Source organism: Erwinia sp. V71 (assembly GCF_965644245.1).
Classification (GTDB): domain Bacteria; phylum Pseudomonadota; class Gammaproteobacteria; order Enterobacterales; family Enterobacteriaceae; genus Erwinia.
This window is the reverse complement of the sequence record NZ_CBFFRK010000023.1, coordinates 1-48,386: the sequence shown is the minus strand read 5'-3', so window position 1 is coordinate 48,386 and position 48,386 is coordinate 1. Positions and strand designations below refer to the sequence as shown.

General features: G+C 53.3%; 70 protein-coding genes and 1 pseudogene. 57 read left to right on the top strand and 14 right to left on the bottom strand.

The window, feature by feature from the left end:
- Positions 1-39: 39 nt before the first annotated feature.
- The 4 genes and pseudogenes from ACSZO1_RS07980 to ACSZO1_RS07965 form a co-directional block, all read right to left on the bottom strand.
- Positions 40-753 (bottom strand): DUF3289 family protein, encoded by a 714-nt coding sequence (locus tag ACSZO1_RS07980; protein WP_437611273.1) that lies wholly within the window; start codon positions 751-753, stop codon positions 40-42.
- A gap of 208 nt (positions 754-961) precedes the next feature.
- Complete coding sequence (locus ACSZO1_RS07975; protein WP_437611272.1) at positions 962-1,831, bottom strand: phosphoribulokinase; 870 nt, start codon at positions 1,829-1,831, stop codon at positions 962-964.
- A 74-nt stretch (positions 1,832-1,905) separates the two neighbouring features.
- Positions 1,906-2,124 carry a YheU family protein gene (locus ACSZO1_RS07970; protein WP_437611270.1) on the bottom strand — a complete coding sequence of 73 codons (219 nt, stop codon included), beginning with the start codon at positions 2,122-2,124 and terminating at the stop codon, positions 1,906-1,908.
- Between the two features lie 3 nt (positions 2,125-2,127).
- Positions 2,128-3,128: pseudogene (locus ACSZO1_RS07965) on the bottom strand (hydrolase).
- Between the two features lie 58 nt (positions 3,129-3,186).
- Here ACSZO1_RS07965 and ACSZO1_RS07960 point away from each other — a divergent pair.
- Positions 3,187-3,789 carry a LysE family translocator gene (locus tag ACSZO1_RS07960; RefSeq protein WP_437611268.1) on the top strand — a complete coding sequence of 201 codons (603 nt, stop codon included), beginning with the start codon at positions 3,187-3,189 and terminating at the stop codon, positions 3,787-3,789.
- A 1-nt stretch (position 3,790) separates the two neighbouring features.
- On the opposite strand, the gene ACSZO1_RS07955 is transcribed toward ACSZO1_RS07960, so the two are convergent.
- Positions 3,791-4,771: a LacI family DNA-binding transcriptional regulator gene (locus ACSZO1_RS07955; RefSeq protein ID WP_437611266.1), complete on the bottom strand. Its 981-nt coding sequence runs from the start codon at positions 4,769-4,771 to the stop codon at positions 3,791-3,793.
- Positions 4,772-5,018: 247 nt separating this feature from the next.
- Here ACSZO1_RS07955 and tauA point away from each other — a divergent pair, with 247 nt between their 5' ends.
- Genes tauA through tauD form a run of 4 tightly spaced genes read left to right on the top strand, consistent with a single transcriptional unit; the run spans position 5,019 to position 8,436 of the window.
- Positions 5,019-5,996: a taurine ABC transporter substrate-binding protein gene (tauA, locus tag ACSZO1_RS07950; protein ID WP_437611264.1), complete on the top strand. Its 978-nt coding sequence runs from the start codon at positions 5,019-5,021 to the stop codon at positions 5,994-5,996.
- A gap of 12 nt (positions 5,997-6,008) precedes the next feature.
- On the top strand, positions 6,009-6,776 hold the full coding sequence (gene tauB / locus ACSZO1_RS07945; protein ID WP_437611262.1) for a taurine ABC transporter ATP-binding subunit: 768 nt from the start codon (positions 6,009-6,011) through the stop codon (positions 6,774-6,776).
- On the top strand, positions 6,773-7,600 hold the full coding sequence (gene tauC / locus ACSZO1_RS07940; RefSeq protein ID WP_437611260.1) for a taurine ABC transporter permease TauC: 828 nt from the start codon (positions 6,773-6,775) through the stop codon (positions 7,598-7,600). The genes tauB and tauC overlap by 4 nt, the downstream gene beginning before the upstream one ends.
- Positions 7,597-8,436 (top strand): taurine dioxygenase, encoded by an 840-nt coding sequence (gene tauD / locus ACSZO1_RS07935; RefSeq protein WP_437611259.1) that lies wholly within the window; start codon positions 7,597-7,599, stop codon positions 8,434-8,436. Before tauC ends, tauD begins: the two co-directional genes overlap by 4 nt.
- A 139-nt stretch (positions 8,437-8,575) precedes the next feature.
- Here the strand turns inward: tauD and ACSZO1_RS07930 are convergent, their stop codons facing one another.
- Complete coding sequence (locus ACSZO1_RS07930; RefSeq protein WP_437611257.1) at positions 8,576-10,480, bottom strand: ABC transporter ATP-binding protein; 1,905 nt, start codon at positions 10,478-10,480, stop codon at positions 8,576-8,578.
- 124 nt (positions 10,481-10,604) lie between these two features.
- Here ACSZO1_RS07930 and kefG point away from each other — a divergent pair, with 124 nt between their 5' ends.
- The 4 genes from kefG to slyD all read left to right on the top strand — a co-directional run bounded on the left by kefG (position 10,605) and on the right by slyD (position 14,017).
- Positions 10,605-11,156, top strand: a complete 552-nt coding sequence (gene kefG, locus ACSZO1_RS07925) for a glutathione-regulated potassium-efflux system ancillary protein KefG (protein WP_437611255.1) — start codon at positions 10,605-10,607, stop codon at positions 11,154-11,156.
- Entirely contained in the window at positions 11,157-12,962 is a 1,806-nt protein-coding gene (gene kefB, locus ACSZO1_RS07920) for a glutathione-regulated potassium-efflux system protein KefB (RefSeq protein ID WP_437611253.1), read from the top strand.
- 150 nt (positions 12,963-13,112) lie between these two features.
- A complete protein-coding gene (locus ACSZO1_RS07915) occupies positions 13,113-13,307 on the top strand; it encodes a YheV family putative zinc ribbon protein (RefSeq protein ID WP_437611277.1) in 195 nt (64 codons plus the stop codon).
- A 152-nt stretch (positions 13,308-13,459) separates the two neighbouring features.
- On the top strand, positions 13,460-14,017 hold the full coding sequence (slyD, locus tag ACSZO1_RS07910; RefSeq protein ID WP_437611251.1) for a peptidylprolyl isomerase: 558 nt from the start codon (positions 13,460-13,462) through the stop codon (positions 14,015-14,017).
- A gap of 109 nt (positions 14,018-14,126) precedes the next feature.
- On the opposite strand, the gene ACSZO1_RS07905 is transcribed toward slyD, so the two are convergent.
- On the bottom strand, positions 14,127-14,345 hold the full coding sequence (locus ACSZO1_RS07905) for a SlyX family protein (protein WP_437611249.1): 219 nt from the start codon (positions 14,343-14,345) through the stop codon (positions 14,127-14,129).
- A gap of 285 nt (positions 14,346-14,630) precedes the next feature.
- On the opposite strand from ACSZO1_RS07905, the gene fkpA reads away from it, so the two are divergent.
- The 11 genes from fkpA to bfr all read left to right on the top strand — a co-directional run bounded on the left by fkpA (position 14,631) and on the right by bfr (position 22,878).
- Positions 14,631-15,446 carry an FKBP-type peptidyl-prolyl cis-trans isomerase gene (fkpA, locus tag ACSZO1_RS07900; RefSeq protein WP_437611247.1) on the top strand — a complete coding sequence of 272 codons (816 nt, stop codon included), beginning with the start codon at positions 14,631-14,633 and terminating at the stop codon, positions 15,444-15,446.
- 195 nt (positions 15,447-15,641) lie between these two features.
- Complete coding sequence (locus ACSZO1_RS07895) at positions 15,642-16,364, top strand: helix-turn-helix transcriptional regulator (protein WP_437611245.1); 723 nt, start codon at positions 15,642-15,644, stop codon at positions 16,362-16,364.
- Entirely contained in the window at positions 16,364-16,750 is a 387-nt protein-coding gene (gene tusD / locus ACSZO1_RS07890) for a sulfurtransferase complex subunit TusD (RefSeq protein ID WP_437611243.1), read from the top strand. Before ACSZO1_RS07895 ends, tusD begins: the two co-directional genes overlap by 1 nt.
- Positions 16,750-17,109 (top strand): sulfurtransferase complex subunit TusC, encoded by a 360-nt coding sequence (tusC, locus tag ACSZO1_RS07885; RefSeq protein WP_437611242.1) that lies wholly within the window; start codon positions 16,750-16,752, stop codon positions 17,107-17,109. The genes tusD and tusC overlap by 1 nt, the downstream gene beginning before the upstream one ends.
- 9 nt (positions 17,110-17,118) lie before the next feature.
- Positions 17,119-17,406, top strand: a complete 288-nt coding sequence (gene tusB / locus ACSZO1_RS07880; protein ID WP_437611240.1) for a sulfurtransferase complex subunit TusB — start codon at positions 17,119-17,121, stop codon at positions 17,404-17,406.
- Between the two features lie 125 nt (positions 17,407-17,531).
- Positions 17,532-17,906, top strand: coding sequence for a 30S ribosomal protein S12 (gene rpsL, locus ACSZO1_RS07875; RefSeq protein WP_003852912.1), 375 nt, complete (start codon positions 17,532-17,534; stop codon positions 17,904-17,906).
- 96 nt (positions 17,907-18,002) lie between these two features.
- Positions 18,003-18,473 (top strand): 30S ribosomal protein S7, encoded by a 471-nt coding sequence (rpsG, locus tag ACSZO1_RS07870; protein WP_437611236.1) that lies wholly within the window; start codon positions 18,003-18,005, stop codon positions 18,471-18,473.
- 93 nt (positions 18,474-18,566) lie between these two features.
- Positions 18,567-20,681: an elongation factor G gene (gene fusA / locus ACSZO1_RS07865; protein ID WP_437611234.1), complete on the top strand. Its 2,115-nt coding sequence runs from the start codon at positions 18,567-18,569 to the stop codon at positions 20,679-20,681.
- A gap of 72 nt (positions 20,682-20,753) precedes the next feature.
- Positions 20,754-21,938, top strand: a complete 1,185-nt coding sequence (gene tuf / locus ACSZO1_RS07860; protein ID WP_437611232.1) for an elongation factor Tu — start codon at positions 20,754-20,756, stop codon at positions 21,936-21,938.
- Between the two features lie 187 nt (positions 21,939-22,125).
- Positions 22,126-22,320: a bacterioferritin-associated ferredoxin gene (bfd, locus tag ACSZO1_RS07855; protein ID WP_437611230.1), complete on the top strand. Its 195-nt coding sequence runs from the start codon at positions 22,126-22,128 to the stop codon at positions 22,318-22,320.
- Positions 22,321-22,401: 81 nt separating this feature from the next.
- The gene (gene bfr / locus ACSZO1_RS07850) at positions 22,402-22,878 is read left to right on the top strand and encodes a bacterioferritin (RefSeq protein ID WP_437611228.1); all 477 of its coding nucleotides are present in this window, start codon (positions 22,402-22,404) and stop codon (positions 22,876-22,878) included.
- Here bfr and ACSZO1_RS07845 read toward each other — a convergent pair.
- The gene (locus ACSZO1_RS07845) at positions 22,855-23,643 is read right to left on the bottom strand and encodes a prepilin peptidase (protein ID WP_437611226.1); all 789 of its coding nucleotides are present in this window, start codon (positions 23,641-23,643) and stop codon (positions 22,855-22,857) included. The genes bfr and ACSZO1_RS07845 overlap by 24 nt on opposite strands.
- 389 nt (positions 23,644-24,032) lie before the next feature.
- Here ACSZO1_RS07845 and rpsJ point away from each other — a divergent pair, with 389 nt between their 5' ends.
- From rpsJ to ACSZO1_RS07690, 31 genes are all read left to right on the top strand, one after another.
- Positions 24,033-24,344, top strand: coding sequence for a 30S ribosomal protein S10 (gene rpsJ / locus ACSZO1_RS07840; protein ID WP_001181005.1), 312 nt, complete (start codon positions 24,033-24,035; stop codon positions 24,342-24,344).
- A 32-nt stretch (positions 24,345-24,376) separates the two neighbouring features.
- The gene (gene rplC, locus ACSZO1_RS07835; protein WP_437611189.1) at positions 24,377-25,006 is read left to right on the top strand and encodes a 50S ribosomal protein L3; all 630 of its coding nucleotides are present in this window, start codon (positions 24,377-24,379) and stop codon (positions 25,004-25,006) included.
- Positions 25,007-25,016: 10 nt separating this feature from the next.
- Positions 25,017-25,622, top strand: coding sequence for a 50S ribosomal protein L4 (rplD, locus tag ACSZO1_RS07830; RefSeq protein WP_437611187.1), 606 nt, complete (start codon positions 25,017-25,019; stop codon positions 25,620-25,622).
- On the top strand, positions 25,619-25,921 hold the full coding sequence (gene rplW / locus ACSZO1_RS07825) for a 50S ribosomal protein L23 (RefSeq protein WP_004868363.1): 303 nt from the start codon (positions 25,619-25,621) through the stop codon (positions 25,919-25,921). Before rplD ends, rplW begins: the two co-directional genes overlap by 4 nt.
- A 17-nt stretch (positions 25,922-25,938) precedes the next feature.
- Positions 25,939-26,760, top strand: coding sequence for a 50S ribosomal protein L2 (rplB, locus tag ACSZO1_RS07820; protein WP_437611185.1), 822 nt, complete (start codon positions 25,939-25,941; stop codon positions 26,758-26,760).
- A gap of 16 nt (positions 26,761-26,776) precedes the next feature.
- The gene (gene rpsS, locus ACSZO1_RS07815) at positions 26,777-27,055 is read left to right on the top strand and encodes a 30S ribosomal protein S19 (protein WP_004929772.1); all 279 of its coding nucleotides are present in this window, start codon (positions 26,777-26,779) and stop codon (positions 27,053-27,055) included.
- A gap of 14 nt (positions 27,056-27,069) precedes the next feature.
- On the top strand, positions 27,070-27,402 hold the full coding sequence (gene rplV / locus ACSZO1_RS07810; protein ID WP_124233595.1) for a 50S ribosomal protein L22: 333 nt from the start codon (positions 27,070-27,072) through the stop codon (positions 27,400-27,402).
- A gap of 17 nt (positions 27,403-27,419) precedes the next feature.
- Positions 27,420-28,118: a 30S ribosomal protein S3 gene (rpsC, locus tag ACSZO1_RS07805; protein ID WP_437611176.1), complete on the top strand. Its 699-nt coding sequence runs from the start codon at positions 27,420-27,422 to the stop codon at positions 28,116-28,118.
- 11 nt (positions 28,119-28,129) lie between these two features.
- On the top strand, positions 28,130-28,540 hold the full coding sequence (gene rplP, locus ACSZO1_RS07800; RefSeq protein ID WP_005970273.1) for a 50S ribosomal protein L16: 411 nt from the start codon (positions 28,130-28,132) through the stop codon (positions 28,538-28,540).
- Complete coding sequence (rpmC, locus tag ACSZO1_RS07795; RefSeq protein WP_025902044.1) at positions 28,540-28,731, top strand: 50S ribosomal protein L29; 192 nt, start codon at positions 28,540-28,542, stop codon at positions 28,729-28,731. The genes rplP and rpmC overlap by 1 nt, the downstream gene beginning before the upstream one ends.
- Positions 28,731-28,985 carry a 30S ribosomal protein S17 gene (gene rpsQ / locus ACSZO1_RS07790; RefSeq protein ID WP_006120589.1) on the top strand — a complete coding sequence of 85 codons (255 nt, stop codon included), beginning with the start codon at positions 28,731-28,733 and terminating at the stop codon, positions 28,983-28,985. The genes rpmC and rpsQ overlap by 1 nt, the downstream gene beginning before the upstream one ends.
- 192 nt (positions 28,986-29,177) lie before the next feature.
- The gene (gene rplN / locus ACSZO1_RS07785; protein ID WP_002919748.1) at positions 29,178-29,549 is read left to right on the top strand and encodes a 50S ribosomal protein L14; all 372 of its coding nucleotides are present in this window, start codon (positions 29,178-29,180) and stop codon (positions 29,547-29,549) included.
- 10 nt (positions 29,550-29,559) lie between these two features.
- Entirely contained in the window at positions 29,560-29,874 is a 315-nt protein-coding gene (rplX, locus tag ACSZO1_RS07780) for a 50S ribosomal protein L24 (protein ID WP_437611164.1), read from the top strand.
- A 14-nt stretch (positions 29,875-29,888) separates the two neighbouring features.
- A complete protein-coding gene (gene rplE, locus ACSZO1_RS07775; protein ID WP_437611162.1) occupies positions 29,889-30,428 on the top strand; it encodes a 50S ribosomal protein L5 in 540 nt (179 codons plus the stop codon).
- Positions 30,429-30,443: 15 nt separating this feature from the next.
- On the top strand, positions 30,444-30,749 hold the full coding sequence (rpsN, locus tag ACSZO1_RS07770) for a 30S ribosomal protein S14 (RefSeq protein WP_437611160.1): 306 nt from the start codon (positions 30,444-30,446) through the stop codon (positions 30,747-30,749).
- A gap of 33 nt (positions 30,750-30,782) precedes the next feature.
- Positions 30,783-31,175, top strand: a complete 393-nt coding sequence (gene rpsH, locus ACSZO1_RS07765; RefSeq protein WP_105595765.1) for a 30S ribosomal protein S8 — start codon at positions 30,783-30,785, stop codon at positions 31,173-31,175.
- Between the two features lie 12 nt (positions 31,176-31,187).
- Positions 31,188-31,721, top strand: coding sequence for a 50S ribosomal protein L6 (rplF, locus tag ACSZO1_RS07760; RefSeq protein WP_437611157.1), 534 nt, complete (start codon positions 31,188-31,190; stop codon positions 31,719-31,721).
- Between the two features lie 9 nt (positions 31,722-31,730).
- Positions 31,731-32,084, top strand: a complete 354-nt coding sequence (rplR, locus tag ACSZO1_RS07755; RefSeq protein WP_067427363.1) for a 50S ribosomal protein L18 — start codon at positions 31,731-31,733, stop codon at positions 32,082-32,084.
- Between the two features lie 14 nt (positions 32,085-32,098).
- Complete coding sequence (gene rpsE / locus ACSZO1_RS07750) at positions 32,099-32,599, top strand: 30S ribosomal protein S5 (protein ID WP_437611154.1); 501 nt, start codon at positions 32,099-32,101, stop codon at positions 32,597-32,599.
- Between the two features lie 5 nt (positions 32,600-32,604).
- The gene (rpmD, locus tag ACSZO1_RS07745) at positions 32,605-32,784 is read left to right on the top strand and encodes a 50S ribosomal protein L30 (protein WP_038016616.1); all 180 of its coding nucleotides are present in this window, start codon (positions 32,605-32,607) and stop codon (positions 32,782-32,784) included.
- Positions 32,785-32,787: 3 nt separating this feature from the next.
- The gene (gene rplO, locus ACSZO1_RS07740) at positions 32,788-33,222 is read left to right on the top strand and encodes a 50S ribosomal protein L15 (RefSeq protein WP_437611151.1); all 435 of its coding nucleotides are present in this window, start codon (positions 32,788-32,790) and stop codon (positions 33,220-33,222) included.
- Positions 33,223-33,229: 7 nt separating this feature from the next.
- Entirely contained in the window at positions 33,230-34,561 is a 1,332-nt protein-coding gene (gene secY / locus ACSZO1_RS07735) for a preprotein translocase subunit SecY (protein ID WP_437611149.1), read from the top strand.
- A 32-nt stretch (positions 34,562-34,593) separates the two neighbouring features.
- Positions 34,594-34,710: a 50S ribosomal protein L36 gene (rpmJ, locus tag ACSZO1_RS07730; RefSeq protein ID WP_004160566.1), complete on the top strand. Its 117-nt coding sequence runs from the start codon at positions 34,594-34,596 to the stop codon at positions 34,708-34,710.
- Between the two features lie 145 nt (positions 34,711-34,855).
- Positions 34,856-35,212 (top strand): 30S ribosomal protein S13, encoded by a 357-nt coding sequence (gene rpsM, locus ACSZO1_RS07725; protein WP_437611146.1) that lies wholly within the window; start codon positions 34,856-34,858, stop codon positions 35,210-35,212.
- 16 nt (positions 35,213-35,228) lie between these two features.
- Positions 35,229-35,618, top strand: coding sequence for a 30S ribosomal protein S11 (gene rpsK / locus ACSZO1_RS07720; RefSeq protein WP_004160563.1), 390 nt, complete (start codon positions 35,229-35,231; stop codon positions 35,616-35,618).
- A 31-nt stretch (positions 35,619-35,649) separates the two neighbouring features.
- Complete coding sequence (rpsD, locus tag ACSZO1_RS07715; RefSeq protein ID WP_437611142.1) at positions 35,650-36,270, top strand: 30S ribosomal protein S4; 621 nt, start codon at positions 35,650-35,652, stop codon at positions 36,268-36,270.
- 25 nt (positions 36,271-36,295) lie between these two features.
- A complete protein-coding gene (locus tag ACSZO1_RS07710; RefSeq protein WP_232761535.1) occupies positions 36,296-37,285 on the top strand; it encodes a DNA-directed RNA polymerase subunit alpha in 990 nt (329 codons plus the stop codon).
- Between the two features lie 40 nt (positions 37,286-37,325).
- Complete coding sequence (rplQ, locus tag ACSZO1_RS07705) at positions 37,326-37,712, top strand: 50S ribosomal protein L17 (RefSeq protein WP_322836967.1); 387 nt, start codon at positions 37,326-37,328, stop codon at positions 37,710-37,712.
- 117 nt (positions 37,713-37,829) lie between these two features.
- Positions 37,830-38,201, top strand: a complete 372-nt coding sequence (locus tag ACSZO1_RS07700) for a DUF1992 domain-containing protein (protein ID WP_437611139.1) — start codon at positions 37,830-37,832, stop codon at positions 38,199-38,201.
- A complete protein-coding gene (zntR, locus tag ACSZO1_RS07695; RefSeq protein WP_437611137.1) occupies positions 38,201-38,641 on the top strand; it encodes a Zn(2+)-responsive transcriptional regulator in 441 nt (146 codons plus the stop codon). The genes ACSZO1_RS07700 and zntR overlap by 1 nt, the downstream gene beginning before the upstream one ends.
- 80 nt (positions 38,642-38,721) lie before the next feature.
- Positions 38,722-38,970, top strand: coding sequence for an alternative ribosome-rescue factor A (locus ACSZO1_RS07690; RefSeq protein WP_437611136.1), 249 nt, complete (start codon positions 38,722-38,724; stop codon positions 38,968-38,970).
- A 5-nt stretch (positions 38,971-38,975) separates the two neighbouring features.
- Here ACSZO1_RS07690 and mscL read toward each other — a convergent pair whose 3' ends face one another.
- From mscL to def, 5 genes are all read right to left on the bottom strand, one after another.
- Positions 38,976-39,377 carry a large-conductance mechanosensitive channel protein MscL gene (mscL, locus tag ACSZO1_RS07685; protein ID WP_437611134.1) on the bottom strand — a complete coding sequence of 134 codons (402 nt, stop codon included), beginning with the start codon at positions 39,375-39,377 and terminating at the stop codon, positions 38,976-38,978.
- 71 nt (positions 39,378-39,448) lie between these two features.
- Positions 39,449-40,825 carry a Trk system potassium transporter TrkA gene (trkA, locus tag ACSZO1_RS07680; protein WP_437611132.1) on the bottom strand — a complete coding sequence of 459 codons (1,377 nt, stop codon included), beginning with the start codon at positions 40,823-40,825 and terminating at the stop codon, positions 39,449-39,451.
- Between the two features lie 39 nt (positions 40,826-40,864).
- Complete coding sequence (rsmB, locus tag ACSZO1_RS07675) at positions 40,865-42,154, bottom strand: 16S rRNA (cytosine(967)-C(5))-methyltransferase RsmB (protein WP_437611275.1); 1,290 nt, start codon at positions 42,152-42,154, stop codon at positions 40,865-40,867.
- 50 nt (positions 42,155-42,204) lie between these two features.
- Entirely contained in the window at positions 42,205-43,152 is a 948-nt protein-coding gene (gene fmt, locus ACSZO1_RS07670; protein ID WP_437611130.1) for a methionyl-tRNA formyltransferase, read from the bottom strand.
- A gap of 24 nt (positions 43,153-43,176) precedes the next feature.
- Entirely contained in the window at positions 43,177-43,686 is a 510-nt protein-coding gene (def, locus tag ACSZO1_RS07665; RefSeq protein WP_437611128.1) for a peptide deformylase, read from the bottom strand.
- Between the two features lie 129 nt (positions 43,687-43,815).
- Here def and dprA point away from each other — a divergent pair, with 129 nt between their 5' ends.
- From dprA to ACSZO1_RS07635, 6 genes are read left to right on the top strand one after another with little or no spacing between them, the layout of a single operon-like run.
- Complete coding sequence (gene dprA, locus ACSZO1_RS07660) at positions 43,816-44,940, top strand: DNA-protecting protein DprA (RefSeq protein ID WP_437611127.1); 1,125 nt, start codon at positions 43,816-43,818, stop codon at positions 44,938-44,940.
- Positions 44,912-45,385, top strand: coding sequence for a DUF494 family protein Smg (gene smg, locus ACSZO1_RS07655; protein WP_437611125.1), 474 nt, complete (start codon positions 44,912-44,914; stop codon positions 45,383-45,385). The genes dprA and smg overlap by 29 nt, the downstream gene beginning before the upstream one ends.
- A 25-nt stretch (positions 45,386-45,410) precedes the next feature.
- Positions 45,411-45,968, top strand: coding sequence for a topoisomerase DNA-binding C4 zinc finger domain-containing protein (locus ACSZO1_RS07650; protein WP_437611123.1), 558 nt, complete (start codon positions 45,411-45,413; stop codon positions 45,966-45,968).
- Positions 45,958-46,530, top strand: a complete 573-nt coding sequence (gene tsaC, locus ACSZO1_RS07645; protein WP_437611121.1) for an L-threonylcarbamoyladenylate synthase type 1 TsaC — start codon at positions 45,958-45,960, stop codon at positions 46,528-46,530. The genes ACSZO1_RS07650 and tsaC overlap by 11 nt, the downstream gene beginning before the upstream one ends.
- A 5-nt stretch (positions 46,531-46,535) precedes the next feature.
- Positions 46,536-47,354, top strand: a complete 819-nt coding sequence (gene aroE, locus ACSZO1_RS07640; RefSeq protein WP_437611120.1) for a shikimate dehydrogenase — start codon at positions 46,536-46,538, stop codon at positions 47,352-47,354.
- Positions 47,351-47,602 (top strand): DUF1488 domain-containing protein, encoded by a 252-nt coding sequence (locus tag ACSZO1_RS07635; protein ID WP_437611118.1) that lies wholly within the window; start codon positions 47,351-47,353, stop codon positions 47,600-47,602. Before aroE ends, ACSZO1_RS07635 begins: the two co-directional genes overlap by 4 nt.
- On the opposite strand, the gene ACSZO1_RS07630 is transcribed toward ACSZO1_RS07635, so the two are convergent.
- A complete protein-coding gene (locus tag ACSZO1_RS07630; protein WP_437611116.1) occupies positions 47,578-48,132 on the bottom strand; it encodes a gamma carbonic anhydrase family protein in 555 nt (184 codons plus the stop codon). The genes ACSZO1_RS07635 and ACSZO1_RS07630 overlap by 25 nt on opposite strands.
- Between the last annotated feature and the right edge of the window lie 254 nt (positions 48,133-48,386).

Below are 48,386 nucleotides of genomic sequence, written 5' to 3'. Positions count from 1 at the left end.
CTTATCGGTAGTTAACCCTTCCTCCTACACTCTCCACAATCATGTCCGAGCGTTGCACTTATTATCTGAATTCGCGCGAAACTGACGATATAATCTGTGGGTGATATCGTTATCATCAAGGCCAAAATGATCCTGGATATGATAATGGACATCGGCCTTGTAACGGTTATCTTTTATCTCAAGTGATTTTAGCGTGATATTAGCCGCCCATAAGTCATGTACACTAATCGTCAGGCCATTAATGCGGTCCATCCAGTTGTTGAACTTTGGCAGGGTCGACTCCATTATCTCTTCTTGCATCTTTTCCCATTTTGTTCTGGGGAACGTATTTCTTTCCCAGTCTGTGTGAATGGTTAGCGCTTTTTTTATGCGTTCTAACGAACTCTCCAGCGAACTATGTTCCGCCAGCGCCTTATCCAGCAACGTATCAGTAAATTTCGCTCCATCCGCTACCTGCATATGCGTGATCATCTTGCCGATGAGCGGCTGATAATCACCGACAAAAGAAAATGTCCCGGAGAGGTAACGAAACTCATCAAACAGCACGCGGGCACTATGAGCACGATCAGGATACGTAAACGGATTGATATAAGCTGATATATCACTCAGCTTATAATGTTGTTGCAAACGATCAACACTAATGTCGCCATAACGCATATCTGCTGCATTATAGTCGTCCATCTGTCGCTGTGTGGTAAAAAGAAGTGTAGGCAGACGGATCGCCTGCGCTGATTTATCACCATAAGTCGCCATCAATAACATCCTGTTATTATCCACGGAATCCATTGTCGCGGATGATAGCGATTTATTTTTATGTCCGAAAGAAAAGTATGATGGAATTACCTGCTGCTTCACAAATTACAGCCCGTAGCGCGGTAATTAACGGTGTTAAATATTAATCGTAATATTAATAAGCAGAATAAGTCAGGAGTCAAAAAATAAAACTCCTGACTAAAAAACGTTACCCGATTTTCTTCCCTTCCATGAGCCGTTTAACCAGCGGCGCCATTATCAGCTCCATCGCCAGCCCCATTTTACCGCCCGGCACCACCAGGGTATTAATATGGGAAATAAACGAGCCCTGCAGCATCGCCAGCAGATAAGGGAAATCGATATCCTCCAGACCACGGAAGTGGATCACCACCAGGCTCTCATCCAGTGAAGGGATATCGCGTGCAGCAAATGGATTCGAGGTATCGACGGTCGGCACGCGCTGGAAGTTAATATGGGTACGAGAAAACTGTGGTGTAATGTAATTGATATAGTCGTCCATCGAACGCACCACCGAATCCATCACCGCTTCGCGCGAATGGCCACGTTCGCTGGTATCTCGCACCAGTTTCTGAATCCATTCCAGGTTAACAATGGGCACCACGCCGACCAGCAGATCCACTTTTTCTGCCACATTATGCTGTTGCGTGACCACGCCGCCATGCAGCCCTTCATAAAACAGCACGTCAGTCGGTTCCGGCAGCGGTTGCCACGGGGTAAAAGTACCCGGCACCTGATTCCATGGCACGGCTTCGTCATAGGTATGCAGATATTTACGTGATTTACCGCTACCGTGCAGACCATATTCGACAAACGTCTGTTCCAGCAGGCCAAAATCATTGGCTTCCGGACCAAAATAACTGACATGACGCCCCAGATCGCGCGCTTTACGGATGGCCATATCCATTTCCGGACGAGTAAAGCGATGAAAGCTGTCGCCCTCGATCTCGGCAGCATGCAGATTCAGCTGCTGAAAGATTTTGCGGAACGCGAGACTGGTGGTGGTGGTTCCGGCGCCACTTGAACCCGTAACGGCAATAACTGGATGCCTGGCTGACATAATGAGCTCCCTGGGAGATGCGGGCGATGTGCATTGTTAACACGATTCGCCCCCGAAAGTCATCTGGCGATGGTTTACTCGCGGAACTGGCCGCGCGGCATAATATTGACGCTCTCATGCAGTTCGGACCAGACCAGCACCGCCTCGCCACTTTGCAGCTGACGACGCACATCCGCCACTTTTTGGGTCAGCGAACGTTCCTGTTCGCCATAATCGGTGCCTTCGCGCAGGACAAAAGATTCAATCAGATTTTCCAGCGCCTCGGGCGTCAGTTGTTGCCAGGGAATAATCACAGCTTAATGATCCAGATAGTGGGAAAGCCAGTCCGGAATACGCTGTTCCAGCCACATCTGCGGATGGCGCAGGGTTCCGGTGACAAAGCCGACATGGCCGCCTTTGTCTGTCAGTTGATACTCAATAGTAGCAGGTAACCTGCTGAGATCGGGGATGACTTCTGGCGTCATAAAAGGATCGTCTTTGGCGTGGATGATCAGCAGCGGCTTACGCACCCCCGGCAGCTGTGGCAGGGCGCTGCAACGGCGGTAATAGTCGGTGGCGTCAGTGAAGCCATGGGCACGGGCAGTGATGGCATCATCGAAATCGCGCAACTTTTTCAGCGCTTTTAGCTGCAACAGGTCGACTGGCAGGGTGCCGGGCCAGCGCTGCAGTTTGCGTGTGGCATTCTGTTTCAGTAATGCCAGCAAATAGCGCTGATAAACGCGCGAGAAACCCTGCTCCAGTCGGGCGCTGCACGGCTCCAGCATCAGCGGTGCGGAGACCACCACGCCAGCATCCAGCAGGCAGTCGTTACCCTGTTCGCCCATCAGGTAGGCCAGCATATTGCCGCCAAGTGAGACACCCACCGCAGCGGTCGGCACCTTGCCCCAGCGCTGTTGCAGCCAGTGCAGGAAATAGCGTGCATCGCTGGTTTCGCCGGAGTGATAGATGCGTCGCAGGCGGTGGGTTCGCCGCTGCAGCCGCGAAAATGCATCACCACACCCAGCCTGCCGCGTGCCTGACACGCCAGCAGTAAGCCGTGCGTGTAAGGACTGTGAAAGCTCCCCTCAAGACCGTGGAACAGTACCATGCGCGGTTTCCCACGCGCCTGCGCCGGATCTTCACTCCAGGCTAAGTCGACAAAATCACCGTCCGGCAATTCCAGCCGCTGCCAGTGTGGCTGCAGCAGAATACGGCGGCGGATCAGTCGCGGCAGCAGGGTTTGCAGGTGTGGATTGCCCATCCCGGCCAGCGGGACAAAGCGATTAAAATTTCTTTTCACAGGACTTGTACGATCCATATCACGCTGTTAGCTTCGATGGCTGAGTTATTTTTGCTGGGTGGGGAGCACCCGTTTCATGGAACTGAGCCTTTTTCTTTCGATGTTGGGTTTTTTATGGGTCGCCGCGATTACCCCAGGCCCTAATAATATGTTACTCACCGCCTCTGGCGCGAATTTCGGCTTCTGGCGCTCTCTGCCGCTGATGATCGGCATTATGCTCGGCATGCAGCTGATGCTGTTGCTGGTGGCATTTGGTGTCGGGGGATTGTTACTGCTCTATCCCGCCTTGCATCTTATCCTGAAAATCGCTGGCAGCCTTTATCTGCTATGGCTGGCGTGGAAAATCGGTTCAGCTCGTTACGAAAAACTGGAAACCGGCGACGGCCCGGCGACACCCATGCCGTTCTGGCAGGGCGGTTTGCTGCAGCTGATTAACCCGAAAGCCTGGCTGATGGCGCTGGGTGCGGTCGCCAGTTTTAGTCTGGCGGGGGCGGAGTATCTGCACTCGGTAATGGCGATCAGCATCGGCATTCTGCTGGTGAATATTGTTGCCGGCATTATCTGGCTGGGTTTTGGCACGCTGATTGGCCGTATCCTGCGCAGCCGTCGTGCCTGGGCCATCTTTAATATCTCGATGGGCCTGCTGACCGCGGCCTGCGTGTTGCTGATCTGGCATTAAGTCAGGTCGAGGCGCGCTCCACCAGTTGCCAGTCGAGCACTTCATGCACCACTGGCGCGCGGTGATTTTTAATGCGTGCCAGCAGCAACTGCACACTGCGCACGCCCAGCTGATGCATGGGTTGTTCGATGGTGGTCAGCGGTGGCGTAGTCACCGCACTGAACGGCACGCCATCAAATCCCATCACCGCCAGATCCTGCGGCACCCGTAAACCGGCCTGGTGCACGCTATGCAGTGCGCCACCCGCCAGCACATCGGAAACGGCAAAGATGGCGTCCGGCGGCTGTGGCAGTTGCAGCATCTGCGCCATCGCCGCGCTGCCTGCCTCGTAGTCCACGCCACTGACATATTCGACATGCTGCCATGCCAGCCCCAGTTCAGTCAGCGTCTCACGATAGCCCGCCTCGCGTTGATGCGAGTAGAGATAGCGCATATCGGTATTGATCAGCGCGATGCGGCGATGCCCTTTTGCCGCCAGATGGCGTACCACCGCGCAGGCGGCGCCGTGGTTATCAATGGTGACTGATGATGCCTGATAAGCGGGATCGCCTTCGGCACACTGTACCCACGGTGAGTCGCCAATCAACGCGGTTAAGCCTGGCAGGCAGCTGATGGCATCCATGGTAATCACCCCATCCACCACTTTGCCGCTGAGCAGCGCCAGATAAGCGGATTCACGCGTCAGGCGCGATTCAGAATTGCACAGCAGAATATGGTAGCCGCGTGCTTCGGCCTCCGCTTCAATGCCGCGCACCACCATGGAACAGAAGGGGTTGGTGATACTGGAAACCAGCACCAGCAGCATTTTGCTTTTCGCGGTACGCAGCTGGCGCGCCAGCAGATTCGGCTGGTAGCCACTGGCGGCAATCGCGGCCAGCACTTTTTCCCGCGTTTCGGGTTTTACCCCAAGGTGTTGGTTTAATACGCGCGACACCGTGGCAGTGGAAACCCCGGCGAGACGGGCAACATTATCAATCGACATGCCAGACCTCATTACCCACAACTCATCACAAGTGGAACCCATAGCAGTACCACAAGCCGCCAGACAACACCTGAGATTTCTCCTGGTTTTTCGTCTCTTTCTCTTTTTCGGCTGCTGCATGAACAAAGCAGATTAATTTCTAAGTCGATTTGGCTCTTAAAAAGAATTTTTTATTACTTATCCTCCGGCGAACCGTCAGTTAAAACTGGTCACGGTCAGCAAACAATTATCTTAAGCGGAGTGAAACATGGCGGGAAAAGGGCGTTTTACCTGGATTGCGGCAGCACTGTCACTGGCCGCGCTGAATGCGCAAGCCGTCGATGTCACGGTCGCTTATCAGACTTCGGCGGAACCGGCGAAAGTCGCGCAGGCGGATAATACCTTCGCCAGAGAGAGTGGCGCGAAGGTCGACTGGCGCAAGTTTGACAGCGGCTCCAGCGTGATACGCGCGCTGGCGTCCGGCGATGTGCAGATTGGCAATATCGGCTCCAGTCCGCTGGCGGTAGCTGCCAGTCAGGGATTGCCGATTGAGGTGTTTCTGCTGGCGTCGCAGCTCGGTAACTCCGAAGCGCTGGTGGTGAAAAAAGGCATCGCTTCTCCTCAGGATCTGATCGGCAAACGTATTGCGGTGCCGTTTATTTCCACCACCCATTACAGCCTGCTGGCGGCGCTGAAACACTGGGGGATTAAACCCGAACAGCTGCAGATTGTGAACCTGCAACCTCCGGCGATCATTGCGGCCTGGCAGCGTGGCGATATTGATGGTGCTTATGTCTGGGCACCTGCGGTCAATGAGCTGGAGAAAGAGGGCACGGTGCTGACGGATTCGGAGCAGGTCGGCAAGTGGGGGGCGCCAACGCTGGATGTGTGGGTGGTGCGCAAGGACTTCGCGCAACAGCATCCGGAGGTGGTGACCGCTTTTGCCCGCAGTGCGCTGGCGGCGCAGCAGGCGTATCTGCAGAACCCGGAGCAGTGGCTGCAGCAGGATGAGAATCTCAGTAAGCTGTCGCGGCTGAGTGGCGTGCCGAACGAGCAGGTGCCGGGCCTCGTGAAAGGCAACACCTATCTCACCGCGGCACAGCAGGTCGCCCAGCTGGGCAAGCCGGTGGATAAAGCGATTGTCGATACCGCGCAGTTCCTGAAAGCGCAGGGCAAGGTGCCGCAGGTTGCCAGCGATTACAGCGCGTATGTGACTGACCGTTTTGTAAAACCGTTAGCGAAGTAGCAGGAGGTCACGGTGCTCTCTGTCTCCCACTTACATGCACACTATGGCGGCCAGCTGGCGCTGCAGGATATCAGTCTGACTCTCGATGCCGGCGAACTGGTGGTGGTGCTCGGACCGTCTGGCTGCGGCAAGACCACTCTGCTGAATCTGATCGCCGGTTTTTTACCGCCAGCATCCGGCAGCATTACGCTGGATGGCCAGCCAATTCAGGGGCCGGGGGCGGAACGCGGCGTGGTGTTCCAGCATGAGGGATTGCTGCCGTGGCGCAATGTGCTGGATAACGTCGCGTTTGGTTTGCAACTGGCGGGGGTCAGTAAAGCTGAGCGCCGCGCGGTGGCACAACGTATGCTGAACAAAGTCGGGCTGGCTGGAGCAGAACAGCGTTTTATCTGGCAGCTGTCTGGCGGTATGCGTCAGCGCGTGGGGATTGCGCGTGCGCTGGCCGCCGATCCGCGTCTGTTGCTGCTGGATGAGCCCTTTGGCGCGCTGGATGCCTTTACCCGCGAGCAGATGCAGGAACTGTTGCTGACGCTGTGGCGTGACAGTGGCAAGCAGGTGCTGCTGATCACCCATGATATTGAAGAAGCCGTGTTTCTCGCCAGCGAACTGGTGCTGCTGTCACCGGGGCCGGGGCGCATTCTTGAACGTCTGTCGCTCGATTTTGGTCGTCGCTATGCCGCAGGCGAATCCTGTCGCGCAATCAAATCCGATCCGCGCTTTATTGAGCGTCGCGAGTATGTTCTCAGTCGCGTTTTCCAGCAACGTGAGGTGTTCTCATGAGTGCTTTGATTAATGACAAGCTGGCGTCACGCCGATCGCGCTGGCGCTGGCCGCTGTCACGTCAGCTGACGCTGAGCGTCGCCACACTGCTGGTTTTGCTGCTGGTGTGGTGGAGCATCAGCGCACTGCAGCTGATGAGTCCACTGTTCCTGCCCGCGCCACAGCAGGTATTGCATCAGTTGCTGACGGTTGCCAGTGCGCAGGGGTTTATGGATGCCACCCTGTGGCAGCATCTTGGCGCCAGCCTGATGCGCATTCTGATCGCTCTGTTTGCTGCGGCGCTAATCGGCATTCCGGTGGGGATCGCGATGGGGCTGAACAGCACGGTGCGCGGCATTCTCGACCCGTTGATTGAGCTGTACCGCCCGGTGCCACCGCTGGCTTATCTGCCGCTGATGGTGATTTGGTTTGGTATCGGCGAAACCTCGAAAATCTTACTGATCTATCTGGCGATCTTTGCTCCGGTGGCGTTGTCTGCGGTGGCCGGAGTGAAAAGCGCCCAGCAGGTACGGTTGCGCGCGGCGCGTTCTCTCGGTGCCAGCCGCTGGCAGGTGTTGTGGTATGTGGTTCTGCCAGGTGCGTTGCCGGAGATTCTGACCGGGTTGCGTATCGGGCTTGGCGTGGGCTGGTCGACGCTGGTGGCTGCGGAGCTGATCGCTGCCACGCGCGGGCTGGGCTTTATGGTGCAGTCCGCCGGGGAGTTTCTCGCCACGGATGTGGTGCTGGCCGGTATCGCGGTGATTGCCGCTATCGCATTGAGTTTAGAGCTGGGTCTGCGGGCGTTGCAGCGTCGTCTGACCCCCTGGCATGGAGAAGTGCAATGAACGAACGTCTGACGATCACCGCGCTGGGGCCTTATATCGGCGCGCAGGTCAGCAATCTGGATCTGAGTCGCCCACTGGGTGATGGACAATTTGAGCAGCTGTATCATGCGTTGATTCGCCATCAGGTGCTGTTTTTCCGCGATCAGCCGCTGACGCCCGCGCAGCAGCGGACGCTGGCGGCGCAGTTTGGCGATCTGCATATTCATCCGGTGTACCCGCATGCTGACGGCGTGGAGGAGATTATCGTGCTGGATACCCATAACGATAATCCGCCGGATAATGATAACTGGCATACCGATGTGACCTTTATCGACACCCCGCCAGCCGGGGCGATTCTGGCGGCGAAGCTGTTGCCGGAGAGCGGCGGCGATACGTTGTGGACCAGCGGTATCGCGGCGTATGACGCGCTGTCAGAGCCGTTTAAGGTGCTGCTGAACGGTTTGCAGGCCGAGCATGATTTTAAGAAGTCCTTCCAGGAATTTAAGTATCGCAAAACGGAAGAGGAGCATACGCGCTGGCAGGAAGCGGTGGCGAAGCATCCGCCATTACTGCATCCGGTGGTGCGAACACACCCGGTCAGCGGCAGGAAGGCGTTGTTTGTTAATGAAGGCTTTACCACGCGGATTGTTGATGTGACGCAGAAAGAGAGCGATGCATTGCTGGGCTTTTTGTTTGCCCACATTACCAAACCGGAGTTCCAGGTGCGCTGGCGCTGGCAGCAGGATGATGTGGCGATTTGGGATAACCGGGTGACGCAGCATTACGCTAATGCCGATTATCTGCCGCAGCGGCGGGTGATGCATCGCGCGACGATTCTTGGCGATAAACCGTTCTAAAATGTCCGTACAGGGCTGCGACTGCGTTGCTGCGGTGTCTCGCGATGCTCACATACTGATGTATGCTCCGCTCGCTCCCCACCTGGCGCCTTGTCTCGCTCCTGTACGATCATTTTATTGCCACGGTGATGCTGCCTTTTTACTCCGCCAGCATATTCTCCAGCTGCTCCTGAGCATCAAGCCATTCCATTTCACAGGCTTCGAGTGCAGATTTGGCCTCAGCCTGCGCTTTCAGCGCCGCCGTAAGATCCGCTTTACGGCTCTGATCGTAAATCGCGGCGTCAGACAGCAGTTCTTCTGCTGTGCTGAGCTGCGCATTCAGCTTCTCCATCTGCTTTTCCAGCTGAGTGATCTGCTTGCACAGCGGCTGGGTCTGCGTACGCAGTTCCGCTTCACGGCGCTTCTGGTCTTTACGCGCCTGCGCGCTGTTGGCGTTATCCTGTTTCGGCGCGGCATCCTGTTGCGCTTCCTGTTTCTGAATATCACTCAGCCACTGCTGGTAATCATCCAGATCGCCATCAAACGCTTCCACTTTGCCATCATGCACCAGATAAAGATCGTCCGTCGTTGAACGCAGCAGGTGACGGTCATGCGATACCACCACCAGTGCGCCTTCAAAGTCGATCAGCGCTTCGGTCAGCGCCTGACGCATATCCAGATCGAGGTGGTTAGTCGGTTCATCGAGCAGCAGCAGATTGGGTCGCTGCCAGACAATCAGCGCCAGCACCAGACGGGCTTTTTCGCCGCCGGAGAAGCGTTCGGTTTTTTCGCTGACCTGGTCGCCCTGGAAACCGAAGCCGCCAAGATAATCGCGCAGCTGCTGTTCCAGCACTTTCGGTGCGATTCTCGCCAGATGCTGTAGCGGAGATTCATCGGCGCGTAAGAATTCCAGTTGATGCTGGGCGAAGTAACCGAGCTTAATGCCTTTTGCCAGACCGATTTCACCGTGTAAGGGCGCATGTTCACCAGCCAGCAGTTTGATCAGGGTGGATTTACCTGCGCCGTTGCGGCCCAGCAGGCCAATACGTGAACCCGGCACCAGGTTAAGCTTAATAGAGTTGAGGATCACCCGCTCGCCATAGCCCGCGCTGACTTTTTCCATTTTCAGCAGCGGATTCGGCAGACTTTCCGGTTCACGGAAGCTGAAACTAAACGGGTTATCCACATGCGCCGGGGCGATCAGTTCCATACGTTCCAGCATTTTGATACGGCTCTGCGCCTGTTTGGCTTTGGTCGCCTGTGCACGGAAGCGATCGATATACTTTTGCAGATGGGCGACTTTTTCCTGCTGATGCTCGTACAGCGACTGTTGCTGTGCCAGGCGCGTGGCACGCTGGCGTTCAAATGAGCTGTAGTTGCCGGTGTATTCGAACAGGCTTTGCTGCTCGATATGCAGAATTTTGTCCACTACCGGGTCGAGGAAGTCGCGGTCATGCGAGATCAGAATCAGCGTACCGGAGTAACTTTTCAGCCAGCGCTCCAGCCAGATTACCGCATCGAGATCGAGGTGGTTGGTCGGTTCATCGAGCAGCAGCAGGTCGGAACGGCAGATCAGCGCCTGCGCCAGGTTAAGACGCATGCGCCAGCCACCGGAGAAGTCGCTGACCGGGCGCTGCAGTTGCTCCTGGCTAAAGCCCAGGCCGTGCAGCAGGCTGGACGCTCGTGACTGGATGGTCCATGCCTGGATGGCGTCGAGCTTGCCGTGCAGGGAGGCAATAGCGTGACCATCATTTTTTTCATTTGCCTGCTGTAATTCGGATTCCAGCTGACGATATTCGCGGTCGCCGTCAATAACATACTCAATGGCCGGCATATTGAGCGCAGGGGTTTCCTGGTTGACCCAGGCCAGCGCCCAGTTGGTGGGAAAAGTGACGCTACCGGCGTCGGCGCTTAACTCGTTTTTCAGCAGAGACAGCAGGGTGGATTTGCCACAGCCATTCTTACCCACCAGTCCGACTTTTTGTCCCGGATTGATGGTGGCGGTAGCGTTGTCCAGCAGCACGCGGATGCCGCGACGAATTTGTAACGAGGAGAAAACAATCATAAGCGCCGTTTCGTCAGAGTATGTTAATTTATCGTATTAAAATCAGCAGTTCGGAATGCATATTCCGTTGGTCGGGCATGGTAGCGGAAAAACCGCACTGTGACGACGATTTGGAGGGGATTCAATGTCGCAGCCAACGAAAGTTTTGCTGCTCTACGCCCATCCGGAATCACAGGATTCGATTGCCAATCGTGTTTTGCTGGAACCGGCATGGGCTCTGGAGCATGTCACCGTACACGATCTGTACGCCAATTATCCGGATTTTTTTATTGATGTGAACTATGAACAGCAGCTGCTGCGCGAGCATCAGGTGGTGGTGTTTCAGCACCCGCTGTATACCTACAGTTGCCCGGCATTGCTGAAAGAGTGGCTGGATCGCGTGCTGGCACGCGGCTTCGCCAGCGGCATGGGCGGCAATGCGCTGGAAGGGAAGTACTGGCGCAGCGTGATTACTACTGGTGAGCCTGAGGCGGCGTATCATCAGAACGGGCTGAACCGTTATCCGATGACGGAGATTATGCGTCCGTTCGAACTGACCGCGCAGCTGTGTCGCATGCACTGGATGACACCGATGATTGTCTACTGGGCGCGTCGCCAGCCTGCAGATGTGATGAAGAATTTTGCCCGCGCCTATGGCGACTGGCTGGCGGCACCGCTGCCGCACGGAGGTTTATAGATGGAAGGTCAAACCCTGCTGACAGCCGGGGTGGTGTATCTGTTTGCTGCGGTGGTGGCGGTGCCGATTGCGGCGCGGCTCGGTATCGGCGCGGTACTGGGCTATCTGCTGGCAGGTATCGCCATTGGTCCGTGGGGCTTAGGGTTTATCAGCGACGTCGAGGAGATTCTGCACTTCTCTGAACTCGGCGTGGTGTTCCTGATGTTTATCATCGGCCTGGAACTGAACCCGTCCAAACTGTGGCAGCTGCGCCGTTCGATCTTTGGTGTTGGCGCGGCACAGGTGATTTTCAGTGCTGCGGTGCTCGGCGGTCTGCTGTGGCTGACGGATTTCTCCTGGCAGGGGGCGCTGATTGGCGGTATCGGTCTGGCGATGTCCTCGACCGCTATGGCCTTGCAGCTGATGCGCGATAAAGGCATGAACCGCAGCGAAGCCGGACAGCTCGGCTTTTCGGTACTGTTGTTCCAGGATATCGCGGTGATCCCGGCGCTGGCGCTGGTGCCCTTGCTGGCAGGCGGCGACAGCGGACATATAGACTGGCAAACCGTCGGCATGAAGGTGCTGGCATTTGTCTGTATGCTGCTGGGCGGCCGTTTCCTGTTGCGGCCGATTTTCCGCTTTATCGCCGCTTCCGGAGTACGTGAAGTGTTTACCGCCGCGGCGTTGCTGCTGGTACTGGGTGCGGCGCTGTTTATGGACAGCCTGGGCGTGTCGATGGCGCTGGGTACCTTTATCGCCGGGATCCTGCTGGCGGAGAGTGAATACCGCCATGAGCTGGAAATCGCCATCGAACCGTTTAAAGGCTTGCTGCTGGGCCTGTTCTTTATTTCGGTCGGCATGGCATTGAACCTCGGCGTGCTCTACACCCACATCCTTGAGATTGTGATCGGTGTGGTAGTGCTGGTGGTGGTGAAAACGCTGGTGCTGTACCTGCTGGCGCGGATCTATGGTTTGCGCAGCTCTGAGCGTTTGCAGTTCGCCGGCGTGTTAAGCCAGGGCGGGGAGTTTGCCTTTGTGCTGTTTTCCGCGGCATCATCGGCGAAGCTGTTCAGTGGCGATCAGCTGCCGTTGCTGCTGGTGACGGTCACCTTGTCGATGATGACCACACCGCTGCTGATGCAGGGTATCGATAAGATTCTGGTGCACCGCTTTAACGAGCCGGACGACAACGAAGAAAAACCGTATGTGGAAGACGATAAGCCACAGGTGATTGTGGTCGGCTTTGGTCGTTTTGGGCAGGTCATTGGTCGTCTGCTGATGGCGAACCAGAAACGCATTACCGTGCTGGAACGTGATATCAGCGCTGTCAGCCTGATGCGCAAGTACGGCTATAAAGTATACTATGGTGATGCGACCGAGCTGGAGCTGCTGCGTGCCGCAGGTGCTGAGAATGCTCAGTCGATTGTGATCACCTGCAACGGGCCGGAAGACACGATGACCATTGTGCATCTCTGCCAGCAGCATTTCCCGCATCTGCAGATTATGGCGCGGGCGCGCGGACGTGTTGAGGCGCATGAGTTATTACAGGCTGGTGTGACGCAATTCTCGCGTGAAACCTTCTCCAGTGCGCTGGAGTTGGGACGCAAGGCGCTGATGAGTGTGGGGATGCATCCGCACCAGGCGCATCGCGCGCAACTGCATTTCCGTCGTCTGGATATGCGCATGCTGCGTGAACTGATGCCAGCACAGCCAGACAGCGCGACCATTTCCCGCGTGCGCGAAGCGCGGCGTGAACTGGAGGATATTTTCCAGGCAGAGATGCAGCATGAAAAGCGGCGTTATGATGGCTGGGACGAATTCGAATAATTTTGCCTGATTTTGGCTATCTTGCTGGTGATTTTGTTCCCGGGCAGTGCTCGCCATCCTCACGTACTGAATGTACGCTCCGGTGGCTGTGCGCTGGCGGGAACCGAACTCTCTGCGCCACCGACGGCAAAATAAAATGAGTTTAAAATGATGCGTAAACGTTTTATCGCCGGTGCGGTATGCCCGCACTGCCAGGAAAAAGATACTCTTGCCATGTGGCGCGAAAATAATGTCGATGTGGTGCAGTGTGTGAAGTGCGGCCATCAGATGCGTGAAGCGGACAAGCAGGTCCGTGATCAGGTACGCAGCAATGAGCAAGTGATCGGAATTTTTCATCCGGAGTAGCGTAATACCCCAGCTTTTTTTAAGCTTACAGGTACAGCGGCATTGAATTCCGATACAATCGGCGCAATCTAAGCACCTCTCTGGTTGGTATTATTGCACCTAAAAATAGACCAATGAGGCAGGAACTCAGTTCTCAACGGTTAGGAGATATCATGAAAGTAGCAAAAGACCTGGTGGTGAGCCTGGCCTATCAGGTACGTACAGAAGACGGTGTATTGGTTGACGAGTCTCCGGTGAGCGCACCGTTGGACTATCTGCACGGTCATGGTTCCCTGATTTCTGGTCTGGAAAACGCACTGGAAGATCACGTGGTTGGTGACAAGTTTGACGTGCATATCGCGGCAAATGACGCTTACGGTCAGTACGATGACAACCTGGTGCAGCGCGTGCCAAAAGATGTGTTTATGGGCGTTGATGAGCTGCAGGTCGGTATGCGCTTCCTGGCGGAAACCGATCAGGGCCCAGTGCCGGTTGAAATCACCGAAGTGGAAGACGATCACGTTGTGGTCGATGGCAACCATATGCTGGCTGGCCAGAACCTGAACTTCAATGTGGAAGTGATCGCGATTCGCGAAGCGACTGCAGACGAGCTGGCGCACGGCCACGTTCATGGTGAGCACGATCACCATCATCACCACGATCATGACCACGACCATGGTCATGGCGGTTGCGGTGGTCACGGCCATGGCGGCTGTGGTTGCAGCCACTAAGATCGTTTTGCTGATAAAAAAGGCCGCGGATGCGGCCTTTTTTATTGCGCTGATTACTGGCATCACTGAATTGATCCCCTCGCCCATGAAATGGGGAAGGAGATGAATACTAGTAGTGAGGAGGTGGCGTCTCTTCGGACTGCGAGGCAATCATTGATGGCGCTGCCGCCTTCAGCTTCTCCACCATCGTGCGAAACTGTTCACGCATCTTCGCCATTTCTAACTCATGCTGCACCACCGTCTGATTCAACTGATCAATCGTGTGCTCCTGAAATGCCAGCTTGCTTTCCAGCATCTCCAGCCGCTGTTCAAACAATGACTGTTGCATTCTGTTTCCTCTTGTTACCGCATGCGAACCATCGCGTGGCGAATTATCTGATTCTACCGGGAAAGCGGGGCGATTCACCAGGTAAAAGCCGTTAATTTCGCCACTATGGTTGAAAAAGGGTTATCTTGTCTGCATGTCTGTTTTGAAACTTAACGGCAGCACAACAGTCTCAGGTTGACTCACTATATTTGGTGGCGTGTATAGGTAGTTTGTGCGCGCCCGGTTATAGTACCGACCGGTTTACAACGATTCCCGAGGTGAGAGGCTTCGGTTTTGGAGAAATGGATGAAATCACTGTTTAAAGTAACATTGTTAGCTACCACCATGGCAGTTGCGCTGAACGCTCCACTGACCATGGCAGCAGAAACTGCACCTGCTCAGCAGGCCGCGCCTCAGGCTCCAAAAAACGCAGCCTTCAAAAATGACGATCAGCAGTCAGCCTATGCTCTGGGCGCTTCACTGGGTCGTTACATGGAAAACTCGCTGAAAGAACAAGAAAAACTGGGCATCGCGCTGGATAAAGATCAGCTGATCGCCGGTGTTCAGGATGCGTTTGCCGGTAAGAGCAAACTGACCGACCAGGAAATCGAACAGACCCTGCAGGCCTTTGAAGGCCGAGTGAAGGGTGCTGCTCAGGCGAAGATGGAAAAAGACGCGAAAGAGAACGCCGAGAAAGGTGATGCTTACGCGGTGAAATTCGCCAAAGAGAAAGGTGTGAAGAAAACTGACACCGGTCTGCTGTATCAGGTCGCGAAAGAAGGTACTGGCGATGCGCCGAAAGACAGCGATACCGTTGTCGTGAACTACAAAGGCACCCTGATTGACGGTACTGAGTTCGATAACTCTTACACCCGTGGCGAGCCGCTCTCCTTCCGTCTGGACGGTGTGATCCCTGGCTGGACCGAAGGTCTGAAGCACGTGAAGAAAGGCGGTAAGATCAAGCTGGTGATCCCACCACAGCTGGCTTACGGCAAAAACGGCGTACCAGGCATCCCGGCTAACTCCACCCTGGTGTTTGATGTCGAGCTGCTGGATATCAAACCTGCACCAAAAGCTGATGCAAAAGCGCAGGCACCTGCTGCTGATAAAAAAGTACAGTAATCGCCCGACCCACACCGCCGCAGACATTGCGGCGGTGTTGTTTTTACCGCTGACCGACATTCTCCGCATTTCTTAATAAAGGTCAGGACACGGCTTTCCCTGATTTGCTAAACTAGCCATCGCGCAAAATTCTTATGATGAGTCTGCCCAGGCCGCGCTGAGACAGGCTCCAGCCATTATTAGGGTGTCTCTTTCATGTCTAATCCATTTAGTCCGGGTGAGCTGATCGAATCAGACTTACTGGAGCAACGACCTTTTGAGCAATCCGACCACGATATTCTGCGGTCTTACGAAGCGGTAGTTGATGGTCTGGCAATGCTGATTGGTTCGCATTGTGAAATCGTCCTGCACTCGCTGGAGGATTTGAAATGCTCTGCGGTGCGTATCGCCAACGGTGAGCATACCGGGCGTCAAGTAGGGTCGCCGATTACCGACCTCGCACTGCGTATGCTGCACGATATGACCGGCGATGACAGCAATGTTTCTAAGGCGTATTTTACCCGCGCCAAGAGCGGGGTGCTGATGAAGTCGGTGACTATTGCTATCCGTAACCGTGAGGAGCGGGTGATTGGTTTACTGTGTATCAACATGAACCTTGATGTGCCGTTCTCGCAGATTATGTCGACCTTTATGCCGCCGGAAATCAAGGAAGTCGCGTCGTCGGTCAACTTTGCTTCCTCGGTAGAGGATCTGGTGACACAAACCCTTGAGTTCACCATCGAAGAGGTGAGTGCGGATCGCAATGTGTCGAATAACGCCAAGAACCGCCAGATCGTACTCAATCTGTATGAGAAGGGTATTTTCGATATCAAGGATGCGATTAACCAGGTGGCGGATCGCCTGAATATCTCCAAACATACGGTTTACCTGTATATTCGCCAGTTCAAAAGCGGTGACTTCCTCGGGCAGGATCGCTAATGCAGTTTACCTTGCTGGTCACTGGCCCGGCTTACGGCACACAGCAGGCCAGCAGCGCCTGGCTGTTTGCGAAAGCATTGCTGGCGGCAGGGCATACGCTGAGCAGCGTGTTCTTCTACCGCGAAGGGGTGCTGAATGCCAACCAGCTGACCGCGCCCGCCAGCGATGAATTTGATCTGGTGCGAGGCTGGCAGCAACTGCAGGCAGAGCACGGTGTGGCATTGCATATCTGCGTCGCGGCGGCGTTGCGCCGCGGTGTCGCTGACCAGCAGCAGGCAGAGGCGCTGTCGCTGGCCGGGGCCAATCTGCTGCCGGGATTTGAGCTGGTGGGATTAGGTGCGCTGGCGGAAGCCGCGTTAAGCAGTGAACGGCTGGTGCAATTCTGATGAACTCCATTGCGTTTGTTTTTACCCACGCGCCACACGGCACCAGCGCAGGTCGTGAAGGACTGGATGCTGTGCTGGCCACCTCCGCCCTGAGCGACAATGTGGCGCTGTTTTTTATCGGCGACGGTGTATTGCAGTTAACCGCCAGCCAGCAGCCGGAAAAAATACTGGCCCGCAACTATATCGCCACCTTTGGTGTGTTACCGCTGTATGAGGTGGAGCAGTACTATATCTGCGCGGATTCGCTGGCAGAACGTGGTCTGGCTGCTGATATGGCACGTGTCCTGCCTGCTGATGTGCTGAACAGCACTGCGCTGCGGGAGCGGCTGGGGCAGTTCGACCGTATCCTGACGTTTTAAGGAATCACCATGCTGCATACTCTGATGACGTCCCCGTATCAGTGCGACTTCGCGCTGCTGTTGCGCATGCTGAAAGCGGGTGATGATCTGCTATTGCTGCAGGATGGCGTGCTGGCCGCGCTGACTGGCAGTGATAAACTGGCACTGCTGGCCGCTTCATCCGCGACGCTGTATGTGTTGCAGGATGACGTTGATGCTCGCGGCTTATCTGCACAAATTTCAACCAGCATGACCACGGTAAGCTATACTGATTTCGTTGCGCTGACGGTCAAACACCCACAACAGATGACCTGGTGAGTGCGGTAATCCTGGTTATTTCTTGACACCCTGTTTGCTCAGCCCTAAAATTCTGCGGCCTCGTGATATTACGAGGTGATTTATTACGTGTTTACGAAGCAAAAGCTAAATCCAGGAGCTATTTAATGGCAACAGTTAACCAGCTGGTTCGCAAACCACGCGTACGCAAAGTTGCAAAGAGCAACGTGCCTGCGCTGGAAGCTTGCCCGCAGAAACGTGGTGTATGTACTCGCGTATATACTACTACTCCTAAAAAACCGAACTCCGCACTGCGTAAAGTATGTCGTGTTCGTCTGACCAACGGTTTTGAAGTTACCTCCTACATCGGTGGTGAAGGTCATAACCTGCAGGAACACTCCGTGATCCTGATCCGTGGCGGTCGTGTTAAAGACCTGCCAGGTGTGCGTTACCACACTGTTCGTGGCGCGCTGGACTGCTCCGGTGTTAAAGACCGTAAGCAAGCTCGCTCCAAGTACGGCGTGAAGAAGCCAAAGGCTTAATGGTTCTCCGTTAAGTAAGGCCAAACGTTTTAACTTAAATGTCAAACTAAACTCGTAGAGTTTTGGACAATCCTGAATTAACAACGGAGTATTTCCATGCCACGTCGTCGCGTTATTGGCCAGCGTAAAATTCTGCCGGATCCTAAGTTCGGATCAGAATTGCTGGCGAAATTTGTAAACATCCTGATGGTAGACGGTAAAAAATCTACTGCTGAAGCAATCGTCTATACCGCGCTGGAAACCCTGGCTCAGCGTGCTGGTAAAGGCGAACTGGAAGCTTTCGAAGTAGCACTGGACAACGTGCGCCCGACTGTAGAAGTTAAGTCGCGCCGTGTTGGTGGTTCTACTTATCAGGTACCAGTTGAAGTCCGTCCGGTTCGTCGTAATGCTCTGGCAATGCGTTGGATCGTTGAAGCTGCTCGTAAACGCGGTGATAAATCTATGGCTCTCCGCCTGGCGAACGAACTTTCTGATGCTGCAGAAAACAAAGGTACTGCAGTGAAGAAACGTGAAGACGTTCACCGTATGGCTGAAGCCAACAAGGCGTTCGCACACTACCGCTGGTAATCACCACGTAGTTGTTGTTAAACCAGCGGGCGCTCATAAGGCTAACCCGCTGGGGTCGACTAACTTTGAACGTCCGAAAAACCGAGGAATAAAATGGCTCGTACAACACCCATTTCGCGCTACCGTAACATTGGTATCAGTGCGCACATCGACGCCGGTAAGACTACGACTACCGAACGTATTCTGTTCTACACCGGTGTAAACCACAAAATCGGTGAAGTTCATGACGGCGCAGCCACCATGGACTGGATGGAGCAGGAGCAGGAGCGTGGTATTACCATTACCTCCGCAGCGACTACTGCATTCTGGTCAGGTATGGCTAAGCAGTTTGAGCCGCACCGCGTTAACATCATCGATACCCCGGGACACGTTGACTTCACCATCGAAGTAGAACGTTCTATGCGTGTTCTGGACGGCGCAGTAATGGTTTACTGTGCGGTTGGTGGTGTTCAGCCACAGTCTGAGACCGTATGGCGTCAGGCTAACAAATATAAAGTTCCACGCATTGCGTTCGTTAACAAAATGGACCGCATGGGTGCAAACTTCCTGAAAGTTGTTGGTCAGATCGAATCTCGTCTGGGCGCGACTCCGGTTCCTCTTCAGCTGGCTATCGGCGCAGAAGAAGGCTTCACCGGTGTTGTTGACCTGATCAAGATGAAAGCAATCAACTGGAACGACGCAGATGCTGGCGTAACCTTCGTATACGAAGATATCCCGGCTGACATGGTTGAACTGGCTGAAGAATGGCGCGGCAAGCTGATCGAAGCAGCAGCTGAAGCTTCTGAAGAGCTGATGGAGAAATTCTTCGGCGGTGAAGAGCTGGCTGAAGAAGAGATCAAAGCAGCTCTGCGTCAGCGCGTGCTGAACAACGAAATCATCCTGGTAACCTGTGGTTCTGCATTTAAGAACAAAGGTGTTCAGGCGATGCTGGATGCGGTTATCGAATACCTGCCAGCACCAACTGACGTTACCGCGATTAACGGTATCCTGGACGACGGTAAAGACACTCCGGCTGTGCGTCACTCTGACGACAACGAGCCGTTTGCTGCTCTGGCGTTCAAAATCGCTACCGACCCGTTTGTAGGTAACCTGACCTTCTTCCGCGTTTACTCTGGTGTGGTTAACTCCGGTGACACCGTGTACAACCCGGTGAAATCTCAGCGTGAGCGTCTGGGCCGTATCGTACAGATGCACGCTAACAAACGTGAAGAGATCAAAGAAGTTCGCGCGGGCGACATCGCTGCAGCGATCGGTCTGAAAGAAGTGACTACTGGTGACACCCTGTGTGACCCAGACAACGTCATCATTCTGGAGCGTATGGAATTCCCTGAGCCGGTAATCTCCATCGCTGTTGAGCCGAAAACCAAAGCTGACCAGGAAAAAATGGGTCTGGCTCTGGGGCGTCTGGCGAAAGAAGACCCGTCATTCCGCGTATGGACTGACGAAGAGTCTAACCAGACCATCATCGCAGGTATGGGTGAACTGCACCTCGACATCATCGTTGACCGTATGAAGCGTGAATTCAACGTTGAAGCGAACGTCGGTAAACCTCAGGTTGCTTATCGCGAAGCGATTCGCTCTAAAGTTACCGATATCGAAGGTAAACACGCCAAGCAGTCTGGTGGTCGTGGTCAGTACGGTCATGTTGTTATCGACATGTACCCACTGGAGCCGGGTTCAAACCCGAAAGGCTACGAATTTATCAACGATATCAAAGGTGGTGTAATCCCTGGTGAATACATCCCTGCGGTTGATAAAGGTATCCAGGAGCAGCTGAAATCTGGTCCGCTGGCGGGTTATCCGGTAGTAGATCTGGGTGTTCGTCTGCACTTCGGTTCATACCATGATGTCGACTCCTCCGAGCTGGCGTTTAAACTGGCTGCTTCTATCGCCTTTAAAGATGGCTTTAAGAAAGCAACTCCAGTTCTGCTTGAACCAATCATGAAGGTTGAAGTAGAGACTCCGGAAGAGAACACCGGTGACGTAATCGGTGACCTTAGCCGTCGTCGTGGTATGCTGAAAGGACAGGAATCTAACGCTACTGGCGTTCAGATCCATGCTGAAGTTCCACTGTCTGAAATGTTCGGATATGCAACTCAGCTGCGTTCTCTGACTAAAGGCCGTGCTTCTTACTCCATGGAGTTCCTGAAGTACGATGATGCGCCGAACAACGTCGCTCAGGCCGTTATTGAAGCTCGTGGCAAATAAGGCTACGGTTAAACAATAGTTAAATCGATGCCTTCGTCATGAGATGAAGGCATAACTCTAAGGATGATCGCCATGGCGAAAGAACAATTTCAACGTAACAAACTGCACGTAAACGTGGGCACCATCGGTCACGTTGACCACGGTAAAACCACTCTGACTGCAGCTATCACCACCGTTCTGGCTAAAACCTACGGCGGTTCTGCTCGTGCTTTCGATCAGATCGATAACGCACCAGAAGAAAAAGCTCGTGGTATCACCATCAACACTTCACACGTTGAATATGAAACCCCAAGCCGCCACTACGCGCACGTTGACTGCCCAGGCCACGCCGACTATGTGAAAAACATGATCACCGGTGCTGCTCAGATGGACGGCGCTATCCTGGTTGTTGCTGCGACTGACGGCCCAATGCCTCAGACCCGTGAGCACATCCTGCTGGGTCGTCAGGTTGGCGTTCCTTACATCATCGTGTTCCTGAACAAATGTGACATGGTTGATGACGAAGAGCTGCTGGAACTGGTTGAGATGGAAGTCCGTGACCTGCTGTCTCAGTACGACTTCCCAGGCGACGACACCCCAATCGTTCGTGGTTCTGCGCTGAAAGCGCTGGAAGGCGAAGCTGAGTGGGAAGAGAAGATCATCGAGCTGGCTGGCCACCTGGATACCTACATTCCAGAACCAGTACGTGCTATCGATCTGCCATTCCTGCTGCCAATCGAAGACGTATTCTCCATCTCCGGTCGTGGTACCGTTGTTACCGGTCGTGTAGAGCGCGGTATCATCAAAGTTGGTGAAGAAGTTGAAATCGTTGGTATCAAAGATACTGCGAAATCTACCTGTACTGGCGTTGAAATGTTCCGCAAACTGCTGGATCAGGGTCAGGCTGGTGAGAACGTTGGTGTTCTGCTGCGTGGTATCAAACGTGAAGAAATCGAACGTGGTCAGGTTCTGGCTAAGCCAGGCACCATCAAGCCACACACTGATTTCGAATCAGAAGTGTACATCCTGTCTAAAGACGAAGGCGGCCGTCATACTCCGTTCTTCAAAGGCTACCGTCCACAGTTCTACTTCCGTACTACTGACGTGACCGGTACCATCGAACTGCCAGAAGGCGTTGAGATGGTAATGCCAGGCGACAACATCAAAATGGTTGTTACTCTGATCCACCCAATTGCGATGGATGACGGTCTGCGTTTCGCAATCCGTGAAGGCGGCCGTACTGTTGGCGCTGGTGTTGTTGCGAAAATCATCAAGTAATTGATGAGATTGCGTGACCCGTTTCGGCTGGTCACCACAGCAAACGAAAAAAGAGCACTTCGGTGCTCTTTTTTTTATCTCCCTTCAGCCACTTCCTGTGGATGGGCTTGTTGCGTAATTATCACGCATTGAAACAAAAACGATTCGCATTTACACTTAAGAGCAGAAAGTATACCGGAGTCGTGAGATGTACGTTTGTCTGTGCCACGCCATCAGTGATAAAACGTTGCGTGAAGTGGTCCGTCGTTACCAGCCAAAATCCATCCAGCATCTGCGTCAGTTAGTGCCCGTCGGAAAGCAGTGCGGTAAATGTATTCGCTATGCGCGCGAAATTATGGATGAAGAGTTGCAACACGCCCCGCCATACAAAGAGATCGCCTAATAACCCTGCTTTTAGTCAAGGTATTTTGACTTCCTTCCCGCGACATCTACGCTGATATTAACTGGCAGCGGAGGAAGCAAAATGAAGGGCGATGCAAAGACCATCAATCATCTCAATAAACTGTTGGGCAATGAACTGGTTGCGATCAATCAGTATTTTCTCCATGCGCGGATGTTCAAAAACTGGGGACTGATGCGCCTGAATGATGTTGAGTACCACGAATCTATCGATGAAATGAAACATGCGGACAAATACAGTGAACGCATACTGTTTCTTGAAGGGGTTCCCAATCTGCAGAATCTCGGGCGCTTACGGATTGGCGAAGATGTGCATGAGATACTGCACTCAGACCTGCAGCTGGAACTGGAAGGCGCGAAAGATCTGCGCGAAGCGATCGCCTATGCCGATAAAGTGCATGACTATGTCAGTCGCGACATGATGATCGATATTCTCGCCGATGAAGAAGGGCATATCGATTTTCTTGAAACTGAACTTAGCCTTATCGAGAAACTCGGCATTCATAATTATCTGCAGTCACAACTTAAAGAGGCCAGTTAACCAGTCGGTACTTCCATGTTGAGCAATGAGCACCCACCATCCGGCAAGCGACAGGCATGGCCCGAACGGTTGCCGGGTGGCTTTCCTGCGCCATCCCCCCGTGAGCAGCCAGCCGGCAATCCCGAGCGCTGCTGCCATAGTGACAACCAGCGGCAGTGAGAAAACACCTGTCCAGGCTCCGATAGCTGCGAGATATTTGGCATCACCTCTGCCCATACCTTGCCTGCGGTATATCAAAGCGTACACACTGGCAAGTAAACGTAATGCCAGATAACCTGCAATTGCGCCAGTCACTGCGCTGGCGACTGCATCCGGCAATAGCACAATATGAAACATCAGGCCCAGCCACAGTAAAGGGCCGGTCAGAACATCGGGCAACAGCAGGCGGCGGCGATCGATTTCGCTCAGGAGTAACGCGATGCCACTGAACAACATCAGCCAGATAAACAGGGCAGGGGAGGGGCTGAGAAGGACCAGCGCGCCCAGCCCCAGGGCGCAGATGCATTCGACCACGAAGTGATGGCGCGCAATCGTCTGGTGGCAGTCGCGGCAGGCCCCGCGCAGCAATAACAGACTCACCAGCGGAATCAGATCGCGCCAGCGTATTCGGGCGCCGCAGTGATCGCAACATGATGCTGGCTGGCAAAGGCGCAGCAGCCACCAGCGGCTGCAGGCATGCTGTGGAAAGCGTGCAATCGCAAGACACAGAAAACTGCCCAGCAGTGCGCCAGCGATAATCGCAGGTGCCACCAGTAACTTGTCCATAAGTTCCTCCTTCCTGATGACGCGCAGCATAGAGCAGCGCGATACATATTGTCATCCGGGAGTGGTGGATAAATCTGTGCAATGGAATGTGTTACGCAATAGCCTGTCATCGCTTTAATTTCAATCATACAAAGATGTGCACCCGCTTCCAGACTGCGCTGGTGTGGTAATAATGGGTTGCTTCCTGAACAGATTTGCGTATAATGCGCGGGCCTGCCATTTATGTCAGGCGCGATTCGATATGAATCGCACGGCAGATAAGATAGTTATCTGGCCAAACAATACTCCCAATCGGGGAGTTATGTACTGAACGATTACACTCCTCCATCAATCGTAATGGATGTGGGTAGTAATTTTTTTCGTTTATAAATAATTGGAGCTCTGGTCTCATGCAGAACCAAAGAATCCGTATCCGTCTTAAAGCGTTTGATCATCGCCTGATCGATCAATCAACTGCGGAAATCGTTGAGACTGCCAAGCGCACTGGTGCGCAGGTACGTGGTCCAATCCCGCTGCCGACCCGCAAAGAGCGCTTCACCGTTCTGATCTCCCCGCACGTTAACAAAGACGCGCGTGATCAGTACGAGATTCGCACTCACAAGCGTCTGGTCGACATCGTCGAGCCAACTGAAAAAACGGTTGATGCTCTGATGCGTCTGGATCTGGCTGCCGGTGTTGACGTGCAGATCAGCCTGGGTTAATCAGGTCATTGAGCGATTGAGAGGTTGAAACGATGATTGGTTTAGTCGGTAAAAAAGTGGGCATGACCCGCATCTTCACTGAAGATGGCGTATCTATCCCAGTAACCGTGATCGAAATTGAAGCAAACCGCGTGACTCAGGTTAAAGACCTGGCTAACGACGGCTACACTGCTATCCAGGTAACTACCGGTGCTAAAAAAGCTAACCGCGTAACCAAGCCTGAAGCGGGTCACTTTGCTAAAGCTGGCGTTGAAGCTGGCCGTGGTCTGTGGGAATTCCGCACCGTTGAAGGTGAAGAGTTCACTGTAGGTCAGAGCATCAACGTTGACATTTTCACTGAAGTGAAAAAAGTTGACGTGACTGGTACTTCTAAAGGTAAAGGTTTCGCCGGTACTGTTAAGCGCTGGAACTTCCGTACTCAGGATGCTACTCACGGTAACTCCTTGTCTCACCGCGTTCCGGGTTCTATCGGTCAGAACCAGACTCCGGGCAAAGTGTTCAAAGGCAAGAAAATGGCAGGCCAGCTGGGTAATGAGCGCGTAACCGTTCAGAGCCTGGACGTAGTGCGTGTTGACGCTGAGCGCAACCTGCTGCTGGTTAAAGGTGCAGTTCCCGGTGCTACCGGAAGCGACCTGATCGTTAAACCAGCTGTGAAGGCGTAAGGGGATAGCAATGGAATTAGTATTGAAAGACGCGCAAAGCGCGCTGACTGTTTCCGAAACTACCTTCGGTCGTGATTTCAACGAAGCGCTGGTACATCAGGTTGTTGTTGCTTACGCAGCAGGTGCCCGTCAAGGTACCCGTGCACAGAAAACTCGTGCTGAAGTAACTGGTTCAGGCAAAAAGCCTTGGCGTCAGAAAGGTACTGGCCGTGCGCGTTCTGGTTCTATCAAGAGCCCGATCTGGCGTTCCGGTGGTGTGACCTTCGCTGCTAAGACTCAGGACCACAGTCAAAAAGTTAACAAAAAGATGTACCGCGGCGCGCTGAAAAGCATCCTGTCCGAACTGGTACGTCAGGACCGTCTGATTGTTGTTGAGAAGTTCTCTCTCGAAGCGCCTAAAACTAAGCTGCTGGTAGAGAAACTGAAAGATATGGCGCTGCAAGACGTGCTGATCATCACTGGCGAGCTGGAAGAGAATCTGTTCCTGGCCGCACGTAACCTGTACAAGGTTGACGTTCGTGATGCAGCAGGTATCGACCCAGTTAGCCTGATCGCCTTCGACAAAGTCGTTATGACTGCTGACGCAGTTAAGCAAGTTGAGGAGATGCTGGCATGATCCGTGAAGAACGTCTGCTGAAAGTACTGCGCGCGCCGCACGTATCTGAAAAAGCGTCTGCTGCGATGGAAAAAACCAACACCATCGTTCTCAAAGTTGCTAAAGACGCGACCAAAGCAGAAATCAAAGCCGCTGTGCAGAAACTTTTCGAAGTTGAAGTAGAAGTCGTTAACACCCTGGTTGTTAAAGGGAAAGTTAAACGTCACGGACAGCGTATTGGTCGTCGTAGCGACTGGAAAAAAGCTTACGTCACCCTGAAAGAAGGCCAGAACCTGGACTTCGTCGGCGGCGCTGAGTAAGTCGGAGGAGAAGAACAATGGCAATTGTTAAATGTAAACCGACATCTCCGGGTCGTCGTCACGTAGTTAAAGTGGTGAACCCAGAGCTGCACAAGGGCAAACCTTTTGCCCCGCTGGTCGAAAAAAACAGCAAATCCGGTGGCCGTAACAACAATGGTCGCATCACTACCCGTCACATCGGTGGTGGTCACAAGCAGGCTTATCGTATTGTTGACTTCAAACGCAACAAAGACGGTATCCCGGCAGTTGTTGAGCGTCTTGAGTACGATCCGAACCGTTCCGCGAACATCGCGCTGGTTCTGTACAAAGATGGCGAACGCCGTTATATCCTGGCCCCTAAAGGCCTGAAAGCTGGCGATCAGATCCAATCTGGCGTTGATGCTGCGATCAAAGCAGGTAACACCCTGCCGATGCGTAACATCCCGGTCGGTTCTACCGTACACAACGTGGAAATGAAACCAGGCAAAGGCGGTCAGATTGCTCGCTCCGCTGGTGCTTACGTGCAGATCGTTGCGCGTGAAGGTTCCTACGTTACCCTGCGTCTGCGTTCTGGTGAAATGCGTAAAGTCGAATCTGACTGCCGCGCAACCCTGGGCGAAGTCGGCAACGCTGAGCACATGCTGCGCGTTCTGGGTAAAGCTGGTGCAACCCGTTGGCGTGGTGTTCGTCCTACCGTTCGTGGTACCGCGATGAACCCAGTAGATCACCCGCACGGTGGTGGTGAAGGTCGTAACTTTGGTAAGCACCCGGTAACTCCGTGGGGCGTTCAGACCAAAGGTAAGAAGACCCGTAGCAACAAGCGTACTGATAAATTTATCGTACGTCGCCGTAGCAAATAATATTAGAGGATAAGCCATGCCACGTTCTCTCAAGAAAGGTCCTTTTATTGACCTGCACTTGCTGAAGAAGGTAGAGAAAGCGGTGGAAAGCGGAGACAAGAAGCCCCTGCGCACTTGGTCCCGTCGTTCAACGATCTTTCCTAACATGATCGGTTTGACCATCGCTGTCCATAATGGTCGTCAGCACGTTCCAGTCTTTGTTTCCGACGAAATGGTTGGTCACAAACTGGGTGAATTTGCGCCGACTCGTACTTATCGCGGCCACGCGGCTGATAAGAAAGCCAAGAAACGCTAAGAGAGGAGGAAGAGATGGAAACTTTAGCTCAACATCGCCACGCTCGTTCTTCTGCTCAGAAGGTACGCCTGGTAGCGGATCTGGTCCGCGGTAAGAAAGTGTCGCAGGCTCTGGACATTCTGACCTACACCAACAAGAAAGCGGCTGTACTGGTTAAGAAAGTGCTGGAATCTGCCATTGCTAACGCCGAACACAACGATGGCGCTGACATTGATGATCTGAAAGTCGCGAAAATTTTCGTCGACGAAGGCCCAAGCATGAAGCGCATTATGCCGCGTGCGAAAGGTCGTGCTGATCGCATCCTGAAGCGCACCAGCCACATTACTGTGGTTGTGTCCGATCGCTGAGACTCTGGAGACTAGCAATGGGTCAGAAAGTACATCCTAATGGTATTCGACTGGGGATTGTCAAATCCTGGAACTCTACCTGGTTCGCCAATACCGCTGAATTCGCTGACAACCTGGACAGCGATTTTAAAGTTCGCCAGTACCTGAATAAAGAACTGGCAAAAGCGTCTGTATCTCGCATCGTGATCGAGCGTCCAGCGAAGAGCATCCGTGTGACCATTCACACCGCTCGTCCTGGTATCGTGATCGGTAAAAAAGGTGAAGACGTTGAGAAACTGCGTAAGGTCGTAGCGGATATCGCTGGCGTGCCTGCACAGATCAACATCGCTGAAGTCCGTAAACCGGAACTGGACGCGAAACTGGTTGCTGACAGCATCACTTCTCAGCTGGAGCGTCGTGTGATGTTCCGTCGTGCGATGAAGCGTGCTGTACAGAACGCAATGCGTCTGGGCGCCAAAGGTATCAAAGTTGAAGTTAGCGGCCGTCTGGGCGGCGCAGAAATCGCACGTACCGAATGGTACCGCGAAGGCCGTGTGCCACTGCACACCCTGCGTGCTGACATTGACTACAACACCTCTGAAGCTCACACCACTTATGGTGTAATCGGCGTTAAGGTATGGATCTTCAAAGGCGAGATCCTGGGTGGTATGGCTGCTGTTGAACAACCGGAACCGGCTGCTCAACCTAAAAAGCAGCAGCGTAAAGGCCGTAAGTAAGGAGAGTCGCGATGTTACAACCAAAGCGTACAAAATTCCGTAAAGTGCACAAAGGTCGCAACCGTGGTCTGGCGCAAGGTACGGATGTTAGCTTCGGTACTTTCGGTCTGAAAGCTGTTGGCCGTGGTCGTCTGACTGCTCGTCAGATTGAAGCAGCACGTCGTGCTATGACCCGTGCAGTTAAGCGTCAAGGTAAGATCTGGATCCGTGTATTCCCGGACAAACCGATCACCGAGAAGCCACTGGAAGTCCGTATGGGTAAAGGTAAAGGTAACGTGGAGTATTGGGTTGCCTTGATCCAGCCTGGTAAAGTCCTGTATGAGATGGACGGCGTACCAGAAGAGCTGGCCCGTGAAGCATTCCAGCTGGCAGCAGCAAAACTGCCTATCAAAACCACCTTTGTAACTAAGACGGTGATGTAATGAAAGCAACTGAGCTGCGTGAAAAAAGCGTTGAAGAGCTGAACACTGAGCTGCTTAACCTGCTGCGTGAGCAGTTTAACCTGCGTATGCAGGCAGCATCCGGCCAGCTGCAACAGACTCATCTGTTGAAGCAGGTTCGCCGTGATGTAGCACGTGTGAAGACTTTACTGACTGAGAAGGCGGGCGCGTAATGACCGATAAAATTCGTACCCTGCAAGGTCGTGTTGTTAGTGACAAAATGCAGAAATCTGCAGTTGTTGCTATCGAGCGTTTCGTGAAGCACCCGATCTACGGTAAATTCATCAAGCGTACGACTAAGCTGCACATCCATGACGAGAACAACGAGTGTGGAATTGGCGACGTGGTAGAAATCCGCGAATGCCGTCCACTGTCCAAGACTAAGTCCTGGACTCTGGTTCGCGTTGTAGAGAAAGCGATTCTGTAATAGAATCTGCCTTCTCTTTATCCGGCAGGTTTCTGCCGGATAAAAATAAGATAAACGGCTCAACCGAGCCGTTTATTTTTTCTACCCATATGCGAGAAGCGGTGTTATAATGCTGCGCCCTCAATTATGGGGGGTTTCTAATGGCCTGAACTTCAGGTCCCGAAGAGTAGTTGACTTTAGCGGAGCACTAAAATGATCCAAGAACAGACTATGCTGAACGTCGCCGACAACTCCGGTGCACGTCGCGTAATGTGTATCAAGGTTCTGGGTGGCTCGCACCGTCGCTACGCAGGCGTAGGCGACATCATCAAAATTACCATCAAGGAAGCAATTCCTCGCGGTAAAGTTAAAAAGGGTGATGTGCTGAAGGCGGTAGTGGTGCGCACCAAGAAGGGTGTTCGTCGCCCGGACGGTTCTGTCATTCGCTTCGATGGTAATGCATGCGTTATTCTGAACAATAACAGCGAGCAGCCTATCGGTACGCGTATTTTTGGACCAGTAACTCGTGAACTTCGTACTGAAAAGTTCATGAAAATTATCTCTCTGGCACCAGAAGTACTGTAAGGAGCGAGAAATGGCAGCGAAAATCCGTCGCGATGACGAAGTTATCGTGCTGACCGGCAAAGATAAAGGTAAGCGCGGTAAAGTTAAGAGTGTCCTGACTTCTGGTAAGGTCATTGTTGAAGGTATCAACCTGGTTAAAAAGCATCAGAAGCCTGTACCGGCTCTGAACCAGCCAGGTGGCATCGTTGAAAAAGAAGCTGCAATTCAGGTTTCTAACGTTGCAATCTTCAATGCGGCTTCCGGCAAGGCAGACCGTGTAGGCTTTAGATTCGAAGACGGCAAAAAAGTCCGTTTCTTCAAGTCTAACAGCGAAACTATCAAGTAATTTGGAGTAGTACGATGGCGAAACTGCATGATTACTACAAAGACGAGGTAGTCAAAAAACTCATGACCGAGTTTGGCTACAATTCTGTCATGCAAGTCCCTCGGGTCGAGAAGATCACCCTGAACATGGGTGTTGGTGAAGCGATCGCTGACAAGAAACTGCTGGATAACGCAGCAGCTGATCTGGCAGCAATCTCAGGTCAAAAGCCGTTGATCACCAAAGCACGCAAATCTGTTGCAGGCTTCAAAATCCGCCAGGGCTATCCGATCGGCTGTAAAGTAACTCTGCGTGGCGAACGTATGTGGGAGTTCTTCGAGCGTCTGATCTCTATTGCTGTTCCACGTATCCGTGACTTCCGTGGCCTGTCCGCTAAGTCATTCGATGGTCGTGGTAACTACAGCATGGGCGTTCGTGAGCAGATCATCTTCCCAGAAATCGACTATGACAAAGTCGACCGCGTGCGTGGTTTGGATATTACCATTACCACTACTGCGAAATCTGACGATGAAGGCCGTGCTCTGCTGGCTGCCTTTGACTTCCCGTTCCGCAAGTAAACCAGGGTTACGTTCATGGCAAAGCAATCTATGAAAGCACGCGAAGTCGTTCGCGTAAAACTGGCTGATAAATACCGCGCTAAACGCGAGGAATTGAAAGCCATTATCTCTAGTGTGAACTCTTCCGACGAAGATCGTTGGAACGCTGTTCTCAAGCTGCAGACTCTGCCGCGTGATTCCAGCCCGTCCCGTCAGCGTAACCGCTGCCGCCAGACAGGTCGTCCGCACGCTTTCCTGCGGAAGTTCGGGTTGAGCCGTATTAAGGTCCGTGAAGCCGCTATGCGCGGTGAAATTCCGGGTCTTAAAAAGGCTAGCTGGTAATTGTCACCAATAGAATCACGGGAGTAAAGACAGATGAGCATGCAAGATCCGATCGCGGATATGCTGACCCGTATCCGTAACGGTCAGGCCGCGAACAAAGTTGCGGTCACCATGCCTTCCTCCAAGCTGAAAGTGGCAATTGCCAACGTGCTGAAGGAAGAAGGTTATATTGAAGAATTTAAAATCGAAGGCGACATCAAGCCAGAACTGGAACTGACTCTTAAGTATTTCCAGGGCAAGGCTGTTGTAGAAAGCATTCAGCGTGTAAGCCGTCCAGGTCTGCGTATTTATAAACGCAAAGACGAACTGCCAAAAGTTATGGCAGGTCTGGGTATCGCTGTTGTTTCTACCTCTAAAGGTGTCATGACTGATCGTGCAGCGCGCCAGGCTGGTCTTGGTGGCGAAATTATCTGCTACGTAGCTTAATCGGAGGAAAAAATGTCTCGTGTTGCTAAAGCACCTGTCGTTGTTCCTGCCGGCGTAGAGGTAAAACTCAACGGTCAGGTAATTTCGATCAAAGGTAAAAACGGCGAGCTGACTCGTACTATCAATGATGCTGTTGAAGTTAAGCATGCTGACAACGCACTGACTTTCGCTCCACGCGAAGGTTTCGTTGACGGCTGGGCGCAGGCGGGTACTTCTCGCGCGCTGCTGAACTCAATGGTAATCGGTGTTACCGAAGGCTTCACTAAGAAGCTGCAGCTGGTTGGTGTAGGTTATCGTGCAGCCATCAAAGGCAACGCGGTGAGTTTGGCCCTGGGCTTCTCTCATCCTGTTGAGCATGCGCTGCCAGCGGGAATCACTGCTGAATGTCCAACTCAGACTGAGATCGTGCTGAAAGGCGCTGATAAACAGCTGATTGGTCAGGTTGCAGCTGACTTGCGCGCCTACCGTCGTCCTGAGCCTTACAAAGGCAAGGGTGTTCGTTACGCCGACGAAGTCGTGCGTACCAAAGAGGCTAAGAAGAAGTAAGGTAACACTATGGATAAGAAATCTGCTCGTATCCGTCGTGCGACCCGCGCACGTCGCAAGCTCAAAGAGCTGGGTGCAACTCGCCTGGTAGTACATCGTACTCCGCGTCACATTTACGCACAGGTTATTGCCCCTAACGGTTCTGAAGTTTTAGTTGCTGCTTCTACTGTAGAAAAAGCTATTACTGAACAACTGAAGTATACCGGTAACAAAGACGCAGCCGCCGCAGTAGGTAAAGCTATTGCTGAACGCGCTATCGAAAAAGGCATCACTGGTGTTTCTTTCGACCGTTCCGGTTTCCAATATCATGGTCGCGTCCAGGCACTGGCAGATGCTGCTCGTGAAGCTGGCCTTCAGTTCTAAGGTAGAGGTGTAAGATGGCACACATCGAGAAACAAGCTGGAGATCTGCAGGAAAAGTTGATCGCGGTAAACCGTGTATCTAAAACCGTTAAAGGTGGTCGTATTTTCTCCTTCACAGCACTGACTGTGGTAGGTGACGGTAACGGTCGCATCGGTTTTGGTTACGGTAAAGCGCGTGAAGTTCCAGCAGCGATTCAGAAAGCGATGGAAAAAGCCCGTCGCAACATGATTAACGTCGCGCTGACCAACGGCACCCTGCAGCACCCTGTTAAAGGTGTTCACACGGGTTCCCGCGTGTTCATGCAGCCGGCTTCAGAAGGTACCGGTATCATTGCCGGCGGTGCAATGCGCGCCGTTCTGGAAGTTGCTGGTGTTCATAACGTTCTGGCAAAAGCTTACGGTTCCACCAACCCGATCAACGTGGTTCGTGCAACTCTGGATGCGCTGGGCAATATGAATTCACCGGAAATGGTCGCTGCCAAGCGTGGTAAAACCGTTGAAGAAATTCTGGGGTAATGACCATGGCAAAGACTATTAAGATTACTCAAACCCGCAGTGCAATCGGTCGTCTGCCGAAACACAAGGCAACGCTGCTTGGCCTGGGTCTGCGTCGCATTGGCCACACCGTTGAGCGTGAAGATACGCCAGCAGTACGCGGTATGGTTAACGCGGTTTACTACATGGTTAAAGTGGAGGAGTAACAGATGCGTTTAAATACTCTGTCTCCGGCCGAAGGCTCTAAGCACGCTCCGAAACGTCTGGGTCGTGGTATTGGTTCCGGTCTCGGTAAAACCGGTGGTCGTGGTCACAAAGGTCAGAACTCTCGTTCTGGCGGTGGCGTACGTCGCGGTTTCGAAGGCGGCCAGATGCCTCTGTACCGTCGTCTGCCGAAATTCGGTTTCACTTCTCGTAAAGCGATGGTGACGGCTGAAATTCGTCTGTCAGAGCTGGCGAAAGTGGAAGGCGGTATCGTTGACCTGAACACGCTGAAAGCGGCTAACATCATCGGTATTCAGATTGAGTTCGCGAAAGTGATCCTGTCTGGCGAAGTAACTGTACCGGTGACTGTTCGCGGTCTGCGTGTGACCAAAGGCGCTCGTGCTGCAATCGAAGCTGCTGGCGGTAAAATCGAGGAATAAGTAGCAGATGGCTAAACAACCAGGATTAGATTTTCAAAGTGCCAGAGGTGGTTTTGGCGAACTGAAACGCAGACTTTTGTTTGTTATTGGTGCGCTGATTGTCTTCCGCATTGGCTCTTTCATTCCGATCCCTGGTATCGATGCCACTGTACTTGCCAAACTGCTTGAGCAACAGCGTGGCACCATCATTGAAATGTTCAACATGTTCTCTGGTGGTGCTCTGAGCCGTGCTTCTATTTTTGCCCTGGGTATCATGCCGTATATTTCGGCATCGATTATTATCCAGCTGCTGACCGTGGTTCATCCCGCGCTGGCAGAGATCAAAAAAGAAGGGGAGGCTGGCCGTCGTAAGATTAGCCAGTACACCCGTTACGGCACGCTGGTACTGGCGATATTCCAGTCAATCGGTATTGCTACCGGTTTACCGAATATGCCTGGAATGCAGGGCCTGGTGATTAATCCAGGCTTTGCATTCTACTTTACCGCTGTTGTGAGCCTGGTCTCCGGAACTATGTTCCTGATGTGGCTGGGCGAACAGATTACTGAACGTGGTATCGGTAACGGTATCTCGATCATTATCTTCGCTGGTATTGTTGCGGGATTGCCGCCGGCCATTGGCCATACCATCGAGCAAGCGCGGCAAGGCGACCTGCACTTCCTCCTGTTGCTGTTGGTTGCAGTTCTCGTATTTGCAGTGACCTTCTTCGTTGTTTTCGTTGAGCGTGGTCAACGCCGCATTGTGGTGAACTATGCGAAACGTCAGCAAGGCCGTCGTGTCTATGCTGCACAGAGCACACACTTACCGTTGAAAGTGAATATGGCAGGGGTTATCCCGGCAATCTTCGCTTCCAGTATCATCCTGTTCCCGGCGACAATTGCGTCCTGGTTCGGTGGCGGTACTGGCTGGAACTGGTTAACAACTATTTCGATGTATTTGCAACCAGGTCAGCCGCTTTATGTGTTACTCTATGCGACTGCAATCATCTTCTTCTGTTTCTTCTACACGGCGTTGGTTTTCAACCCGCGTGAAACAGCAGATAACCTGAAGAAGTCTGGTGCATTTGTACCAGGAATTCGTCCGGGAGAGCAAACGGCGAAGTACATCGATAAAGTAATGACACGTCTGACCTTAATCGGCGCCCTGTACATTACTTTCATCTGCCTAATCCCGGAGTTCATGCGTGATGCGATGAAAGTTCCATTCTACTTCGGCGGTACATCACTGCTGATCGTAGTCGTTGTCATCATGGACTTTATGGCTCAAGTGCAAACTCTGATGATGTCAAGTCAGTACGAGTCTGCATTGAAGAAAGCAAACCTGAAAGGCTACGGCCGTTAATTCAGGCGCTTGAGAAGTTACGGAGAGTAAAAATGAAAGTTCGTGCTTCCGTCAAGAAATTATGTCGTAACTGCAAAATCATCCGTCGCGACGGTGTTGTACGTGTGATTTGCAGCGCCGAGCCTAAGCATAAACAGCGCCAGGGCTGATTTTCACATATTTTTCTTGCAAAGTCGGGTTGAGCTGGCTAGATTAGCCAGCCAATCTTTTGTATGTGTCTATGCGTTTCCATTTGAGTATCCTGAAAACGGGCTTTTCAGCATGGAGCGCATATTTAAATAGTAGGAGTGCATAGTGGCCCGTATAGCAGGCATTAACATTCCTGATCAAAAACACACCGTGATCGCGTTAACCTCGATTTTCGGTATCGGCAAGACTCGTTCTAAAGCCATCTGTGCTGAAACGGGTATCGCTGAAGATGTTAAGATCAGAGAGCTGTCTGAAGAACAGATTGAACAGCTGCGTGAAGCAGTTGGTAAATTCGTCGTTGAAGGCGATCTGCGTCGTGAAATCACCCTGAGCATCAAGCGTCTGATGGACCTTGGTTGCTACCGTGGTTTACGTCATCGTCGTGGTCTCCCGGTTCGCGGTCAGCGTACCAAGACCAACGCACGTACCCGTAAGGGTCCGCGTAAACCGATCAAGAAATAATCGGGGTGATTAAATAATGGCAAAGGCACCAGTTCGTGCACGTAAACGTGTAAGAAAACAAGTCTCTGACGGCGTGGCTCATGTCCATGCTTCTTTTAACAACACCATCGTTACCATTACTGATCGTCAGGGTAACGCACTGGGTTGGGCAACTGCCGGTGGTTCCGGTTTCCGTGGTTCTCGTAAATCTACGCCGTTCGCTGCGCAGGTCGCTGCTGAGCGTTGCGCAGAAGCCGTGAAAGATTACGGTATCAAGAATCTGGAAGTTATGGTTAAGGGGCCAGGTCCAGGCCGCGAATCAACTATTCGTGCTCTGAACGCTGCTGGTTTCCGCATCACTAATATTACTGATGTGACTCCTATCCCTCACAACGGTTGTCGTCCGCCGAAAAAACGCCGCGTATAACGCACGTTTTTAGGATTGTTGGAGAAAGAAAATGGCAAGATATTTGGGTCCTAAGCTCAAGCTGAGCCGTCGCGAGGGCACTGACTTATTCCTTAAGTCTGGCGTTCGCGCGATTGATTCCAAGTGTAAGATTGAACAAGCTCCTGGCCAGCACGGTGCGCGTAAACCGCGTCTGTCTGACTATGGCGTACAGTTACGTGAAAAGCAGAAAGTTCGCCGTATCTACGGTGTGCTGGAGCGTCAGTTCCGTAACTATTACAAAGAAGCAGCACGTCTGAAAGGCAACACCGGTGCAAACCTGTTGGCTCTGCTGGAAGGTCGTCTGGATAACGTAGTTTATCGTATGGGCTTCGGTGCCACTCGTGCGGAAGCACGTCAGCTGGTGAGCCACAAGTCTGTAATGGTAAATGGCCGCGTTGTTAACATCGCTTCTTATCAGGTATCTCCGAATGACGTTGTTAGCATCCGTGAGAAAGCCAAAAAGCAATCTCGCGTGAAAGCCGCTCTGGAGCTGGCTGAACAGCGTGAAAAGCCAACCTGGCTGGAAGTTGATGCAACTAAGATGGAAGGTGTGTTCAAGCGTAATCCTGAACGTACTGATCTGTCTGCGGACATTAACGAACACCTGATCGTCGAGCTTTACTCCAAGTAAAGCTTAGTACCAAAGAGAGGACACAATGCAGGGTTCTGTGACAGAGTTTCTAAAACCGCGCCTGGTAGATATCGAGCAAGTTAGTTCGACGCACGCTAAGGTGACCCTTGAGCCTTTAGAGCGTGGCTTTGGCCATACTCTTGGTAACGCACTGCGCCGTATTCTGCTTTCATCCATGCCGGGTTGCGCGGTGACCGAGGTTGAAATTGATGGTGTACTGCACGAGTACAGCACCAAAGAAGGTGTTCAGGAAGATATCCTGGAAATCCTTCTCAACCTGAAAGGACTTGCGGTAAGAGTTCAAGGCAAAGATGAAGTTATTCTTACCCTGAATAAATCTGGCATTGGCCCTGTGACTGCAGCCGATATCACCCATGATGGTGATGTCGAAATCGTCAAACCACAGCATGTGATCTGCCACCTGACTGATGAAAACGCATCAATCAATATGCGTATCAAAGTTCAGCGCGGTCGTGGTTACGTGCCGGCTTCTGCCCGAATTCATTCGGAAGAAGATGAGCGCCCGATTGGACGTCTGTTAGTCGACGCTTGCTACAGCCCTGTAGACCGTATCGCCTACAATGTTGAAGCAGCGCGTGTTGAACAGCGTACCGACCTGGACAAGCTGGTCATCGAAATGGAAACCAACGGTACGATCGATCCTGAAGAGGCGATCCGTCGTGCGGCAACCATTCTGGCTGAACAACTGGAAGCTTTCGTTGACTTACGTGATGTACGTCAGCCGGAAGTGAAAGAAGAGAAACCAGAATTCGATCCGATCCTGCTGCGCCCTGTTGACGATCTGGAATTGACTGTCCGCTCTGCTAACTGCCTTAAGGCAGAAGCTATCCACTACATCGGTGATCTGGTACAGCGTACCGAGGTTGAGCTGCTTAAAACGCCTAACCTTGGTAAAAAATCTCTTACCGAGATCAAAGACGTGCTGGCGTCTCGTGGACTGTCTCTGGGTATGCGCCTGGAAAACTGGCCACCAGCCAGCATCGCTGATGAATAACCCGATCACAGGTTAAGGTTTTACTGAGAAGGATAAGGTCATGCGCCATCGTAAGAGTGGTCGTCAACTGAACCGCAACAGCAGCCATCGCCAGGCTATGTTCCGCAACATGGCTGGCTCTCTGGTTCGTCATGAGATCATCAAGACGACCCTGCCGAAAGCGAAAGAGCTGCGTCGTGTAGTTGAGCCGCTGATTACTCTTGCCAAGACCGATAGCGTAGCTAATCGTCGTCTGGCATTCGCCCGCACTCGTGATAACGAGATCGTGGCAAAACTGTTTAACGAGCTGGGCCCGCGTTTCGCGAGCCGTGCCGGTGGTTACACTCGTATTCTGAAGTGTGGCTTCCGCGCTGGTGACAACGCTCCGATGGCATACATCGAGCTGGTTGATCGTCCAGAGCTGAAAGCAGAAGCAGCTGCAGAGTAATCTGTAGTTACGTAAAAAGACCGGGCTTTGCCCGGTTTTTTTATATCCGCAATTCCTCCCCCCCTTTCCCGCCTGATGTTATGCTAACCAGAGTGAAACGCCTGAGCGGAGAAGATAATGTGGTTAATCGAACAACTCGCGGAACAGCATATTGCTGATGCTTTGCGGCGTGGTGAGCTGGACAATCTGGCTGGCGAAGGCAAACCGCTGGTGCTTGACGATGACAGCCATGTGCCTGAAGAGCTGCGTGCCTCTTATCGTTTGCTGAAAAATTCCGGTTATCTGCCACCTGAGCTGGAAATGCGTAAGGAAGCGATCGAACTGGATTCTCTGCTGAGTTCACTCGATCCTGACGATCAGGCATTCCAGCCGAATCTGAAACGACTGACATTGCTGGAAATGAAACTGAAGCAGGCTGGTCTTTCGACTCATTTTCTTACCGGCGCATACCGTGATCATCTGAAACAGCGCCTCACGGGAGAGCAATAATGTATCGTATTGGCCAGCTGGCAAAACTGGCGGATGTGACGCCGGACACTATCCGCTACTACGAAAAGCAGCAGATGATGGATCACGAAATCCGTACTGAAGGGGGTTTTCGTCTCTACAGTGATAACGATCTGCAGCGCCTGAAGTTTATCCGCTACGGGCGTCAGTTAGGTTTCACGCTGGATGCGATTCGTGAGCTGTTGTCGATCCGTGTCGATCCAGAGCATCACACCTGTCAGGAATCGAAAACCATCGTGCAGAAGCGGCTGAACGAAGTCGAGGGGATGATTGCCGAACTGCAGAATATGCAGCGTTCGTTGCAGCGGCTGAATGATGCCTGCTGCGGCTCCGACCATAGCAGCCTGTATTGCTCGATTCTTGAAGCGCTGGAGCAGGGCGCTACCGGGCTGGAAGTGCACGGTGATTGCAAATCATGCTAAAGCGGCCTATATTCTGCGCGCAGCCAGCAGAAGCGGGCGGCCATCAAAATACTCAACGGCAACATAGCTAAGGAACCATGATGACGGTTTATCAGCACAAGAAAGGCAAAATTAACGACAACGCCCTCGAGGCATTACTGCATGATCCACTGTTCCGGCAACGCGTCGAAGCCAGTCAGAAAGGCAAAGGCAGTTACCGGCGCAAAGCGAAACATGCAGGTAAAGGCAACTGGGAGGGCAGTGGTAAGCAGGCAATGTTTACCACTGCCCTTCTGCTTTCAGGCACAAAAAAACCGTCGCAAGACGGTTTTTGTTTTTCAGCCTGCTGACAGGACTATTTATTGTCTTGCTGTTTCAGCAGGTCACGAATTTCTGTCAGCAATACCGCTTCTGCAGAAGGCTTGGCGGGTGCCGCTTCTTTCTTCTGATGCAGCTTGTTGATCAGTTTAATGGCGAGGAAAATCGCGAACGCGACAATCACAAAATCAAACACGTTCTGCAGGAAAATCCCGTATTCCATCACTACCGCTGGGGTGTCGCCTTCGGCGGCTTTCAGTACCCAGCTGAACTGTTTGAAATCAATCCCGCCAATCAGCAGCCCCAGTGGCGGCATAATGATATTTGCTACCAGTGAAGAAACGATTTTGCCAAACGCCGCACCGATAATCACACCAACTGCCAGGTCGATGACATTGCCGCGCATTGCAAAATCACGAAACTCTTTGAATAAACTCATAGTATCTCCTTTCCTTTGCCAATAGCTAAAGTCTAACAAACGATTGACCTTTTGCCATGAGTCGGGCGCAATTACAGGAAGAACGGGCTTGGCTGGAACAGCCGCTCGACATCCGGCACGAATTTCTTATCGGTCAGAAACATAATCACGTGGTCACCCTGCTCAATACGCAGATTGTCATTGGCGATCATCACATCATCACCACGCACCACGGCGCCAATAATCGTACCTGGCGGCAGTTTAATATCGTCAATCGGGCGGCCGACCACGCGTGAGGTGGTTTCGTCACCGTGTGCAATGGCTTCAATCGCCTCCGCCACACCACGGCGCAGTGATGATACGCTGACGATATCTGCTTTACGCACATGCCCCAGTAAGGCCGAGATAGTCGCCTGCTGAGGTGAAATGGCGATATCGATCACTCCGCCCTGTACCAGATCGACATAGGCGCGGCGCTGGATCAACACCATCACCTTCTTGGCGCCCATCTTTTTCGCCAGCATCGCAGACATGATATTGGCTTCGTCATCATTGGTGACAGCAATAAACAGATCCACCTGATCGACATGCTCTTCCGCCAGCAACTCCTGATCCGACGCATCACCGTAAAACACGGTGGTGTGCTGCAGTTTTTCCGCCAGCTCAGTGGCGCGTTGCTGATTACGTTCGATCAGTTTGACGCTGTAATCTTTTTCCAGCCGCTGCGCGAGGCCGAAACCGATATTACCGCCGCCAACCAGCATAATGCGTTTATATGGCCGTTCCAGTCGTTGCAGTTCACTCATCACTGCACGAATATTCTGACTGGCGGCAATAAAGAACACTTCATCACCCGCTTCCACAATGGTGGAACCCTGTGGCCGGATTGGTCGATCCTGGCGGAAAATCGCCGCGACGCGGGTATCAATGTGTGGCATATGTTCGCGCATCACCGACAGCGCGTTGCCGACCAGTGGACCGCCGTAATACGCTTTGACTACTGCGAGGCTGACTTTTCCTTCGGCGAAATTGACCACCTGCAGCGTGCCCGGGTATTGGATCAGACGATAGAGGTTGTCGATCACCAGCTGTTCCGGTGCTATCAGATGGTCGATTGGCACCGCTTCCGGCACAAACAGTTTCTCTGCATCACGCACATAGTCAACGGCGCGGATACGCGCAATACGGTTTGGCGTATTGAACAGTGAGTAGGCCACCTGACAGGCGATCATATTGGTTTCATCGGAACTGGTTACGGCGACCAGCATATCGGCATCTTCCGCGCCGGCTTCACGCAGCACGCGCGGATGTGAACCATGTCCCTGGACCACGCGCAGGTCAAACTTATCCTGCAACTGACGCAGTCGCGAGCCATCGGTATCCACCACGGTGATATCGTTGTTCTCACCCACCAGGTTTTCCGCCAGGGTGCCACCGACTTGTCCGGCGCCCAGAATGATTATTTTCATCGTCGTTTCAGCTTATTCGGTGATTATGTCCGCGCAGTATCAATCTTTTATCAGCTTAGCGTAAAAGAAGCCATCCCCGCCCTGTGGGTGAGGGAAGACCTGCAGACCGGGCTGACCGTCATCACTAACCGGTTGCAGGCGTGCGTCCGGGTGACGACTGAGGAAGGCGCTGACCTGCTGATGATTCTCTTCCGGCAGGATAGAACAGGTGGCGTACAGCAGTGTGCCGCCTGATTTCAGCTGCGGCCACACGGCATCGATAATCTCCTGCTGTACCTGAGCCAGCTCGGCAATATCGCGATCGCGGCGCAGCCACTTAATATCAGGATGGCGGCGGATGACGCCCGTTGCGGAGCAGGGCGCGTCGAGCAGAATGCGATCAAACTGGATACCCTCGCTCCACTGTTGCGGATAGCGACCATCACCGGCTTTTACCGTGGCACTCATACCGAGACGCGCCAGGTTTTCCCGCACGCGTGTCAGACGCTGTTCATCAATATCGACGGCCAGCACCTGCGCCTGTGGCGCGGCTTCCAGAATATGGGTGGTTTTCCCGCCCGGTGCGGCACATAGATCGAGAATGGTTTCACCGTTCTGCGGATCAAGCAGCGCGACACAGCCCTGGGCCGAGGCATCCTGCACGGTGACCCAGCCCTGGGCGAATCCCGGTAGCTGGCTGACAGAACAGGGGGCTTCGAGTCTCAGTGCATCACTGTGTTGCGGATGCGGTTCCGCCTGCTTACCGCTTTCCTGCAGCAGCGCCAGCCAGGCATCACGGCTGTGGTGCTGACGGTTGACGCGCAGCCACATTGGCGGACGCTGGTTGTTGGCCTCAACAATCTGCTGCCACTGTTCTGGCCAGGCGCGTTGCAGACGCTCCAGCAGCCATTTTGGATGCAGGTGCTGCTGCGGTCCGCTGCTCATCTCTTGTGTCAGGGCATCCTGCTGGCGCTGGAACTGGCGCAGCACACCATTAATTAATCCTTTCAGCGCCGGGCGTTTCAGCATGACTGCACCTTCCACGGTTTCCGCCAGTGCGGCGTGCGGCGGAATACGGGTATACAGTAGCTGGTAGAGGCCGACCATAATCAGAAAATGAATCACGCGTTGTTTGCCGGTCATCGGCCGCGCCATCAGTTTGCCGATAATCCATTCCAGCTGTGGCAGAGTACGCAGCACGCCGAAACAAAGCTCCTGCAACAGGGCGCTATCTTTTTCTGACAGGGGCTTTTGCAGGGCAGGCAACACGTTGCTCAGGGACTGCCCCTGCTCAACAACACGTTCAATAGCTTGTGCCGCCAGGCCACGGAGATTGTTCTGTTTTTTCATCATCTGGATCGTCAATAAACAAAAGCCCGGCGGGCTGCCGGGCTGAAGAATCAGGCAAGGATATTGCCCGGTGTGAACCATTCACGGCGGGAGTTCAGGATATCCTGCGCTTTCATCGCTTTTTTACCCGCGGGCTGCAGTTCGGTGATATTCAGCACACCATCCGCGGTGGCAACCTGAATACCTTGTTTATCCGCCTGCACAATTTCTCCTGGCTGGCGACCGACCAGGTGCGGCAGCACCTGCGCCTGCCACACTTTCACCGGCTGCTCATCAATCAGCAGATAACTGACTGGCCACGGATTAAAGGCGCGGATGCAACGCTCCAGCTGAGCTGCAGACAGCGACCAGTCGAGGCGCGCCTCTTCTTTACTCAGCTTTTCTGCATAATTAGCGGCAGCTTCATCCTGGACTTCCGGTTGTGCCGTGCCACTCGCCAGCTGTTCAATGGTCGTCAGCATGCCAGTGGGACCAAGCTGTGCCAGTTTGTGATACAGCGTGGCGCTGGTATCGCTGGCCTCAATCGGGCAGGAGAGTTTATACAGCATATCGCCAGTATCCAGCCCGACATCCATCTGCATAATGGTCACGCCAGTTTCAGCGTCACCGGCCCACAGCGAACGCTGGATAGGCGCGGCCCCGCGCCAGCGTGGCAGCAGGGAACCATGCACATTGATACAACCGAGGCGTGGCATGTCCAGCACGGCTTTTGGCAGGATCAGGCCATACGCCACCACCACCATCAGGTCGGCCTGCAAATCAGCGACCAGTTGCTGGTTCTCTTCCGGGCGCAGGGATTTCGGCTGCAGCACTGGGATATCGTGTTCCAGCGCCAGCATTTTGACCGGGCTGGGCGTCAGTTTGTTACCACGGCCTGCCGGACGATCAGGCTGAGTAAATACCGCAACCACCTGATGCCGGGAAGATAACAGCGCAGCAAGATGCTGCGCGGCAAAATCAGGCGTACCGGCGAAAATAATTTTTAACGAATCGGACACAGTATTCCCTTCGGCAGCAGGTAATCAGACGCGCGCGTTCTGGCGCGCCAGTTTTTCCAGTTTCTGACGGATACGCTGGCGTTTCAGCGGTGACAGATAATCAATAAACAGCTTGCCCACCAGGTGGTCCATTTCATGCTGAATGCAGATTGCCAGCAGGCCATCGGCTTCCAGCTCATAGCTGTTACCGTCACGGTCCAGCGCACGGATTTTGACTTTCTCGGAACGCGGCACCAGCGCACGCTGTTCAGGAATTGACAGGCAGCCTTCTTCAATACCGGTTTCGCCGCTCTCTTCCAGCAGTTCCGGGTTGATTAACACCAGACGCTGGTCACGTTCTTCAGACACATCAATGACGATGATGCGTTGATGGATATCAACCTGCGTGGCCGCCAGTCCGATGCCTTCTTCGGCGTACATGGTTTCGAACATATCGTCCACGATGCGCTGAATTTCTGCATTCACTTCTTTTACGGGTTTGGCGACGATGCGCAGACGATCGTCTGGATAATGTAATACCTGCAACACTGACATATGTTTCCGGATCTGTATTCAAGGGATGAAAGAATTATTCCTCTTATTGTAGACATTTCAGGCGCTGATTGACAGCATTCCTGCTGATGAGCGGCGCACGGTTGCGCGGGCGTTTACAGGGACGGTAACGTGAACTCAAATGAGATATGGCTGCGGCTCTCCGGAGTGCGCGGACTTCAGGGCACACGGCTGCTACAGGCTGCCAGCATCCTGATTGAACGGCAGGAAAGTGATGATGCGTCTCTGCTGGCGGCGGGATTAAGCCGCGAACAGGCGGAACAGTTTCGTCGCTTTAACCCACGCGAGCTGGACCTGACCTGGCGCTGGCTTGAGTCGCCGGCTCACCATTTATTAACGGCTGATCATCCGCATTATCCACCGCAGCTGAAGCAGATCAGCCGCTTTCCGGCGTTGCTGTTTGTTGCGGGTAATCCCGCACTATTGTCATCAACGCAGCTGGCGGTGGTGGGCAGTCGCCACTGCAGCCATTATGGGCGTGAGTGGGGTGACTGGTTTGCCCGTGGGCTGGCGCTGAGCGGATTAACCATTACCAGTGGCCTGGCGATGGGCATTGATAGTGTGGCGCACCGTGCGGCGCTGGCTGTGCAGGGCAAGACCGTTGCGGTGCTGGGGAACGGTTTATCTGCTGTTTACCCGAAGCGCCATGTACCACTGGCCAGTGAGATTATTGCCGCCGATGGTGCAATGGTTTCTGAATTCCTGCTCTCTGCGGCGCCACTGCCGCTGCATTTTCCACGACGTAACCGTATTATCAGTGGGTTAAGTTGTGGTGTGCTGGTGGTGGAGGCATCGCTGCGCAGCGGCTCGCTGGTGACTGCGCGTTACGCGCTGGAGCAAAATCGTGATGTTTATGCAGTGCCGGGCGCGCTGGGAAATCTCGGTAGCGAGGGGGCACACTGGCTGATTCAGCAGGGAGCACTGCTGGTGGCGCATCCGAACAATATTATTGAACAGGTAACCAGCGACCTTAACTGGCTGCCTTTTTCAGCACAGGATGCAATATATTCTTCAGACAATGCTGATGTTCCATTGCCATTTGCTGATGTGTTGGCTAACGTAGGAGATGAGGTTACACCTGTTGACGTTGTCGCTGAACGTGCCGGCCAACCTGTGCCAGCCATCGTAGCCAAGCTGCTTGAGCTGGAGTTAGCAGGATGGATCGCAGCTGTACCCGGCGGCTATGTCCGATTGAGGAGGGCATGCCATGTTCGACGTATTAATGTACTTATTTGAAACCTACATCCACAACGAAGCAGAAATGCGCGTTGACCAGGATAAACTGACGGATGATCTGACCGATGCAGGTTTTCATCGCGAAGATATCTACAATGCGTTGAGCTGGCTGGAAAAACTGGCTGATTATCAGGACGGGTTAACCGCGCCGATTCAGCTGGCAAGTGATCCATTGTCAATGCGTATCTACACCGAGGAAGAGAGTCAGCGCCTCGATGCCAGTTGCCGTGGTTTCATTTTATTCCTGGAGCAGATTCAGGTGCTTAATCTCGAAACCCGGGAAATGGTCATCGAACGTATTATGGCTTTGGATACCCTCGAATTCGATCTGGAAGATCTCAAATGGGTGGTGCTGATGGTGCTGTTTAACATCCCGGGATGTGAAAACGCCTATCAGCAGATGGAAGAGCTACTTTTCGACGTCAATGAAGGAATGCTGCACTGAAGATTGCCTTCATCTGTACAATGCTATGAATAAAAACGCACTTTTCGCTGTGCGAAAAAATGAACCCTGCCCCCAGTGTGGGGCAGAACTGGTTATTCGCTCCGGGAAACACGGCGCGTTTCTCGGCTGTTCTGATTATCCCGGCTGTGACTACATCCGGCCGCTGAAAGGGCAGGCTGACGGGCATGTTGTCAAAGTGCTGGAAGGTCAGCTGTGTCCGCAATGCCAGTCAGAACTGGTGTTGCGCCAGGGGCGCTACGGCATGTTTATCGGCTGCAGCCAGTATCCGCAATGTGAACATACTGAGATGATCGATCGTCCGGATGAGACGACGATCGCCTGCCCGCAATGCCGGGAAGGGAAACTGGTGCAGCGCCGTTCACGTTATGGCAAAACCTTCCACTCGTGCGATCGCTATCCTGATTGCCAGTTTGCCGTGAATTTTACCCCCGTTGAAGGTGAGTGCGAGTTTTGCCACTTTCCTCTTCTGATTGAGAAAAAAACCGCTAAAGGCTTAAAACGTTTTTGCGCCAGCAAGGCGTGCAGTAAGCCGGTTACCGCAGGAAACAGCAGTGAAGAATGAATTATTAGCAGGCTCGCTGGAGTCATGTGTTGCCCGGCTGCAGCAGCAGGCGGTGATCGCCTATCCCACTGAAGCCGTGTTTGGTCTGGGTTGTGACCCGGACAGCGAAAGTGCGGTGCTGCAATTGCTGGCGCTGAAACAGCGTCCGGTCGAGAAAGGACTGATTTTAATCGCCGCTGATTATCAGCAGCTGCAGCCTTATCTTGCAGATGAAACGCTAAGTGCTGAACAGCGTGAAAGAATGTTTTCCCGCTGGCCCGGCCCGGTCACCTGGGTGGTGCCCGCATCGGCCAGCACACCTCGCTGGCTTACGGGGCGTTTTGATTCGATCGCGGTGCGTGTCAGCGACCATTCCGGCGTTCAGCAGCTGTGTCGGGCATTTGGTAAACCGCTGGTCTCTACCAGTGCTAACCTAACTGGCGAGGAGCCGTGCCGCTCGGTTGCGGAAGTACAGGCGCAATTCGGCATCGATTTCCCGGTGCTGGTGGGTGAAACCGGCGGGCGACTCAACCCTTCCGAAATTCGTGATGCAGTGACGGGTGAGCAAATTCGTCAGGGATAGTGACTATGGAAACCTTTGTTGTCTTCGGTAATCCGATTAATCACAGTAAATCACCGCGTATCCATCAGTTGTTTGCGCAGCAGACTGGCATCCCTCATCCTTATGGCCGCATTTGTGCGCCAGTGGATGATTTCTCCGGCGCATTGCAGCATTTCCTGATTGCAGGCGGACGTGGTGCGAATGTCACACTGCCATTTAAGCAGGAGGCTTTTGCGCTGGCGGATGAATTGACGGAACGTGCTGCATCGGCAGGGGCAGTGAATACCCTGAAGAAAGAGGCTGATGGTCGTCTGCTGGGTGACAATACCGATGGTATTGGTCTGCTGACCGACCTGCAGCGGTTATCGCTGATCAAACCCGGCAACCGGATCCTGTTGATCGGCGCGGGTGGTGCGGCGCGTGGTGTGATCCTGCCACTGCTCTCTTATGGTTGTTCTGTCACGATTACAAACCGTACGTTAAGCCGGGCGCAAGATCTTGAGGCGCTGTTCCGCACCAGTGGTGAAGTGAAGGCGGTTGGCCTCGAACAACTGGCGGGAGAGCGATTTGATCTGGTGATCAATGCCACCTCCAGTGGTGTTGCAGGAGAGATCCCATCACTACCGGATGGCCTGGTGAACAGCCAGGTGCGCTGCTATGACATGTTCTATCAGGCTGGAGCCACACCTTTTCTGCGCTGGTGCCAGCAACAAGGGGTGACGCAGTTTGCTGATGGTCTGGGAATGCTGGTGGGGCAGGCGGCGCATGCCTTTCTGCTCTGGCATGGCGTGCTGCCGGAGATGACGTCAGTCATTGCGCAGCTGAAAGCGGAACTGGCGGTATGAACCAGGCGATCCAGTTTCCCGATCGCGAACACTGGGATAGTGAACGTCACGCCGTGTGCTTCCCGGCGCAGATCAATGGCTTTAACCTGACCTGTGCGATTCATGGCGAAGTGTTACAGCAACGCTATGGCCGCGCCAGCCCGAAACTGGAATTGTTCCGGGCGCACCGCTGGGATCTTGAGGAAGAGGCGGAAAGCCTGATTGCCCGCCAGCAGGAAGACGATCAGGGTTGGGTCTGGCTTTCCTGAACCAGATAGTCATTTTTCCAGCTTACATAGTTGTTAGCGGAATAGAGCAACCCTTCAATCTCTGCTTCAGTCAGCGGCCTGACCTGTTTCACCGGGCTGCCCAGATAGAGATAGCCACTTTCCAGAGTTTTACCTGACGGCACCAGGCTGCCGGCACCAATCATCACGTCATCTTCGATGATGGCGCGATCAAGGATGATCGATCCCATTCCCACCAGTACACGATCGCCAATGGTGCAGCCATGCAGCATTGCTTTATGGCCAACCGTCACATCCTCACCAATCACCAGTGGATTACCTTCCGGATTAGCGACGGATTTATGGGTCACATGCAGCACACTGCCATCCTGAATATTGCTGCGCTTGCCAATCGTTACGCGATTCACGTCGCCACGAATAACAACTAAAGGCCAGATACCGACATCATCCGCCAGTGTGACATCACCAATGACCACGCTGGTGGCGTCGACCATCACGCGTTCACCCAGCTGGGGAAACTGTTGCTTATAAGGGCGCAGGGATACGGGCATAATTGAGTTCTCCTGTTATGTAATGATCGCAGAGTAGTGCGCTTGCCAATTTTCGATCAACTGTTGCCCGTTATTGTGCCGTAAAAATGCGCGGATCGCCTGAGATCGCAGCGAAAAGGGTGAAAACTCAGCAACCGAAAGAAAAGATCGAAAAAAGGCTTGTGCATTAAATTCGGATCCCTATAATGCGCCTCCATCGACACGGAACAACGACGTAACAGTCACCGGGTTGAGCGGTTCAGGAAGTTGAAACA

Coding starts and splice junctions, on each gene's coding strand:
- tusB (WP_437611240.1), top strand. CDS start 17,119: ATGCTGCATACTCTGATGACGTCCCCGTATCAGTGCGACTTCGCGCTG.
- ACSZO1_RS07980 (WP_437611273.1), bottom strand. CDS start 753: ATGGCGACTTATGGTGATAAATCAGCGCAGGCGATCCGTCTGCCTACA.
- ACSZO1_RS07955 (WP_437611266.1), bottom strand. CDS start 4,771: ATGTCGATTGATAATGTTGCCCGTCTCGCCGGGGTTTCCACTGCCACG.
- bfr (WP_437611228.1), top strand. CDS start 22,402: ATGAAGGGCGATGCAAAGACCATCAATCATCTCAATAAACTGTTGGGC.
- rplR (WP_067427363.1), top strand. CDS start 31,731: ATGGATAAGAAATCTGCTCGTATCCGTCGTGCGACCCGCGCACGTCGC.
- rpsJ (WP_001181005.1), top strand. CDS start 24,033: ATGCAGAACCAAAGAATCCGTATCCGTCTTAAAGCGTTTGATCATCGC.
- aroE (WP_437611120.1), top strand. CDS start 46,536: ATGGAAACCTTTGTTGTCTTCGGTAATCCGATTAATCACAGTAAATCA.
- ACSZO1_RS07710 (WP_232761535.1), top strand. CDS start 36,296: ATGCAGGGTTCTGTGACAGAGTTTCTAAAACCGCGCCTGGTAGATATC.
- def (WP_437611128.1), bottom strand. CDS start 43,686: ATGTCAGTGTTGCAGGTATTACATTATCCAGACGATCGTCTGCGCATC.
- kefG (WP_437611255.1), top strand. CDS start 10,605: ATGTCGCAGCCAACGAAAGTTTTGCTGCTCTACGCCCATCCGGAATCA.
- rpsE (WP_437611154.1), top strand. CDS start 32,099: ATGGCACACATCGAGAAACAAGCTGGAGATCTGCAGGAAAAGTTGATC.
- rpsN (WP_437611160.1), top strand. CDS start 30,444: ATGGCAAAGCAATCTATGAAAGCACGCGAAGTCGTTCGCGTAAAACTG.
- ACSZO1_RS07630 (WP_437611116.1), bottom strand. CDS start 48,132: ATGCCCGTATCCCTGCGCCCTTATAAGCAACAGTTTCCCCAGCTGGGT.
- ACSZO1_RS07700 (WP_437611139.1), top strand. CDS start 37,830: ATGTGGTTAATCGAACAACTCGCGGAACAGCATATTGCTGATGCTTTG.
- secY (WP_437611149.1), top strand. CDS start 33,230: ATGGCTAAACAACCAGGATTAGATTTTCAAAGTGCCAGAGGTGGTTTT.
- rpmD (WP_038016616.1), top strand. CDS start 32,605: ATGGCAAAGACTATTAAGATTACTCAAACCCGCAGTGCAATCGGTCGT.
- tauC (WP_437611260.1), top strand. CDS start 6,773: ATGAGTGCTTTGATTAATGACAAGCTGGCGTCACGCCGATCGCGCTGG.
- ACSZO1_RS07930 (WP_437611257.1), bottom strand. CDS start 10,480: ATGATTGTTTTCTCCTCGTTACAAATTCGTCGCGGCATCCGCGTGCTG.
- rpsK (WP_004160563.1), top strand. CDS start 35,229: ATGGCAAAGGCACCAGTTCGTGCACGTAAACGTGTAAGAAAACAAGTC.
- rpsL (WP_003852912.1), top strand. CDS start 17,532: ATGGCAACAGTTAACCAGCTGGTTCGCAAACCACGCGTACGCAAAGTT.
- rsmB (WP_437611275.1), bottom strand. CDS start 42,154: ATGAAAAAACAGAACAATCTCCGTGGCCTGGCGGCACAAGCTATTGAA.
- rplF (WP_437611157.1), top strand. CDS start 31,188: ATGTCTCGTGTTGCTAAAGCACCTGTCGTTGTTCCTGCCGGCGTAGAG.
- fusA (WP_437611234.1), top strand. CDS start 18,567: ATGGCTCGTACAACACCCATTTCGCGCTACCGTAACATTGGTATCAGT.
- tusD (WP_437611243.1), top strand. CDS start 16,364: ATGCAGTTTACCTTGCTGGTCACTGGCCCGGCTTACGGCACACAGCAG.
- rplX (WP_437611164.1), top strand. CDS start 29,560: ATGGCAGCGAAAATCCGTCGCGATGACGAAGTTATCGTGCTGACCGGC.
- ACSZO1_RS07635 (WP_437611118.1), top strand. CDS start 47,351: ATGAACCAGGCGATCCAGTTTCCCGATCGCGAACACTGGGATAGTGAA.
- rplD (WP_437611187.1), top strand. CDS start 25,017: ATGGAATTAGTATTGAAAGACGCGCAAAGCGCGCTGACTGTTTCCGAA.
- rpmJ (WP_004160566.1), top strand. CDS start 34,594: ATGAAAGTTCGTGCTTCCGTCAAGAAATTATGTCGTAACTGCAAAATC.
- rpsQ (WP_006120589.1), top strand. CDS start 28,731: ATGACCGATAAAATTCGTACCCTGCAAGGTCGTGTTGTTAGTGACAAA.
- ACSZO1_RS07915 (WP_437611277.1), top strand. CDS start 13,113: ATGCGTAAACGTTTTATCGCCGGTGCGGTATGCCCGCACTGCCAGGAA.
- rplC (WP_437611189.1), top strand. CDS start 24,377: ATGATTGGTTTAGTCGGTAAAAAAGTGGGCATGACCCGCATCTTCACT.
- rpsD (WP_437611142.1), top strand. CDS start 35,650: ATGGCAAGATATTTGGGTCCTAAGCTCAAGCTGAGCCGTCGCGAGGGC.
- bfd (WP_437611230.1), top strand. CDS start 22,126: ATGTACGTTTGTCTGTGCCACGCCATCAGTGATAAAACGTTGCGTGAA.
- rpsS (WP_004929772.1), top strand. CDS start 26,777: ATGCCACGTTCTCTCAAGAAAGGTCCTTTTATTGACCTGCACTTGCTG.
- ACSZO1_RS07650 (WP_437611123.1), top strand. CDS start 45,411: ATGAATAAAAACGCACTTTTCGCTGTGCGAAAAAATGAACCCTGCCCC.
- tuf (WP_437611232.1), top strand. CDS start 20,754: ATGGCGAAAGAACAATTTCAACGTAACAAACTGCACGTAAACGTGGGC.
- ACSZO1_RS07895 (WP_437611245.1), top strand. CDS start 15,642: ATGTCTAATCCATTTAGTCCGGGTGAGCTGATCGAATCAGACTTACTG.
- zntR (WP_437611137.1), top strand. CDS start 38,201: ATGTATCGTATTGGCCAGCTGGCAAAACTGGCGGATGTGACGCCGGAC.
- rplE (WP_437611162.1), top strand. CDS start 29,889: ATGGCGAAACTGCATGATTACTACAAAGACGAGGTAGTCAAAAAACTC.
- ACSZO1_RS07690 (WP_437611136.1), top strand. CDS start 38,722: ATGACGGTTTATCAGCACAAGAAAGGCAAAATTAACGACAACGCCCTC.
- rpsH (WP_105595765.1), top strand. CDS start 30,783: ATGAGCATGCAAGATCCGATCGCGGATATGCTGACCCGTATCCGTAAC.
- tauD (WP_437611259.1), top strand. CDS start 7,597: ATGAACGAACGTCTGACGATCACCGCGCTGGGGCCTTATATCGGCGCG.
- kefB (WP_437611253.1), top strand. CDS start 11,157: ATGGAAGGTCAAACCCTGCTGACAGCCGGGGTGGTGTATCTGTTTGCT.
- rplP (WP_005970273.1), top strand. CDS start 28,130: ATGTTACAACCAAAGCGTACAAAATTCCGTAAAGTGCACAAAGGTCGC.
- rplB (WP_437611185.1), top strand. CDS start 25,939: ATGGCAATTGTTAAATGTAAACCGACATCTCCGGGTCGTCGTCACGTA.
- tusC (WP_437611242.1), top strand. CDS start 16,750: ATGAACTCCATTGCGTTTGTTTTTACCCACGCGCCACACGGCACCAGC.
- tauA (WP_437611264.1), top strand. CDS start 5,019: ATGGCGGGAAAAGGGCGTTTTACCTGGATTGCGGCAGCACTGTCACTG.
- smg (WP_437611125.1), top strand. CDS start 44,912: ATGTTCGACGTATTAATGTACTTATTTGAAACCTACATCCACAACGAA.
- trkA (WP_437611132.1), bottom strand. CDS start 40,825: ATGAAAATAATCATTCTGGGCGCCGGACAAGTCGGTGGCACCCTGGCG.
- ACSZO1_RS07905 (WP_437611249.1), bottom strand. CDS start 14,345: ATGCAACAGTCATTGTTTGAACAGCGGCTGGAGATGCTGGAAAGCAAG.
- ACSZO1_RS07845 (WP_437611226.1), bottom strand. CDS start 23,643: ATGGACAAGTTACTGGTGGCACCTGCGATTATCGCTGGCGCACTGCTG.
- rpsG (WP_437611236.1), top strand. CDS start 18,003: ATGCCACGTCGTCGCGTTATTGGCCAGCGTAAAATTCTGCCGGATCCT.
- rpmC (WP_025902044.1), top strand. CDS start 28,540: ATGAAAGCAACTGAGCTGCGTGAAAAAAGCGTTGAAGAGCTGAACACT.
- rplQ (WP_322836967.1), top strand. CDS start 37,326: ATGCGCCATCGTAAGAGTGGTCGTCAACTGAACCGCAACAGCAGCCAT.
- mscL (WP_437611134.1), bottom strand. CDS start 39,377: ATGAGTTTATTCAAAGAGTTTCGTGATTTTGCAATGCGCGGCAATGTC.
- slyD (WP_437611251.1), top strand. CDS start 13,460: ATGAAAGTAGCAAAAGACCTGGTGGTGAGCCTGGCCTATCAGGTACGT.
- ACSZO1_RS07960 (WP_437611268.1), top strand. CDS start 3,187: ATGGAACTGAGCCTTTTTCTTTCGATGTTGGGTTTTTTATGGGTCGCC.
- rplO (WP_437611151.1), top strand. CDS start 32,788: ATGCGTTTAAATACTCTGTCTCCGGCCGAAGGCTCTAAGCACGCTCCG.
- rplV (WP_124233595.1), top strand. CDS start 27,070: ATGGAAACTTTAGCTCAACATCGCCACGCTCGTTCTTCTGCTCAGAAG.
- rplW (WP_004868363.1), top strand. CDS start 25,619: ATGATCCGTGAAGAACGTCTGCTGAAAGTACTGCGCGCGCCGCACGTA.
- rpsC (WP_437611176.1), top strand. CDS start 27,420: ATGGGTCAGAAAGTACATCCTAATGGTATTCGACTGGGGATTGTCAAA.
- rplN (WP_002919748.1), top strand. CDS start 29,178: ATGATCCAAGAACAGACTATGCTGAACGTCGCCGACAACTCCGGTGCA.
- ACSZO1_RS07975 (WP_437611272.1), bottom strand. CDS start 1,831: ATGTCAGCCAGGCATCCAGTTATTGCCGTTACGGGTTCAAGTGGCGCC.
- fkpA (WP_437611247.1), top strand. CDS start 14,631: ATGAAATCACTGTTTAAAGTAACATTGTTAGCTACCACCATGGCAGTT.